The sequence below is a fragment of the Alteromonas sp. G4i35 genome (genome assembly GCF_054960375.1).
Genome location: NZ_JBHNZD010000031.1, coordinates 1 through 43,880, shown reverse-complemented (window position 1 = coordinate 43,880; position 43,880 = coordinate 1). Strand labels below are relative to the sequence as shown.

Annotated in this window: 37 protein-coding genes; 19 read left to right on the top strand and 18 right to left on the bottom strand. The window is 44.0% G+C overall.

The features are described from left to right. Positions 1–26: 26 nt before the first annotated feature. The 7 genes from ACFI6L_RS17905 to gyrA all read right to left on the bottom strand — a co-directional run bounded on the left by ACFI6L_RS17905 (position 27) and on the right by gyrA (position 10,814). Positions 27–2,369 (bottom strand): PilZ domain-containing protein, encoded by a 2,343-nt coding sequence (locus tag ACFI6L_RS17905; protein ID WP_462574531.1) that lies wholly within the window; start codon positions 2,367–2,369, stop codon positions 27–29. A gap of 206 nt (positions 2,370–2,575) precedes the next feature. Continuing rightward, the gene (ihfB, locus tag ACFI6L_RS17900) at positions 2,576–2,863 is read right to left on the bottom strand and encodes an integration host factor subunit beta (protein WP_014949641.1); all 288 of its coding nucleotides are present in this window, start codon (positions 2,861–2,863) and stop codon (positions 2,576–2,578) included. Positions 2,864–2,939: 76 nt separating this feature from the next. Then, positions 2,940–4,610, bottom strand: coding sequence for a 30S ribosomal protein S1 (rpsA, locus tag ACFI6L_RS17895; protein WP_014949642.1), 1,671 nt, complete (start codon positions 4,608–4,610; stop codon positions 2,940–2,942). 118 nt (positions 4,611–4,728) lie between these two features. Beyond that, positions 4,729–5,400 carry a (d)CMP kinase gene (cmk, locus tag ACFI6L_RS17890; protein ID WP_039227644.1) on the bottom strand — a complete coding sequence of 224 codons (672 nt, stop codon included), beginning with the start codon at positions 5,398–5,400 and terminating at the stop codon, positions 4,729–4,731. A 183-nt stretch (positions 5,401–5,583) separates the two neighbouring features. Then, a complete protein-coding gene (aroA, locus tag ACFI6L_RS17885; RefSeq protein WP_462574530.1) occupies positions 5,584–6,867 on the bottom strand; it encodes a 3-phosphoshikimate 1-carboxyvinyltransferase in 1,284 nt (427 codons plus the stop codon). Between the two features lies 1 nt (position 6,868). Next, a complete protein-coding gene (gene serC / locus ACFI6L_RS17880; RefSeq protein WP_342340911.1) occupies positions 6,869–7,954 on the bottom strand; it encodes a 3-phosphoserine/phosphohydroxythreonine transaminase in 1,086 nt (361 codons plus the stop codon). A 145-nt stretch (positions 7,955–8,099) separates the two neighbouring features. Further along, on the bottom strand, positions 8,100–10,814 hold the full coding sequence (gene gyrA / locus ACFI6L_RS17875; RefSeq protein WP_462574529.1) for a DNA topoisomerase (ATP-hydrolyzing) subunit A: 2,715 nt from the start codon (positions 10,812–10,814) through the stop codon (positions 8,100–8,102). 302 nt (positions 10,815–11,116) lie between these two features. Here gyrA and ubiG point away from each other — a divergent pair, with 302 nt between their 5' ends. The 5 genes from ubiG to ACFI6L_RS17850 all read left to right on the top strand — a co-directional run bounded on the left by ubiG (position 11,117) and on the right by ACFI6L_RS17850 (position 17,082). Continuing rightward, on the top strand, positions 11,117–11,821 hold the full coding sequence (gene ubiG / locus ACFI6L_RS17870; protein ID WP_014949647.1) for a bifunctional 2-polyprenyl-6-hydroxyphenol methylase/3-demethylubiquinol 3-O-methyltransferase UbiG: 705 nt from the start codon (positions 11,117–11,119) through the stop codon (positions 11,819–11,821). A 549-nt stretch (positions 11,822–12,370) separates the two neighbouring features. Next, complete coding sequence (gene nrdA, locus ACFI6L_RS17865; RefSeq protein WP_014949648.1) at positions 12,371–14,692, top strand: class 1a ribonucleoside-diphosphate reductase subunit alpha; 2,322 nt, start codon at positions 12,371–12,373, stop codon at positions 14,690–14,692. Between the two features lie 122 nt (positions 14,693–14,814). Then, a complete protein-coding gene (nrdB, locus tag ACFI6L_RS17860) occupies positions 14,815–15,945 on the top strand; it encodes a class Ia ribonucleoside-diphosphate reductase subunit beta (protein ID WP_014949649.1) in 1,131 nt (376 codons plus the stop codon). 12 nt (positions 15,946–15,957) lie between these two features. Further along, positions 15,958–16,230 carry a class I ribonucleotide reductase maintenance protein YfaE gene (yfaE, locus tag ACFI6L_RS17855; protein WP_014949650.1) on the top strand — a complete coding sequence of 91 codons (273 nt, stop codon included), beginning with the start codon at positions 15,958–15,960 and terminating at the stop codon, positions 16,228–16,230. Positions 16,231–16,344: 114 nt separating this feature from the next. Beyond that, the gene (locus ACFI6L_RS17850; protein WP_150141527.1) at positions 16,345–17,082 is read left to right on the top strand and encodes an SDR family oxidoreductase; all 738 of its coding nucleotides are present in this window, start codon (positions 16,345–16,347) and stop codon (positions 17,080–17,082) included. 82 nt (positions 17,083–17,164) lie between these two features. Here the strand turns inward: ACFI6L_RS17850 and ACFI6L_RS17845 are convergent, their stop codons facing one another. Next, on the bottom strand, positions 17,165–17,407 hold the full coding sequence (locus tag ACFI6L_RS17845) for a DUF2164 domain-containing protein (RefSeq protein ID WP_014949652.1): 243 nt from the start codon (positions 17,405–17,407) through the stop codon (positions 17,165–17,167). A 326-nt stretch (positions 17,408–17,733) separates the two neighbouring features. Here ACFI6L_RS17845 and ACFI6L_RS17840 point away from each other — a divergent pair, with 326 nt between their 5' ends. Together ACFI6L_RS17840 and ACFI6L_RS17835 are read left to right on the top strand one after the other, a co-directional pair. Continuing rightward, on the top strand, positions 17,734–18,045 hold the full coding sequence (locus tag ACFI6L_RS17840; protein WP_014949653.1) for a hypothetical protein: 312 nt from the start codon (positions 17,734–17,736) through the stop codon (positions 18,043–18,045). A gap of 330 nt (positions 18,046–18,375) precedes the next feature. Beyond that, a complete protein-coding gene (locus ACFI6L_RS17835; RefSeq protein ID WP_014949654.1) occupies positions 18,376–19,473 on the top strand; it encodes an NADH:flavin oxidoreductase in 1,098 nt (365 codons plus the stop codon). A 37-nt stretch (positions 19,474–19,510) separates the two neighbouring features. On the opposite strand, the gene ACFI6L_RS17830 is transcribed toward ACFI6L_RS17835, so the two are convergent. The 6 genes from ACFI6L_RS17830 to dapA all read right to left on the bottom strand — a co-directional run bounded on the left by ACFI6L_RS17830 (position 19,511) and on the right by dapA (position 26,946). Continuing rightward, positions 19,511–21,844 (bottom strand): sensor domain-containing phosphodiesterase, encoded by a 2,334-nt coding sequence (locus ACFI6L_RS17830; RefSeq protein WP_462574527.1) that lies wholly within the window; start codon positions 21,842–21,844, stop codon positions 19,511–19,513. Positions 21,845–21,909: 65 nt separating this feature from the next. Continuing rightward, the gene (locus ACFI6L_RS17825) at positions 21,910–22,917 is read right to left on the bottom strand and encodes a GGDEF domain-containing protein (RefSeq protein WP_462574526.1); all 1,008 of its coding nucleotides are present in this window, start codon (positions 22,915–22,917) and stop codon (positions 21,910–21,912) included. A gap of 238 nt (positions 22,918–23,155) precedes the next feature. Next, entirely contained in the window at positions 23,156–24,031 is an 876-nt protein-coding gene (locus ACFI6L_RS17820; RefSeq protein ID WP_462574525.1) for a DMT family transporter, read from the bottom strand. 188 nt (positions 24,032–24,219) lie between these two features. Then, positions 24,220–24,933, bottom strand: coding sequence for a phosphoribosylaminoimidazolesuccinocarboxamide synthase (purC, locus tag ACFI6L_RS17815; protein ID WP_014949658.1), 714 nt, complete (start codon positions 24,931–24,933; stop codon positions 24,220–24,222). Between the two features lie 12 nt (positions 24,934–24,945). Continuing rightward, positions 24,946–26,049: an outer membrane protein assembly factor BamC gene (gene bamC, locus ACFI6L_RS17810; protein ID WP_239301169.1), complete on the bottom strand. Its 1,104-nt coding sequence runs from the start codon at positions 26,047–26,049 to the stop codon at positions 24,946–24,948. 12 nt (positions 26,050–26,061) lie between these two features. Then, a complete protein-coding gene (dapA, locus tag ACFI6L_RS17805; protein WP_014949660.1) occupies positions 26,062–26,946 on the bottom strand; it encodes a 4-hydroxy-tetrahydrodipicolinate synthase in 885 nt (294 codons plus the stop codon). A 178-nt stretch (positions 26,947–27,124) separates the two neighbouring features. Here dapA and ACFI6L_RS17800 point away from each other — a divergent pair, with 178 nt between their 5' ends. Beyond that, complete coding sequence (locus tag ACFI6L_RS17800; protein ID WP_014949661.1) at positions 27,125–27,688, top strand: glycine cleavage system transcriptional repressor; 564 nt, start codon at positions 27,125–27,127, stop codon at positions 27,686–27,688. Further along, positions 27,666–28,130 (top strand): thioredoxin-dependent thiol peroxidase, encoded by a 465-nt coding sequence (gene bcp, locus ACFI6L_RS17795; protein ID WP_014949662.1) that lies wholly within the window; start codon positions 27,666–27,668, stop codon positions 28,128–28,130. The genes ACFI6L_RS17800 and bcp overlap by 23 nt, the downstream gene beginning before the upstream one ends. A 161-nt stretch (positions 28,131–28,291) precedes the next feature. Here the strand turns inward: bcp and ACFI6L_RS17790 are convergent, their stop codons facing one another. Then, positions 28,292–29,365, bottom strand: coding sequence for an AI-2E family transporter (locus tag ACFI6L_RS17790; protein ID WP_014949663.1), 1,074 nt, complete (start codon positions 29,363–29,365; stop codon positions 28,292–28,294). Between the two features lie 344 nt (positions 29,366–29,709). Here ACFI6L_RS17790 and bepA point away from each other — a divergent pair, with 344 nt between their 5' ends. Next, positions 29,710–31,173 carry a beta-barrel assembly-enhancing protease gene (gene bepA, locus ACFI6L_RS17785; protein ID WP_462574523.1) on the top strand — a complete coding sequence of 488 codons (1,464 nt, stop codon included), beginning with the start codon at positions 29,710–29,712 and terminating at the stop codon, positions 31,171–31,173. Between the two features lie 17 nt (positions 31,174–31,190). Here bepA and ACFI6L_RS17780 read toward each other — a convergent pair whose 3' ends face one another. After that, entirely contained in the window at positions 31,191–31,703 is a 513-nt protein-coding gene (locus tag ACFI6L_RS17780) for a TlpA family protein disulfide reductase (RefSeq protein WP_039227634.1), read from the bottom strand. Between the two features lie 218 nt (positions 31,704–31,921). On the opposite strand from ACFI6L_RS17780, the gene arsC reads away from it, so the two are divergent. The 4 genes from arsC (at position 31,922) to ACFI6L_RS17760 (ending at position 35,374) form a co-directional block, all read left to right on the top strand. Then, a complete protein-coding gene (gene arsC, locus ACFI6L_RS17775; RefSeq protein WP_014949666.1) occupies positions 31,922–32,275 on the top strand; it encodes an arsenate reductase (glutaredoxin) in 354 nt (117 codons plus the stop codon). Continuing rightward, positions 32,275–32,865, top strand: coding sequence for an NAD(P)H:quinone oxidoreductase (wrbA, locus tag ACFI6L_RS17770; protein WP_039227633.1), 591 nt, complete (start codon positions 32,275–32,277; stop codon positions 32,863–32,865). Before arsC ends, wrbA begins: the two co-directional genes overlap by 1 nt. Positions 32,866–32,940: 75 nt before the next feature. Beyond that, a complete protein-coding gene (locus tag ACFI6L_RS17765; RefSeq protein WP_039220793.1) occupies positions 32,941–33,363 on the top strand; it encodes a DUF2069 domain-containing protein in 423 nt (140 codons plus the stop codon). A gap of 43 nt (positions 33,364–33,406) precedes the next feature. Continuing rightward, complete coding sequence (locus tag ACFI6L_RS17760) at positions 33,407–35,374, top strand: hypothetical protein (RefSeq protein ID WP_462574522.1); 1,968 nt, start codon at positions 33,407–33,409, stop codon at positions 35,372–35,374. Positions 35,375–35,424: 50 nt separating this feature from the next. Here ACFI6L_RS17760 and hda read toward each other — a convergent pair whose 3' ends face one another. After that, entirely contained in the window at positions 35,425–36,162 is a 738-nt protein-coding gene (hda, locus tag ACFI6L_RS17755) for a DnaA regulatory inactivator Hda (RefSeq protein ID WP_269351456.1), read from the bottom strand. Between the two features lie 6 nt (positions 36,163–36,168). Further along, on the bottom strand, positions 36,169–37,620 hold the full coding sequence (locus ACFI6L_RS17750; protein WP_462574521.1) for a DUF2066 domain-containing protein: 1,452 nt from the start codon (positions 37,618–37,620) through the stop codon (positions 36,169–36,171). A 304-nt stretch (positions 37,621–37,924) separates the two neighbouring features. Here ACFI6L_RS17750 and purM point away from each other — a divergent pair, with 304 nt between their 5' ends. From purM to ACFI6L_RS17725, 5 genes are all read left to right on the top strand, one after another. Then, complete coding sequence (gene purM, locus ACFI6L_RS17745; protein WP_462574520.1) at positions 37,925–38,965, top strand: phosphoribosylformylglycinamidine cyclo-ligase; 1,041 nt, start codon at positions 37,925–37,927, stop codon at positions 38,963–38,965. Further along, the gene (gene purN / locus ACFI6L_RS17740) at positions 38,962–39,612 is read left to right on the top strand and encodes a phosphoribosylglycinamide formyltransferase (RefSeq protein WP_014979424.1); all 651 of its coding nucleotides are present in this window, start codon (positions 38,962–38,964) and stop codon (positions 39,610–39,612) included. The genes purM and purN overlap by 4 nt, the downstream gene beginning before the upstream one ends. After that, the gene (locus ACFI6L_RS17735) at positions 39,572–40,333 is read left to right on the top strand and encodes a DUF3108 domain-containing protein (protein ID WP_231506486.1); all 762 of its coding nucleotides are present in this window, start codon (positions 39,572–39,574) and stop codon (positions 40,331–40,333) included. Before purN ends, ACFI6L_RS17735 begins: the two co-directional genes overlap by 41 nt. Positions 40,334–40,720: 387 nt before the next feature. Further along, positions 40,721–43,183, top strand: coding sequence for an acyl-CoA dehydrogenase FadE (gene fadE, locus ACFI6L_RS17730; RefSeq protein WP_462574519.1), 2,463 nt, complete (start codon positions 40,721–40,723; stop codon positions 43,181–43,183). Further along, on the top strand, positions 43,167–43,880 hold the full coding sequence (locus tag ACFI6L_RS17725; RefSeq protein ID WP_458733942.1) for a CAP domain-containing protein: 714 nt from the start codon (positions 43,167–43,169) through the stop codon (positions 43,878–43,880). Before fadE ends, ACFI6L_RS17725 begins: the two co-directional genes overlap by 17 nt.

Genomic DNA, 43,880 nt, shown 5'->3' with positions numbered 1-43,880 from the left:
ATTTGCCCACTCAGAAGGCTTTGGCATTAAGCAGCGCCTTCGCTTTCTAGATCCTGACGTTGGGGTTTGGCAATAAGATTGTCTACCACTAAATCGTGGTGAAGGGCTGACATATTAGTAATAAAAATACAGTGTGTATAACCCGCCTGCATCGTTTCGAGCTTGTCATACATGGCTTTGTCTAGCTTTGATAGCTGGGCAAGACGCTTCTTAGTTAATGGCGTTATCGCACCGTGACATCGAATAGCAGTGACATCTGTGGCGCTGAGATGTATTTTTTCTTCATCTAACTGAGTTTTTATCTGTGTTCGCAACTTAGAAAAAAGGAAGTCGCGCTCTTTTATATACACTAAGCGGCTGTCGCTCTTTCTAACGCAGTGAACCACTAACGCTTGTTCAGATGTTTCTTTGAACATCGCCTCTAGAATTTGTGACTTGGGCTTAGCCTGCCCTTTGTCTGCAAAAAAGCCGTGCAGTGGGATAATATTTTGAGTGCGCGAAAAAGGATAAAGATCATCAGATGCGTCACTTTGATACACCGTTTTGAGCCTGTCTAACGTAAAGCGGTTCATCACACATAGTACCGATAAAGACGGCATATGCCTAACCGCCAATTCCCAGATATAACGGTGAGTTGAGCGTTGAATACGCGCAATATCTCTTACTTTGAAATACGCGGTATTTTCTTCAACCATATGATCGACGCTCGAGCTCACTTTAGCCTTACGTGTATCTTCAACAAGACACAACCTCACCACGCCCGTTTCCGCTTGGTAGTGCACAACCTTATATTTTTCACCTTTAATTTTCAGTTCCGGTACTGAAACACGAATTTCCTTTTGTAGCTCACTTTTCGGTGCAACGATTAACTTCATCCCGCTTGCACTTAGATCAGCAACCCGCGCATCAATCGATGTCAGCAGTCCAACTTTAATAGAGGCAGGTTTATCAATAACGTAACGTGTCTCACTACGTCTATCTAAATCCTCTTCCATAACATAATCAATTCGCCAGTTATTGCCACTAGCCCTCAATGTTTTTGACAAGGGTTTGAAATCGCATTTTGCTGAAAGGGTCAGATTAGTAAGATAAGCAGACACGTCTTTACAGTAAAGAACATGGGAAATCTGCGCCAGTTGCTCAAATTCTTTACTGGCAATATCGTGAATAGCGAACGCTTTTTGTTTATCTTCTCGCGTCACGCTATCAAGTCGACAATGGGTACAGATGAAGTCGCCACTTTTGGCAAGAAGATAAACCAACGCGTTAAGCTGTTTTAATGCCAGCAGTTGTCTATGCGTCGCTGTTATTTGAACCTTACCATTTTTGGTTTTGATGTTGCCATGAAAGACATACGCTTCATTGTACTTGCGCAGCTCGTCAACTAACGTCGCGAAGATAGGCTTATCTTGTAGGCTAGCCAAGAGTTTTTCGGCGTCGTTATGCTCGACATTGGCTTTGGTAAACAGGGCAATAATGGGCTTAAGCGACTTCTTCTCTGGTGCGAGAAACACGGGCAACCACGGGCTATTTTCAAGTATTCGGTCGCGTTCTAGTTCTTGCATGGCGCGTTCTATTTCTAAATCACGCTGCAAAGGCTGTTTATACGCGGTAATCGCTACATATCGTTTAAGGGTTGCAAGAAAGCCTTTATCCACGTCGTCTTGAAAAACAAACGATGTCTCATACTTCCCTAAGTGCTTGTTATATTTTACCGACTCTAGTTCAAGCGTTATTTCAGTCGGTTCTTTAGTAAGTCCTTTAACTTCAGGAATAGTGAACGTAATAATGTCACCAGTAGAAGCGTTCGGTGGCCTTTTCGTTTCAAGAGCAATGCCTTTGTGTGACATCGAACTGATTGAACAATGACGGCCTTTCTCAAAATCGGGGGAAGAAATAGTAAAGTTTGGACGAATTGCGATGTCATCGCCGAAATCTATATCAGTAAACGATTGGCTTTCAACATTAAAAGCATCGACAATTTTTTTGAACTGTTCTTTTTTTATTTGGTTTTGGTAGAAGTCTGAGTTCATTACTGACTCAAACACGCCTACCGTATATCTGTCTTGATAAAGTGATGTTTCGTTTTTGAGTATCTGCGCGCCGACTTTATCAAGGCGCATTTGAACCCCGAAGTGCTTGAATTTCATGACGGGGAATTGAGCAAAGGCAGAGTTATCAGCAGGAGCGTCGGTTAACGACGTTAATCGAACAACCTCCTCTTTTACTACTTTTCGAACACTACTAGGTAGACGCTTCGAAAACTTGTTAATTCCTTCTAACAGCTTGTTTTGTTGTTCATAAGGAATTAACGCGCGAATGAGCGGCTGGTATTGTTTTATTATTGCTTGTTCGTCGCCGGCTGACATTACTTCTATGAATACCGTTTATTATTATTTGAACAATATATAACCCTATTTGAGTTGGGGTCAATAGGTATCAAAAATTAAACGAAAGTATATCAGCAATAACGAGTGCCTTATTTTAGCTAAGGCAAATAGACTATTGAATTTTGCTAAATAACAATAAGGCAGCAGACACAAAAAAGCCGCTTTTCAGCGGCTTTTAAAATGCATTATGCGATTGAGGCGTCTACCCTTTCGCGAAGCTCTTTACCAGGCTTAAAGTGCGGTACATATTTACCGTCAAGTTTCACTGTCTCACCCGTTTTTGGGTTTCTACCTACGCGTGGAGCGCGGTAGTGAAGAGAGAAACTGCCAAAACCTCTAATTTCAATACGCTCACCCTTTTGAAGAGTTTGCGCCATTTGCTCTAGAAGTTCTTTTATCGCCAGCTCAAGTTCCTTCGCCGGAATATGACGCGCTTGATCCGCGAGCCGTTCAATTAATTCAGACTTGGTCATGCTTAACCTCATTGTCAATATTATTGTTTAAACAGCTATCGCGAATTGGGTGTGCATCTGCACACCCACAAAAGCATTATTCGCCTTTAGCAGCTTTAAATGCTTCTGCCATCGCGTTAGCGAAACCAACATCTTCTTGCTGGTTAACTTTATCGATAGCTTCTTTTTCGTCAGCCTGATCTTTCGCTTTAACAGATAGGTTAACAGTGCGGTTCTTACGGTCAACGCCCATGAACTTCGCTTCGATGCTATCACCAACGCTTGCTACTTCTGTTGCGTCTTCAACACGCTCTACAGCAAGATCTGCAACGCGGATGTAGCCGTCAACTTCTTCAGCTAGGTTTACAGTAACGCCTTTCGCATCAACTGCTGTTACTGTACCAGTAACGATAGCACCTTTCTTGTTATCTGTCAGATACTTGTTGAAAGGATCTTCTTCGATTTGCTTAACGCCAAGAGAGATACGCTCACGCTCTGGGTCGACTTGAAGTACAACTGCAGAGATTTCGTCGCCTTTCTTGTAGTCGCGAACCGCGTCTTCACCAGACTTGTTCCAGCTGATGTCAGAAAGGTGAACTAGACCGTCGATGCCGCCGTCAAGACCGATGAAGATACCGAAGTCAGTGATTGACTTGATCTTACCAGACACTTTGTCACCTTTTTCGTGTGACTCAGCAAATGTTTCCCAAGGGTTAGCAATGCACTGCTTAAGACCTAGAGAAATACGACGACGCTCTTCGTCAATTTCAAGAACCATTACATCTACAGTGTCACCTAGGTTAACAACTTTAGATGGGTGGATGTTCTTATTAGTCCAATCCATTTCAGAAACGTGTACAAGACCTTCAACGCCGTCTTCGATTTCAACGAAGCAGCCGTAGTCAGTAAGGTTAGTAACCTGACCGTTGATCTTAGTACCTTCTGGGTAACGAGAAGCAATTTCTTGCCATGGATCGTTGCCCATTTGCTTCATGCCAAGAGAAACACGCTGCTTCTCTTTGTCGAACTTAAGTACTTTAACGTTGATTTCGTCACCAACATTCACGATTTCACTTGGGTGCTTAACGCGCTTCCAAGCCATATCAGTGATGTGTAGAAGACCGTCTACGCCACCAAGGTCAACGAACGCACCGTAATCGGTAAGGTTCTTAACGATACCCTTGATTTCATGACCTTCTTCAAGGTTAGCAAGAAGCGTTTCGCGCTCTGCGCTGCTTTCTGCTTCGATAACTGCACGACGAGAAACAACAACGTTGTTACGCTTAGCGTCAAGCTTGATAACTTTAAATTCAAGCTCTTTGCCTTCAAGGTGCGTAGTGTCACGTACTGGACGTACGTCAACAAGAGAACCAGGAAGGAACGCGCGTACACTGTTAACTTCAACAGTGAAACCGCCTTTAACTTTACCGTTGATAACGCCTTTGATAGTAGCTTTATCTTCGTAAGCTTTTTCCAGCTCAACCCACGCTTCGTGACGCTTCGCTTTTTCGCGAGAAAGGATAGTTTCACCGAAACCGTCTTCAACTGCATCTAGTGCTACGTCTACTTGGTCACCGATAGCGATTTCTAGTTCGCCTTCAGCGTTTTTGAATTGGTCAGCTGGGATAGCACTTTCTGATTTCAAGCCCGCATCAACAAGAACGATGTCTTTGTCGATAGAAACAACAGTACCTTTTACAATTGAACCAGGACGTGTTTCTAGTTCTTGTAAGCTTTCTTCAAAAAGTTGTGCAAAATTTTCAGTCATAAGTCTCAAATAACTTTTAAGTTGATATCCACGCTTCTTATCCGGATAACGCGGGGTTATTAAAATTAGTCGCCACTTCCTGTAGCAACACTGCTTTGGATGCGATCAGCTCTCGTCATTAAAGGCGTGAGGAAATAATATCCATCGCTTTTTCAAAGACTTGGTCAATATCCAAGTCCGTTGAATCTATAATTACTGCATCTTGTGCCGGTACCAAAGGAGCCACTGCACGCTGTGTATCGCGCTCGTCTCTTGCCTTGATATCGGTTAAAAGGCGCGCAATATTAACATCCATGCCCTTTGCTTTCAACTGGCTATAGCGGCGTTCTGCACGGGCTTCTGCGCTTGCTGTAAGGAAAATCTTTACAGGCGCTTCGGGAAATACCACTGTACCCATGTCGCGACCGTCGGCAACAAGACCAGGATCTTGTTGGAAAGCACGCTGTCTGCGAAGTAGTGCTTCGCGAACCCGGGGTAATGCCGCAACTTTTGACGCCACGGCGCCAACTTCTTCGGTGCGAATATCGTCAGTTACGTCTTCGCCTTCTAAGATTATGCGAGTGCTATCGCCATTCGTCTCGAAACTAACATCAAGACCGGTTGCTAGAGGAACAACACATTCTTCATCATCACACGGAAGGTCGTGGTGAAGTGCAGCAACTGCTAATACGCGGTAAATTGCGCCGCTATCTAGAAAGTGCCACCCTAATTTCTTTGCCAGCAAGCTACTTAACGTACCTTTACCAGCACCACTAGGACCGTCAACCGTGACTACGGGTGTGGAATGCATACCTGCTCCATCGTTTAAATTACTAAAAATCGCGCGCAATTATACGCTTTAGTGAGAGATAAGCAATGCCGCCTCTAATTGGCGGCATTGAACATCAGGTTAAACCTGATTCAGATCAATGGGGCAAGTAAGGCGATTACCGGCATTGCCTACCATTATTTATGAGGAATATTTTTTGAGCCTTTACGCGCTATACAGTGTTTTAAAGCGGGTAAAGTAGTCTGGGAACGTTTTGCGCGTGCAGCCCGGGTCGTTTATTGTTACCGGAGTATCGCTTAACGCAACAAGCGAGAAGCACATGGCAATGCGATGGTCGTTATACGTGTCTATCTCAGCATGTTTTAGCGAGTCAGTCGGCCACACTTTAATATAGTCATGCCCTTCTTCCACTTTCGCACCCAACTTTTGAAGCTCGGTGGCCATAGCCGCAAGACGGTCTGTTTCCTTAACACGCCAGTTATAAATATTAGTCATGGTAGTTGGACCTTCAGCAAACAATGCCGTAGTCGCGATGGTCATGGCCGCATCTGGAATATGGTTCATATCCATGTTCACGCCTTTAAGCGGCGCACCCGTTATTTCAACATACTCATCGTTCCAAACCACCGTTGCACCCATCGCCTCAAGCACATCAGCAAAACGAATGTCACCTTGAATGCTGTTTTGGCCAATTCCGGTTACGCGTACTGTTCCACCTTTAATGGCACCGGCTGCAAGGAAGTAAGATGCTGATGATGCATCGCCTTCAACCATAAATTTACCCGGCGCAATGTACTTGGCGTCACCAGAAACCGTAAATGTTTGGTAGTTGTCGTTTTCAACAGTAACGCCAAACTTTTCCATGGTATCTAGCGTGATATCAATATAAGGCTTAGAGACCAACTCACCTTTTATACGAATAGTCACATCACCTGAAAATAATGGCGCAGCCATTAAAAGCGCAGTCAAGAATTGGCTAGATACACTGCCGTCCACCGACATTTCGCCACCGTTTAAAGTTTTACCTTTAATTTGAAGCGGCGGGTAGCCTTCGTTTTTAAGGTAGGTGACGTCAGCATCAGCTTCGCGCAGCGCATCCACTAAATCACCAATTGGACGCTCTTCCATGCGTGGTTCACCAGTAAGTACTGTGTCGACATTACTAGCAGCGAGTGCCGCGCATAAAGGACGCATTGCGGTACCGGCATTACCTAAGAAAAGCTCAAGAGGCTCAGCTACGTTGAATGCGCCTCCGTTACCTTGTACAACGCATTGCGTTTTATCTTCGCTTAAGCGATAACTAACACCTAACTTAGTAAGAGCATTGAGCATATGCTCAATATCTTCGCTATCAAGCAAGTTAGTTAATTCAGTTTCACCTTCAGCTAACGCGGCTAGTAGTAGTGCGCGGTTAGACAGACTTTTTGAGCCAGGTACATTGACCTCTCCCGATACTTTTGCAATCGGGTCTAATGTTAACTGCTCCATTTTATCCATTCACTCTTTCAAATTCGCGCATAAATTCAACTAGCGCAACAATGCCCTCTACTGGCATTGCATTATAAATACTGGCACGCATGCCCCCTACTGAACGATGCCCTTTAAGAGCAAGTAACCCTGCTTCTTGTGACTGTTTAAGGAACAATCCGTCAAGTTCAGCATTGGCTAAATGAAACGGCACGTTCATTTTTGAACGGTTGTCTGGGTGAACTTTACTTGAATAGAAGTCAGAGCTGTCGATAGCTGAATACAATAACGCCGCTTTTTCAGCATTGCGTTTAGCCATAGCGTCAACGCCGCCCATATCTTTAAGCCATTCAAATACAAGCCCCGCTAAGTACCAAGAGAACGTTGGCGGTGTGTTGTACATAGAGTCAGACTTTGCCGCTAGTGCATAATCGAAGATAGAGGGCGTTTCTTTACGTGCTTTGCCAACCAAATCTTCGCGAACAATAACAACTGATAAGCCGCTTGGGCCGATATTCTTTTGTGCGCCAGCGTATATAACGCCATGTTTTGCTACATCTAACGGCTGAGACAATATAGTCGAAGACATATCAGAAACCAGCGGAACCTTGCCCGACTCTGGTAGCCAATCGAAAGCGATTCCGTCAACGGTTTCATTTGGACAGAAATGGTAATACGCGGCAGATTGATCAATATCGCTCAACTGAGGCTGCGCAACGTAGTGACAGCCGTCTTTTTCAGACACTTCACCCACCACTTTGGCGTAGTTGTATTTGTTTGCTTCGTCAACGGCACCTTTAGACCAAGAACCGCTGACTAGGTGAAGACTGGTATCGTTAGCGTTGGATAAGTTGAGTGGTACAGCGGCAAATTGCCCACGCCCACCACCGTGCGTGAACAGCACATGGTAGTTGGAAGGAATGGACAATAAATCTCGCAAATCTTGCTCAGCTTTTGCCGCTATTTCAATGAAGTCTTTACCACGATGGCTTACTTCCATTACAGAGCAGCCTAGATCGCGCCAATTTGTAAATTCTGATTGTGCTTTTTCCATGACTTCTTTTGGAAGCATAGCCGGGCCAGCACTAAAATTAAAAACCTCTTTCATCGCGTTTTTCAACACCTGTAGATAATTACCGTTTAACTCGCTTTGTTTTGAACGTTTTGCGGGTCTATTAGGTAAACAAGCGGCTTAAGCCGCTTGTTTGAAAGAACACTGATAATGCGCAAGTATGAATACCTGCGCTCTATCCCTACTCTTCTGTCGTTGAGCCGTCACCGTCTTCTGCGGTGTTCTCTTGCTCTTGAACAGCAGTTTCTGCTTGTTCTGGCGCATCGTCTGAAATGATTAGGTTACCGTCTTCGTCGAATTCTTGTAACTCTTCCACTTCTTCAATGCGTTGTAACCCTACAACGTGCTCACCTTCTACTGTACGTATTAAGCGAACGCCCTGTGTGTTACGGCCTACTACTGACACTTCGCCTACACGGGTACGAACCAGTGTACCTTGGTCACTAATAAGCATGATTTCATTGTTTTCGTCTACCTGTACAGCGCCAACCACTTTACCGTTACGCTCAGACACCTTGATTGACACAACACCTTGTGTCGCACGGCTCTTCGCAGGGTAATCTTCAAGCGGAGTACGCTTACCGAAACCATTCTCTGTTGCTGTCAGGATTGGGCCGTCGCCTTTAGGAACAATAAGTGATACCACTTTTTGACCATCTTGCAGACGAATACCGCGAACACCTGTGGCTGTTCTTCCCATAGGACGAAGTGCCAGAAGCTCTTCACCCGTCTCTGGGTCACGCTTAACTTCACCGGTTTCGCTGTCGCGAAGCTTCTCGTTGAAGCGAACCACTTTACCTGCATCAGAGAACAACATTATGTCGTCATCACCGTGAGTGATATCAACACCAATCAGCTCATCACCTTCGTTCAGGTTAACGGCGATAATACCGCTTGAACGTGGGCGAGAATATAGGCTCAGGTCAGTCTTTTTAACCGTACCGTTTGCCGTCGCCATCAGTACAAACTTGCCTTCTTCAAACTCTTTAATAGGAAGAATAGCAGTAATACGTTCGTTTTCTTCAAGCGGTAGGATGTTAACAATTGGGCGTCCGCGCGCGTTACGGCTAGCAAACGGCAACTGATATACTTTCAACCAGTACAAGCGACCACGGGTTGAGAAGCAAAGTATGTGATCGTGGGTATTAGCTACCAATAATCTTTCGATGAAATCTTCATCTTTCATCTTGGTTGCTGATTTACCACGGCCACCACGACGCTGTGCTTCGTAGTCTGTAAGTTTTTGATATTTCACATAACCTTCGCGAGAAAGCGTTACTACAACATCTTCTTGCTCTATAAGATCTTCAATATCAATATCGTGACTTGCTGCCGTAATTTCAGTACGACGCTCATCACCAAATTCATCACGTACTTTTTCAAGTTCTTCTTGAATCACTTCCATCAAACGCTCTGGGCTGTTTAGGATGTGAAGAAGTTCTGCGATGATCTCTAGAAGTTGCTTATACTCTTCTAGAATTTTCTCGTGCTCAAGACCTGTTAGCTTGTGTAAGCGAAGGTCAAGAATAGCTTGCGCTTGCTGTTCTGTCAGGTAGTACTTGCCGTCGCGAATACCAAATTCTGGCATTAGCCAATCAGGGCGTGCAGCGTCATCGCCTGCGCGCTCAAGCATTTGCGCTACATCACCTAAGTCCCAACCTTGTGCTACAAGCGATTTCTTGGCGTCTGCTGGGCTTTGTGACGCTTTAATCAACTCGATAATCGGGTCGATGTTCGCAAGCGCTATCGCCAAACCTTCAAGAATGTGAGCGCGGTCACGGGCTTTACGTAATTCAAAAACCGTACGACGTGTTACTACTTCACGGCGGTGAAGAATAAAGCATTCTAGCGTTTCTTTAAGGTTGAATACCTTAGGCTGACCGTTATCAAGCGCAACCATGTTAATACCGAATACCGTTTGAAGCTGGGTATTCGCGTATAAATGATTAAGTAGGACTTCGGCAGATTCGTTGCGTTTAACTTCGATAACAATGCGCATACCGTCTTTATCAGACTCGTCTCGCAGTGCAGAAACGCCTTCGATGCGCTTTTCTTTTACCAGTTCAGCAATCTTTTCAATAAGACGCGCTTTGTTAACCTGGTAAGGGATCTCGTTAACAACAATGGTTTCTTTACCGTTGCTGTCAGTTTCAATTTCCGCCTTAGCACGAAGATAAATTTTACCGCGACCTGTGCGATACGCATCTTCAATTCCCTTGCGCCCACTGATCATAGCTGCCGTTGGGAAATCTGGACCTGGGATGTGTGTCATCAAGTCGTCGATGGTAATAGACGGATCTTGAATTAACGCTACGCAGCCGTTGATCACTTCGGTGAGGTTATGTGGCGGAATATTCGTCGCCATACCAACCGCGATACCCGATGAGCCGTTAACAAGAAGGTTAGGCACCTTCGTTGGTAATACTTCAGGAATATGCTCTGTACCATCGTAGTTAGGTACGAAATCTACGGTCTCTTTATCTAAATCGGCAAGTAACTCGTGCGCAATTTTAGCCATGCGAACTTCGGTATAACGCATCGCAGCAGCAGAGTCGCCGTCTACCGATCCGAAGTTACCTTGACCGTCTACTAGCATATAGCGAAGTGAGAACGGTTGGGCCATACGAACAATAGTGTCGTAAACTGCAGAGTCACCGTGAGGGTGATATTTACCAATTACGTCACCTACCACACGGGCAGATTTTTTGTATGGCTTGTTAAAGTCGTTTTTCAGTTCGTTCATTGCGAACAGCACACGACGGTGCACTGGCTTCAAGCCATCTCTTACGTCAGGCAAGGCTCGCCCGACAATAACGCTCATCGCGTAATCAAGGTAAGAGTTCTTTAACTCTTCCTCAATATTAACGGGGAGGATTTCTTTAGCGTTATCAGACATAAACTGCTTAATCCCTTTATCTTGGTTTGTTCTGCGTTATCCAGCACTTCGCTTCACATCATTGTGAAAACAAGGCGTGGGAGCGCACTGTTATTATTATGTGGGTCATAATCGTGCTTCGAGTGTACCACTTGATGACAGAATTATGTAGCGCTTAATTACGCTTATTAATCAACTAAAAGGCAAGCGATTATTTTTCGTTCGACCCTTCTTATAATTTGTCTATTTCTGTTTAAAAACAGTGAAACACAACCTCGATTTACGATATCTTAAAAAGAGATAGATTAAGGATTGTTTTACTCATGACGAACGTCGATCAACAAGAAATCAATAAGTTCTCTGAACTCGCTTCACGCTGGTGGGATCCAGAAGGCGAATTTAAGCCATTGCACCTTATTAACCCACTTCGCTTAGACTTCATTAATCAACACAGTGAAGGCCTGTTTGACAAAAAAGTCGTCGATATTGGCTGTGGTGGCGGTATTTTAGCAGAATCTATGGCGCGTGCAGGCGCGACGGTAACAGGTTTAGATATGGCAGAAGCCTCGTTAGAAGTAGCGAAGCTGCACGGTTTAGAATCAGGGGTAAAAGTTGACTACGTATGTTCAACTGCCGAAGCATTCGCAGAAGCAAATGCAGGACAGTTCGACGTGGTAACCTGTATGGAAATGTTAGAGCATGTACCCGACCCGGCTTCTGTTGTACTGGCCTGTGCTAAGTTGGTTAAGCCTGGTGGCCATGTTTTCTTTTCTACGCTTAACCGAAACCTAAAGTCGTATCTGATGGGGATCGTAGGAGCGGAATATATCCTTAAACTGGTTCCAAAAGGCACCCATGATCACAGTAAGTTCATCAAACCATCTGAACTTATGGCGATGACCGATCATGCTGGTTTGCTGCCTCGAGATATGACAGGTCTACACATGGACCCAATTTCTCAAGGCTTTTATCTCTCTGCGAATAATGTCGACGTTAACTACTTACTATATACAGTAGCGCAAAATTAATTTAACACTATATATTGGGTTGCGGCGATATTTTAAACACCATATATCGTGTTTATATAAAAACTATTTTCTAAGAATAAATTAATTTTTATGTCGAAGAAATAATTAAAAATGCTTGCAATCCAGATATTTTACGCTTGTAGAACGCTAAAAAGTTAGTTGTTACTAACATAAATTTCATGCCAGATTGAGTGCTTGAAATACCACCAGATATTGGGTTGCATTAAGACTAAAACCTCACTATCTTGTGTTTAATTCAGCACGTGATCCCAATGCAGATTTTCTGGGATCGCACAGATCGCTAACGAGATTATGGCAATGCCATATGCAGTGTGTGACATCAACCTCGCTGAAAATATAAATGCAGTGAAAAAATTAAATGAGCAGTCTCTACTTTGTACTTTCGGTATTGGTTTAGGCCGCTTTCGTGTGTGTTGTTATCTGGCGTGAGCCAATGGTGATAATCTCACTCACACTCAATAAATTAAAAATGAAAATGGGCATTACATAGCCCACGCATCAAGCGCTAACAGACAAACGGCCAGTAACATGAACAACAACTTATTAGTCACCAAACGCAACGGTGAAAAAGAGTCCATCGACTTAGAGAAAATCCACAAAGTCGTGACATGGGCAGCCAAAGGACTTAAAAACGTTTCAGTTTCACAAGTTGAAATCAAGGCACAAATCCAGTTTTATGACGGTATCAATACTAGCGAGATCCATGAAACCCTGATCAAATCAGCGGCAGATCTTATTTCTACCGATGCGCCAGATTATCAATACCTAGCTGCGCGCTTGGCCATTTTCCACCTTCGCAAAAAAGCCTATGGTCAATTTGAGCCGCCTGCCCTACTTGAGCATGTAGGTAAAATGGTTGATATGGGCAAATACGATAAGCACCTGCTTGAAGACTACACGCCTGAAGAATTCGCTGAAATGGACTCGTATATCGACCATTGGCGAGACATGAACTTCAGCTACGCTGCAGTTAAACAGCTCGAAGGTAAATACCTGGTTCAAAACCGAGTTACAGGTGAAATCTACGAAAGTGCACAGTTCCTATATATCTTAGTGGCGGCATGCCTTTTCGCAAATTACGATAAAGCGACGCGTATGGACTACATCCGCCGCTTCTATGATGCCGCTTCAACATTCAAGCTGTCATTGCCTACACCTATTATGGCTGGCGTACGTACGCCTACTCGCCAGTTTAGCTCATGTGTACTTATCGAAACCGGCGACAGCTTAGACTCAATCAATGCAACGGCAAGTGCCATTGTTAAATACGTAAGCCAGCGTGCTGGTATCGGTGTAAATGCAGGCCGTATTCGCGCACTAGGTAGCCCTATTCGCGGCGGTGAAGCATTCCATACGGGTTGTATTCCGTTCTACAAATACTTCCAAACAGCCGTTAAAAGCTGTTCACAGGGTGGTGTTCGTGGTGGCGCTGCTACGCTGTTCTACCCTATCTGGCATATGGAAGTTGAATCACTGTTAGTGCTTAAGAACAACCGTGGTGTTGAAGAAAACCGTGTACGTCACCTAGATTACGGCGTTCAGTTCAACAAACTAATGTACCAGCGCATGATGAAAGACGGCTATATCTCACTATTTAGCCCGTCTGACGTTCCAGGTCTTTACGATGCCTTCTTCGCTGACCAAGAGAAGTTTGAAGAGCTATACGTTAAATACGAAAACGACGACAGCATCCGTAAGAAGCAAATTAAAGCGATGGAGCTATTCAGCTTGTTCATGCAAGAGCGTGCAAGCACAGGTCGTATTTACCTACAAAACGTTGACCACTGTAATACGCACAGCCCGTTTAACCCAGAAGTTGCGCCAGTTCGTCAGAGCAACCTGTGCCTTGAAATTGCGCTACCTACTAAGCCGCTTCAGCACGTTAATGATGAGAATGGTGAAATTGCACTATGTACGCTTTCAGCGTTTAACTTAGGTGCGATTAAGTCACTGGACGAGTTTGAAGAGCTGTCTGACCTTGCAGTACGTGCGCTAGATAACCTGCTTGACTACCAGGACTACCCAGTTCCTGCTGCATATAACGCAACGATGGGACGTCGTACGCTGGGTGTTGGTGTTATCAACTTTGCATACTACCTTGCTAAAAATGGCGTTAAATATTCTGATCACAGCGCGAACGGTCTAGTTCACCGCACGTTCGAAGCAATGCAGTATTACCTATTAAAAGCGTCGAACAATCTTGCTAAAGAAAAAGGTGCGTGTCCTAAGTTTAACGAAACCACCTATTCTCAAGGCATCATGCCAATTGATAGCTATAAGAAAGATCTTGATAGCGTATGTAATGAACCACTTCACTACGACTGGGATGCACTTCGTGAAGAAATTAAAACTCACGGTTTGCGTAACTCTACGCTGTCAGCATTAATGCCGTCAGAGACGTCTTCTCAGATTTCTAACGCGACAAACGGCATTGAACCACCGCGTGGTTTTATCAGCATTAAGTCGAGCAAAGATGGTGTTCTTAAGCAAGTTGTACCTGAGTACGAAACGCTAAGAGACCAATACGAGCTACTTTGGGATATTCCTTCAAACGATGGTTACCTACAACTTGTTGGTATCATGCAGAAGTTTATCGACCAAACTATCTCAGCGAATACCAACTACGATCCAAGCCGTTACGAAGGTAACAAGGTACCAATGAAGCTTCTTCTTAAGGACCTTCTTACTACGTATAAACTGGGTGTTAAAACACTTTACTATCATAACACGCGCGACGGCGCGTCAGACACATCTGCTCTCGATGCTAAAGCGAGCGAGCCTATGCCACGTCAAGAAGAAGTGGTTGTAGAGGAAGATGATGATTGTGCAGGTGGTGCGTGTAAGATTTAGAACACGCCCCCTGTTTAAATGGCAAATGCATAAAAGGAGTTAACTGCATTTGCCATTAACGTTTCGCAGCAAGAACACAAACAATAATACGCGTTAATCATTAAGTTTTTAGTTAGGCCATCATGAAATACACTACGTTTAATCAGCAAAGTACTAATCCATTGATCGAGCCGATGTTTTTCGGTAACCCCGTAAACGTTGCACGCTACGACCAGCAAAAGCATGCCATATTCGAAAAGCTTATTGAGAAGCAAATTAGCTTTTTTTGGCGCCCTGAAGAAGTTGACGTTTCTCGCGACCGTGTTGATTTCCAAAAATTGACCGACCCAGAAAAGCACATCTTTATTTCAAACCTTAAGTACCAAACCCTGTTAGATTCGGTGCAAGGCCGTAGCCCGAACATCGCGTTCTTGCCTATTATTTCACTACCAGAGTTAGAAACTTGGGTTGAAACATGGTCTTTCTTCGAGACTATTCACTCACGTTCGTATACCCATATTTTGAGAAACTTGTTCTCAGACCCAAGCGAAATATTCGAAGATATCGTAGTGAATGACGAAATTAAGCGACGTGCTGCTGATATTTCTAAATATTACGATGATCTCATTTTCGCCACTCAGCTTTGGCAGACACAGGGTGAAGGCGTACATACAGTGAATGGTGTTGCACACACTATCAACATGTATGAGCTTAAGAAGAAGCTTTACCTATGCATGAACTCAGTGAACGCACTGGAAGCAATCCGTTTCTACGTGTCTTTTGCCTGCACATTCGCTTTCGCTGAACGGAAGCTGATGGAAGGTAATTCTAAGATTATTCGTTTGATTGCCCGTGACGAGAATCTACACTTATCTTCAACACAGCATATCCTTAATTTGTGGGCTAAGGGTAAAGATGACCCTGAAATGGCGCAAATTGCAGAAGAATGTAAAGAAGAAGCGCGTGCTATCTTCATGAACGCTGTCGAGCAAGAAAAGCAGTGGGCTGACTACTTGTTCCAAAACGGCTCAATGATTGGTTTGAATAAAGAAATTCTTTGCCAGTACGTTGAGTACATTGCGAATCAACGTATGTCTGCTATTGGTCTAGACACCCCGTTCGAGATAAGCAGTAATCCACTTCCATGGATGAATAACTATTTGAATTCAGACAACGTGCAAGTGGCACCTCAAGAGTCTGAAATCAGCTCTTATCTTGTTGGTCAAATCGACTCTGCCGTGAGCGAAGACGACTTTGCTGATTTTGAGCTGTAAAACTACAGCTTAATGAGCAGCAACGATAAATCACTCCGCATCGACGTTGTCGATGTGGGGGCGATTATTTCCCCTTCTGATTCCACTATCTTAAACGCCCTTGAAGCAGCGGACGTTCATATTCACTACCATTGTCGTGAAGGCTTTTGTGGTGCATGCCGCACAAAGCTAATTGAAGGCGAAGTTGAGTACACCACAGATCCCCTCGCCTTCATTGACGACGATGAAATTCTTCCTTGTTGTTGCGTGGCTAAATGCCCGCTAAAAATAAAAGTACCGCTGTAAAATTTTCATTCATCGCTCTCACTATCACTCTCACAGTGTTTCTGCGCGTTAGAGTAATCCACTTCAATAGTTTTACGTAGCAACTTAACACTAATCAAACGTAAGGATAATGTTATGAGCGAAGTTTCTGGAAAAGTTGTCATCATTACAGGTGCAAGTAGCGGGCTTGGAGAAGCAACGGCGAAAATGCTTGCGGATAAAGGTGCTAAATTAGTGTTGGGCGCCCGCCGTGAAGACCGTCTTAAAAAACTTGTAGATGAAATTGAATCTTCAGGTGGCCAAGCTACTTATCAAACGGTAGATGTCACGAAAAAGGATGACGTCAAGGCGCTTGCGAAAGCGGCCATAGATGCCTATGGGCGTATTGACGTGCTCGTCAACAATGCTGGTCTTATGCCACTCGCTCCGCTTGACGAGATGAAAGTTGACGAGTGGGATCAGATGATAGATGTAAACATAAAAGGCGTTATGTATGGAGTAGCAGCTGTATTAGGACAAATGCGAGAGCAAAAAAGCGGGCATATTATCAATCTTTCCTCTGTGGCAGGTCATGTTGTGTTCCCTGGAGCAACGGTTTATTGCGCAACTAAATTCGCTGTTAAAGCAATAAGTGAAGGCATTCGCAGGGAGTCAAATGGTGAAATTCGCTCTACCAACATCTCACCTGGTGCAGTGGCGACAGAACTTACTGACCACATTTCTCACAAAGACTCAAAGCAAATGGCAGATGATATGTATGACGATGCTATCGATGCAGATGCTATTGCACGTGCAGTAACGTTTGCCATAGAGCAGCCTGGCGACGTAGACATAAACGAAATGATCATCAGACCTACCCGTCAGGAACTCTAATACAGCTCATTTCTAACGTAATGGTATTGATTGGCCATCTAATGACTAAGCCTGCAAATGCAGGCTTAATTTATTTCTGAATTTAAAGTACTTTTTCGATGGCATACAATTCTTCATCAATGACCTGTAAGCGAGATGCTACAACGGCTCTCGCGTCGTTTACGCCTTTATTATAAAACGATGCGCCCATTTCTTTACTAATGAAGTCCAGAAGAAATTCTCCGTCAAATTGACCAAGTTCCACGCTTAATTCATCATCAAAATATCGTTGCAGTTTAGCGACTAGCGCGTCTTTTTCCTCACGGGTAAATGCAATATCACTCATTGTCATCCTTCATTCGTCACTTATAAAATGTCACGTTCTTTGTTTTAGACTCAACTATCGTTTTTCTTGCTCGTTAGCAATTATAAACGTTTTAACGTTAACACACCGCACGCCTAATTTTAGATTTTTTTAGCATGTAGACTCGGCCTGGTATGATTTTCGTATACACCTTGTAGACTTCTCTATTTTTAATTGCTGATTGTCTAAAAACAGTTATTTTAATGCAGAGTCTACATGCCCTTTTGTTCAAAGCACTATCGCAATAGTTTGCGTAGATAATTACATCAAAATGGGGCATCGCTTTCACGTAATTTGCGAGGTTAACAATGAAAGTTCTACCTATTATCGGAATAACAACCGTACTAGCAGCAAATAGTTTACCTGCTTGCGCCAACCCTAACCCTCATAAAGATAAATCACTCCCTCCGGGTATAGAGAAGAAGTATGAACGAACAGGTGAATTACCGCCGGGTTGGGAAAAAAAGCTAGCCGTTGGAAATCGTTTAGATCGTGATATTTACAACCATGCCCGCATCATTGTGCCTTTGGGAGGAGACGGGTTAGTAACAGTTCGCATTGAAAACAAAGTGGTACGCCTTATTCAAGCCACAAGGGAAATTGTAGAGATTTTAGATTAAGCCTGCTCATATCTGAAAGAGAGCTTCTGATATGGAGCTCTTAGCTCACTTTTACTTATGGCTTACTATCAACATTTGAAAATTGACTTGCCCTCACTCGACAGTAGTATCTGGAATCAACCATAGTTTTTTAGTTGGGTAGCCATCATGTTACTCCTGCAACACATCACGCAGGATATACTAGAGCCAGTTATTCTTTGTTGTACATCAAGACTCAACAATCCCCAACTTAATGACTTGTTTAACACTTCTATAATAATGGCGGCGTTTCATTTTCTATGATGAAAGTACAAACGGCCCCAATTGCAATAAAGAAATCAGGAACAAAAAATGGCAGCTAACGCACTGTTTAAGCCTTACTCAAAGGGCAACTTATCGTTAACCAACCGAATTGTTATGGCCCCCATGACTCGTCAATTTTCGCCTAACGGCGTACCTACCAACGATGTAGCTGGTTACTATAAACGCCGAGCTCAAGGTGGCACAGGTTTGATTATCACCGAGGGCACTACAGTAAACGATAAAGTAGCTACGATGGATGCAAATATCCCTCAATTCCATGGCGATGAAGCGCTAGCCGGTTGGAAAAATGTGGTAGATGAAGTTCACAGTGTCGGTGGGAAAATTATGCCTCAACTATGGCACGTGGGTATGGCGAGGGTAGCGGAAAAAGCGCCTTATCCTGAACTTCCAAGTGCAGGGCCTTCAGGTTTATTCAAACCAGGAAAACAGGGCGCTGAACCTATGACCGTTGAACACATTGAATCCGTGATTACTGCCTTTGCACAAGCAGCAGCAGATGCCAAAACTATTGGTATGGATGGAATTGAGATTCACGGTGCTCATGGTTATCTAATCGACCAGTTCTTCTGGGAAGGCACAAACCAGCGAACTGACAGTTGGGGCGGTAACATGGAAAATCGTGGACGATTTGCGGTTGAAATAATTAAAGCCATACGTGATGCAACCGGTCCCGATTTTCCGATCGTACTGCGCTATTCGCAGTGGAAACAACAAGATTACACCGCTCGTTTAGCGCACACGCCCCAAGAACTAGAACAGTTTCTTCTGCCGCTAAGTGAAGCTGGAGTAGATGTTTTTCATTGTTCTCAGCGCCGCTATTGGGAAAACGAATTTGAAGGCAGTGATTTAAACCTTGCAGGCTGGACGAAAAAATTAACTGGCAAGCCCACCATAACGGTAGGGTCAGTTGGGCTCAATGACGACTTCTTCGGCGCATTCAAAGGGCAAGATTCCAGCACTCGCTCAGTCGATGATTTACTTGAACGTTTAGACGCTGGCGAATTTGATCTGGTTGCTGTAGGAAGAGCGCTACTACAAGATCCGAACTGGGCAAACAAAATAAAAGAAAACCGCACCAACGAACTAGAGCAATACTCTGGAAAAGCCTTAGCAACGCTGTCTTAAGCCCGATTAAATTAAGCACTAGCGCGGCAAAGTTGCGCTAGTGCCTCTCCCAAAAGGACTCAAAGTCTGATTTGCTGAGCGGTTTTGCAATGAAATAACCCTGCGCATAATCACAGCCCATGCTTTTTAGAATATCGTATTGTTCTTGTGTCTCGACACCTTCCGCTACTACCTTTATTCCGAGTTTATTCGCCATCACAATAATGGCTTCGCACAGCACCTTATCATTGCTAACGTCAGTCATCGACTTCACAAAGCTCCTGTCAATCTTGATAAAGTCTGTAGGAAAGCGCTTTAAATAAGAAATAGAGCTGTAACCTGTACCAAAATCATCCAACGCGATATCAACGCCTGCTTGCCTAAACTGGAAAAGCTTCTTGGACACCATCTCATTGGCTTCCATTAATAAGTTTTCCGTGACTTCAAGAAGTATAGAACGCGCAGAGATCTTCTGGTCTAAAAGCAGGTTTAACCATTGAGTTATATTAGATTCTAAATTGAAGTAGTGGCTAGGTGACGTATTAATACTCACCTGCAGCTCTTGACGGTTTTGGGCTTTCCATTGTTTGATATTGGCACAGACTTCATTAAATACCCAATTACTGATATCAATGATGAGTCCAGATTCTTCCGCAAGTGGAATAAATTCATCTGGTGTAATTCTCCCCTTCGTGGGATGCTGCCATCGAAGTAACGCTTCAGCTTTCATCACTTTCTGGCTGCTGAAACATGCAATTGGCTGGTACTCAATAAACAATTCTTTGTTCTTAACTGCATAGCGCAAATCATTCAACAAGGTCATTCTCTTGATTGCTGCAGTTTGCATGTCGTGGGTATAATACTGATAGTTGTTTTTACCTAGATCTTTAGCACCGTACATCGCTTGGTCGGCATTCTTTAACAGGCCTTTGACATCTTTTGCATCGTCCGGATATAAGGTGACACCTAGGCTCGCGCTAGTATGCACACGTTCCAGCTCTAAACTATAAGGTTTTACGATCTCGCCAAGTAGCTTTTGTACGACCAGTTCTATAGAACTTAGGCCTTTAATGCCGTTTAGGATAATGACAAATTCGTCACCGCCTAATCGGGAAACGGTGTCATCTGAACGCAAACACTGCTTTATTCTTCTGGCGCACTCAATTAAAAGCTTATCACCTATATCGTGACCAAGCGTGTCATTAATATCTTTGAAATTATCAAGGTCCAAGAATATCACCGCTACCTTATCGCTCTCTCTATCGGCAGCCTTAATGGCTAACTGTAAGTGATCCAACATAAGGTTTCGGTTAGGAAGTCCTGTCAAAGAATCAAAGTTGGCTTGCTTCCATATAAGTTGATTCGCCAGCTCTCTTTCAATAGCGATGCTAGCGATATGCGCGAACTGCTCGATTAAGCGCATTTCTTCCGCTGTTGGTACTGCTTTTTCTCTATGATAAATTGCAAAAGTACCAATAGCGTCACCATTAGCTCCTTGTATTGGTTGTGACCAACAAGAGCATACACCAGCGCGCAATGCTAAATCTTCCCAATCGGTCCAAAAGGGGTGCGTACTGATATCTTCAACAATGGTCGGTAAGTTCGTCGCGGCTGTATTTCCACATGATCCCCTGCCTACACCAAACTCAACGCCATCGATAGCGTCGTTATAAAAGTCGGGTAAAGAAGGCGCAGCACCCTTTTTCAGCTTGCCATCTTCTAATAGCAGGATACTGCAAATTTGATCTGTGTATTCGGCCTCTATAGCATTCACAATGTCGTGGAGCACGGTATGCAATGACTCTGCATTTACCACTTTCTCTAAAATAGCGCTCCTCACACGGGTGATTTTTTGTGTTTGAGCTAGCTTAAATTGGTACTCTTCCAACTGAGTTGAGAGATCATTGAATTCTTGTCGCTGTAGTTCCGACTCTACAAGCTTTGCAAGCTGCTCTAATTGCTGTATTTGAACGCAATTGAATATTTTTGGATTATTATCCGACACACATAGCGTTCCCACCGCAAACCCCTCTACCATCAGCCTAACACCCGCGTAAAAACGAATGTGAGGATGACCAACCACAAAAGGATTACTTTTGAAGCGAGGGTCCTCTTGAGTATCTGGAACGACTAAGGTTTTGTCCTGCGCTATAGCATGGGCACAAAAGGCGACATCCCTTTCTGTTTCAGTCATATCGAGATTAATAGCCGACTTAAACCACTGCCTACTGTCATCGACAAATGTGACCGATGCGAATCTACAATCAAAAATGCTACTCGCTAGTCGAGTAATACGGTCAAAGCGCTCTTCTGGTGGGGTATCGAGCACTCTCAGTTTGTTGAGTGCGGCTAGCCTCTCATGTTCATTTACAATAGTCGGGGGTGTGCGCACAACTCACTCCTAAATCCAACACGGTCGAATTGCGCACATTGTGCAACACGCTTTCAATAGCGTGGTTAAGCCAGTTGGACATTATTTCTGCCGCTCTCTTTGGCTTTATATAATGCCTCATCGGCTTCCGATAGTGCTGACTCAATAGTGTCATGATGTTCTTTTACATAAGATACACCCGCACTAACAGTGATATCAATAAACTTCCCGTTCACATCTAGAGGGTTTTTACTTATTCGATCTCTTAACTTTTCAGCTAACTTGAAGGCGCCTGCGCGGTCGGTATCAGGCAATAAAAGTACGAATTCCTCACCGCCAATGCGCGCTACGCAATCTGCATTACGCGAAGACATTTTCAAAATTTTTGCTACGTGTTTAATCGCTTTATCACCCATGTCGTGGCCGTGAGTGTCGTTGATACGTTTAAAAAAATCGATATCGATCATCACCACTGACAGCGATCGCTTGTAGCGGTGACTAGCCGCTATTGCTTGTTGGGAAACAATCTGAAATGCCCGTCGATTTAGTAAACCAGATAGGTAATCAAAATTAGCGTCTCGCTGGAGCTTAGTGGCAAAACGACTTACCTTTGCCACCATTGGACGAAATATGAAAAACGCTTCAACTAATATGGTGAGAATAATGATGCCCAACACTACGTTTTGTGCATTTCTAAGGTCGTTTACTTTTTCCAAACTCTCTTTTTCATATTGCCCAACAATGTTGTGTAACGGTGTTAGCAGGTCGCTTTCTGCGAGTTGTAAAAACATCAAACTTCCGTTAGAAAACTGGACAGCGCCAACATTACCATTTTCTGAAAGTGCGGCCCTTATCTCGCCTTCAAATAACTTTATTTTCTTATCTACATCAGAGGGAGGCATAAAATAGAGGTTATACAGTTCTTCAGAAAGTGGGCTGGGTTGACCTTTTGATAATGCTTCAAAATGTGGTGCTAGCAGAAACTGATGGTTTTGCTTCATTTTCTCGATCGCAGCTATAGAGAGTCTTTTTGATTTTTGAGCGCCAGTTTGCAAGTAATCGACCGCAAACATACTGGCTCTTTGCGAAAGCATGCGTTGCTGACCACTTACGTTAACAATCTGCCTGGATTTCTTATCGTTATTGGATCTTCTGCGTTCATTACTACGTTCCCATTATTTGGTGATCTACTACGTTAGCACTGTTGGAAAATTCAAATATTGCTCTTTAGTCTAGAAATATGCGTTAACGCTCCCCCATTAAACTCTATAGAACTATTTCGCCACGGCGGAAAATTACGCTTTTGCTGTTTTAAACGTAGCGTATAAAACGCTATTTTTTTATAACCAAGTAGATGCCACCCAACGTAGCTATTGAAGCAACCAGGATCTGCATTGTGAGTGGCTCACCAAGCGCGATCCACCCCATCAGCGATGCTATGACAGGCACGCTCAGTTGCACTGTCGCGGCGGTGGTTGATTTGATAAGGGGAAGCGCGCTGTACCAAATAGCGTATCCGCAACCCGATGCAAACACCCCTGATGCAAGCGCGTAATAAACACCCTCGCTGTCTAAGACAAAATTATCTGCGCCCACGAAGCAAACCACACCAACCAAAGGAACACAGAAAAATGCGGCATAGACGAAATTACCCGATGTAGATAAAAGGGCTGAGCTACTTTTTTTACCCAAAAGCGAATAGACGCCCCAAGCCATACCCGCCAAAACCATAACCGCGCCTGCTAAAAGAGGCGGTGCTGCCGCGCTAGGCAACAGTAAGATAACAAGGCCTAAAAATGCCAACACAAACCCCAACCACTGCCATTTTTTAAATCGCTCGCCATTGAACAACCCTAGGGAAATCATAGTGAGTTGCACGGCACCAAATAATAAAAGTGCCCCCGTTCCCGTGGACATTGAAATATAGGCATATGAAAAGCAGATAGCGTAAACGAACAACGAAATGCCACCGAGTACGCTGGCGTTGGTTTTTAGGCCATGAAAAAGGCCTTGAGAAGGCACGCTCTCACTTTTGCGACGTTGGAAATAAGAAGACAAAAGGAATAAGGCTATCGCCCCGCTCGCTAAGCGTAAGATAGTAAAACTAGCTGGATCTATATCGGTGTTAGCGAGAGCCATGCGGCAAAGTAGCGAATTAGCAGCAAATGCAATCATGGCAATAGCGACCAATACAAAGGTTTTCAACAAACCGAATCTCCCTAGTTTTAAACGCAAAAATGCTCAGCAGTACACTAACTTATCCCGTAACGCATCGAAAAGTAAATGCTTAAACGCAAGAGATAATATTTTACAACGACGTAGACAGGTCAAACTGCCAAAAACGAAAAAGAGGACCGAAAGGTCCTCTTTACATTAGTTATTACTTGATGAGAGTTTTAAAGCGATAAGCCTAAGCGCTCAGCCACTTCAATATAGGTCTCGACTACAGAGCCCAAACCTTGTCTAAAGCGGTCTTTGTCCATCTTTTTACGGGTTTCTTTATCCCACAAGCGACAGCCATCTGGTGTGAACTCATCACCTAGTACGATATTGCCATCTTTGTCGACACCAAACTCTAGTTTATAGTCTACAAGCAACATACCCGCGTCATCAAAGAGTGCTTTCAAAACACTGTTAACCTTGAAGGTCAATGCTTTCATTTCAGCAATTTGCGCTTCGGTTGCCCAACCAAATGATAAAATATGGTAGTCATTTACCATTGGGTCGTGAAGTGCATCATTCTTTAAGAAAAACTCGAAAATAGGTGGGTTAAGCTCTTTGCCCTCTTCCACACCCAGTCTGCGAACTAAAGAGCCAGCAGACAAGTTTCTCACCACACACTCAACAGGGATCATGTCGAGCTTCTTAACCAAAGACTCAGTGTCAGAAACCAGCGCCTCAACTTGCGTTGCAATGCCTGCTTCTTCAAGCTTTGTCATAATAAAGTGATTAAACTTGTTGTTTACTTCACCTTTGCGTTCTAGCTGTTCAATCTTCTCACCATCAAACGCCGAAGTGTCGTTTCTAAAGTGAAGAATAAGTTTATCGCTATCATCAGTGTAATAAACAGTTTTTGCTTTACCGCGGTAAAGCTCGTCGCGTTTTTCCATTCTCAGTCTCAGTTATATATCAAGGTTATCTTCTGACATGACCTCAGCAAATGCACTGTAAAGGTCGGAAACCTGATTTGCTTCAAACGGTACACTTTCATTATTCATGAAGGTAACTGACGTGCGATCTGCACCCGCTCTTGCAACTTTCAAACGATAGTCACCTTTCTTTAGCAACTCTTTATCGCTTGAGAATAAACCATCCCACCAACTACCTTGATCACCATTGTAAGTGACAAATAATAGGCCGTTTGATTTATCTAAATCTTTAACGTCAAAACCAAGCTTACGCAGTACTAACAGCATTCTTGGCCACGCTACATCATACTTAGCTTCTACGATATACGCCGCATCACCATCGGCATTAAAGCCCATCTCGGTATTGATACCCTGACGGATACGAGCAATTCTTCGTGTCTCTGCTAGCTGAATTTGGTACTCATAGTGACCAACAACTTGGTTCAACACCTCAACTTCTTCGCGACGTTCTTCCATTGAAGAGACTTCTGCAATCACGTCGTTGCCCAATGTTTGCATATAGTCCTTTAATTCAACAGTAAGCGCAGCACTACGGCCGTGAGGTTTAACGTCTAAGCTGAATTCAAAACGTCGACCGATTTCGCTTTCTTCATCTATAAAGCTATACCAAGGACCTTCGACTTCTTTAGTTATCACCATCCAGTCAGTAACCAGTACTTTCTCTTCTGGACTAAAGCTATCTACACCAATACCTTGTTCATCTAAGAAACTTAAAAGCGAGTTCCAAATTGCTTGGCTTAGCGGCTGACTATCGTCAACCTGGTCAAACCAAATGGTTGCTGAACTCTTACCTTCCTCAATGTGAGAACCCGTAACTAACGGTAAAACTAATGCTGGCGAGCGAACCATCAACGACTTGCCCACCAAATTTGAATCGGCCTCTTGACCTAACTCAGGTAATACAAAATCACGAGAAAAAGCAGGTGCATCTAAGTCAGAAGGTACTTTTAGCGATTCTTGTTCTTTAGTTTTTAAGTATTCGTAGCTGCCAGACGCGGTCTTTCTATCTATTTGGCTTGAACAACCTGCAAGTGCAACCATCGCTACTGAACTTGCTATAGCCAGCGTTCTTTTCATCTGTGTTCCTTATTAACCAGAAATCAATGCGTATTTTTTTAGTAGTTCTTCGATACGTTTTTGGCTTGATAGTTCCGGTAAAACCATAGGTAATCGCATAACTGCGCTTTCCATCATGCCCATTTTATACAATGCCCACTTCGGCATTACAGGATTTGGTTCAATAAATAGTTCGCTGTGAAGTAATTTAATGGTTTCATCGATATCGCGACATTTATCAAAATTATTTTCTAGCGCAGCTTCACACATTTGTGCGATTGCTTTAGGCACTATGTTAGCCGTTACGGAGATAACGCCATGACCGCCTTCACACATAAACTCGCAGCTTGAACCGTCATCGCCGCTAAGTAAAACGAAGTCATCGGGAACCAAAGGCTGAGTAGCCTTAAGGCGTGCAATATTGCCAGTCGCATCTTTAAGACCAACGATATTTTTGTGCGTTGCTAATTTAGCCACCGTTTCAGGCAGCATGTCGGCTACGGTGCGGCCTGGCACATTGTAAAGAATAACAGGTAAGTCACTAGCGTCTGCAATTGCATTAAAGTGCGCGACCATACCCGCCTGTTGAGGCTTATTGTAATAAGGTACTACGCTTAGGAAACCGTCTATACCTGTAGAGCCTAATTGCTCTGTAAGAAAAATAGCCTCTGCCGTAGAGTTTGCGCCACTGCCGGCAATAACCGGAATTGCTCCCGATGCCATAGCAACGGTTTCTTTAACCACATTGATGTGTTCATCAAAAGGTAGCGTTGCTGACTCACCAGTAGTTCCAACCGACACTATACCGTGGGTGCCCTGCTCTACATGAAACTTCACAAGTTTCTCTAAAGACTTGTAATCAATATCGCCGTTTTCGAACATCGGCGTGACGAGTGCTACGTAACTACCAGTAAACATAATCTCTCCGAAAAATGTGAGCGCACATGGTAAATATGTCGGTGCTTAAACACAAGTAATAGCTCAAGTAAAATGACAAGAATTTGACAATATCTTATTCAAAGGCAAGAAAAAGGCGCTGACTTATAAAAAAACTCTGTGCTAACATCCCGACATTATTAACATTGAAGTGAAGTAGATGTCGAAACACCAACTTATCGTCACCATCTTGGGGACAGACAAAAGTGGCATTTTAAGCGAAATTGCAACGACGGTATCAGAAGCTCAGTGCAATATTCTAGATAGCAGGCAAGCCATATACGGCAAAGAGTTCTCGCTGACCATGATCATAGAAGGAACGCAAAGCGCTATCACAAAAGCTGAATGTATTTTACCTGCGCTATTTCAGCGCCTTGACCTGCTTTCTATGATGAAGCGCACTAGCCATCACGAAAAGCAAAACCTTGCCCATCTTTTTAATGTCGAGTTTAGCGGAGAAGACGCAGCCGGCTTGATTAAAGCAGTAACCGGCTTTTTTGCCGAGCGTCATGCAATGATAAGCGCATTTAGACAACGCACATTTAAAGACAAGACATCGGGTAAAGACAACATGCGCTGCAAATTTGTTGTTTCTCTTCCCTCTAATGAAAATGTAGACGCACTAGAATCTGATCTAATGTCCCTGTTCACTTCGTTAAATGTGACAGGCAAAGTTGTAGACAAACAAAAAAAGGATCCCAATGAAAACGTTACAAGCTGGTGATAAAGCCCCACAATTCTCATTGCAGAACCAAAATGATGAAACCGTATCTTTAGCTGATTTCGCAGGTAAAAAAGTACTGGTTTATTTTTACCCTAAAGCGATGACGCCAGGTTGCACAGTACAAGCCCAGGGCTTACGCGACGTAAACGAAGAACTAACGGCGAAAAATGTGGTTGTGCTAGGAATTAGCCCAGATGCCGTTAAACGCCTGCCTAAATTCATCGAAAAAGAAAACCTAAACTTTACGTTGCTTTCTGATGAAGACCACGCCGTTGCCGACGCTTTTGGTGTGTGGGGACCTAAAAAGTTTATGGGTAAAGAGTATGATGGCATTCATCGCCAAACATTCCTCGTGGATGAAAACGGTGTTATTGAGCACGTTTTCAACAAGTTCAAAACAAAAGAACACCACACTGTAGTACTTGATTATCTAAACAGCTAAACCGGTATAGAATTTAAAAAGCCCCGATAACATTATGTTTTCGGGGCTTTTTTTATACTTACTCAATTCGTATCAGTGTTTACCTATAACGCCTATTTGAATCAGTACTCGTTTTGAATCTCGTACTGGATGGCGCTGACTGGTTCGCCAAATGGGAATAACTACTTCGCCTCTTCCGGTACAATAACGGGGTTACTAGACCACGCTGTAATTACCGCCTTCACGAGGGTAGCGAGAGGAATAGCGAAAAATACGCCCCAGAAACCCCAAAGACCTCCAAACACTAATACTGCAACGATTATATAAAGCGGATGCAAGCTAACCGCCTCCGAGAATAGCAGCGGTACCAACAAGTTACCGTCTAACGCCTGAATAATGCCGTACGCTATCATTAAATACCAAAATTCTGGTGAAATACCCCACTGAAACATAGCGACAACGGCCACGGGTATAGTAACCACTGCTGCACCGATGTACGGAATAAGTACTGAAAATCCCACCAATACGCCAAGCAAAATAGCATAACGTAAGTCCATCAATACAAACGTTACGCAGCTCACCGCGCCCACAATTATAATCTCGATCACTTTGCCGCGAATATAGTTGGCAATTTGAGAGTTCATTTCGTGACCAACTTGCGTAATTAAGCGTCGCTCCTTAGGCAGCAAGCGAGATATGCTGTCTAAAAAGAAAAGCTTATCTTTTAGCATGAAAAACACCATAAGCGGTACGAGGATAACGTAAACGAGCAACGCAGCTAAGTTGGCGATATTACTAAACGAAGCAGAAATAAGGGTTTCGCCCACCTCAACCAATTTGTCATTTAAACCTTCCATCATTTGATGGATTTGATATACCTGAACGTAATCTGGATATTTGTCCGGAAGCGTTAATATCCATTCTTGTGCTTTCTGCCATATTAGCGGCGTTTCTTGAATCAAGTTAACGCTTTGCTTGGATATAATTGGAACAAGGCCAATTAAGGTCAATATGGTTATAGTGATAAAGCCGAGCATTACAACGACGCAGGCGAGCGTTCTACTTACGCCGACATTTACCAAGCGACAGACTGGCCAATCGAGTAAATACGCAATCACTGCTGCGACCAACACAGGCATAATTAGCCCGCCCCACAATAGCAACACTGCCGTGGTCAAAAGGATCAAGATAAGCAACATTGCTGCATCAGGATCAGAAAATTTGCGTCGGTACCAACGACCAAAAACGCTAATCATATAAACGCCTAGAAATTACTAAGAATAGGACACGCATCATAGTTGATAGCGCTAGCACTTAGCAATAAGTAGCACTTAAGAATCTTTCAAAATCAAACTGGTATGATGTTTTTACAGTATAAGCATTAATGTGTAGAGTGGTTGTTACAACAGTAAAAGAATAAACTGGATGCGTTTGTGTCGCATTGGTATAACTGACGTGTCATAAACGAGATGGCATAGGCGATATTGCCTTGTGTCTTCGAAAATGATGCATATAAGAAAAAAATAAAATTTGAAACTGTTTAGCAACTTAGCGCTCTAAGGATTAAGCAGTATTAACCGTATACAATGATTGTAGGTTCATGAGAAAAAAGTTTTCAGCATCTTTGGTTGCCCTTTCCTTCGTGCTCACATCGAGCCTCACGGCTGTTGCACAAGATGCCAATTACAGCAATAAAAATGCGTTACCTGAAATAGGTGTTGTTGCGTCAGACGCCATATCGCTTGATAAAGAGATGATAGTAGGCGATGCCGTAATGCGGCAAATGCGCGGTCAAAGTCCTGTAATCTCAGATCCGGTGCTGGATGAATATCTACAGGATGTAGGCAACCGATTGGTTGTCCATGCTGACAACGCCAAGTTTCCTTTTGAATTTTTCTGGGTAAATAATGATGCCATTAACGCGTTTGCGTTTTTTGGCGGTCACATTGGTGTTCACACAGGTTTAATGCGTCGTGCTGAAAATGAAAGTGAACTGGCTTCGGTGCTAGCGCACGAAATTTCTCACGTAACTCAACGCCACATAGCACGACGTATGCAGGCGCAGCAGCGCTCATCTCCCCTAGCCTTGGCGTCACTTATCGGCGGGGTGCTAATTGCAATGGCCAACCCAGAAGCGGGTATTGCGGCCATGCAGGCGGGAACCGCAGCCTCTGCACAATTGCAAATCGACTATACCCGTTCGAATGAACAAGAAGCCGATAGAATTGGTATCGCAATGCTTGCTCGTGCGGGCTTCGATCCGAGTGCGGCTGCTTCATTCTTTTCTACCATGGCGGAAGAGTACCGCATGGTTTCTCGTCCACCCGCAAGGCTGCTTACTCACCCTTTAACCGAAACCCGTATTGCTGACGCGAGAAATCGCGCTGGTGACTACCCTAGACGCTACTTACCCATTAACAAGCAATTCGAGTTGGCAAAAGCACGTATAAAGGCACGCTACTCGTTTAAAGCTGGTTACGCTGTAGAATATTTCGAAGCGGCCGTGGCACAAGACGTACAGCGCAGTAAAGAAGCGTCATTATATGGTTTAGCGCTTGCTTATATGCGCGCCGAAAAAATCGAAAAAGCCAAAGACATTATGGATGAGTTAATAGCAAAAGATAGAGGAAACCTCTTTTATCTCGACGCTATGACAGATATCTATATTTCGCAAGGTGAGCCTTTAAAAGCCGTTGAAATGCTAAGACCTCACGTTACGCATAACCCTAGAAATCAAGTATTGGCACTAAACCAGGCCAATGCTTACATAAGCGCAAACAAATATGAAGAAGCGGTGTCTCTACTTAAGGATTTCCTGCTGGTTAAAAAAGATTATCAACTGGCACATCAGTTGATGAGTGAGGCGTATCAAAAGTCGAAACGTTTCTCGCAAATGCATCAGAGCAAAGCGGAAGTATATGCATTGTATGGAGCTTATAACCGCGCGGTTGACGAACTTCAATATGCGTATAATTTCGCAGGCGATGATCACCTTGAAAAACAAAGAATCAGAGCGAGAATAAAACAATTTCGCGACCAAGAAGAGCGTTTACAACGACTCTAGACCATCGCACTTCCCTGCTATTCGTCAGCGCCTTTCAATTCAGCTAGGCGCTGACGCAGATGCGCTGCCGTAATTTCTCCCATTATCGTATCCTTTATTTTCCCATCAGGTCCAAGAATAAACGTTGCTGGTAAATAAGGGGGTTTTTGCATGGGCAGTTTAGTGTCTGGCGAACTTATAATAACAGGCAAATCAATATCAAACTTCTCAGCCATGGCTTTGAGTTCAGGCTTCGTTTTAAGGTCGTAGTTAATAGCAAAAAGACGGGTATCGTCAGGTAGCGACTGATTAAATGTGACGAGCTCAGGCATTTCTCGTAGACATGGTGCACACCATGGCGCAAAGTAATTTACCACAACCCACTTCCCCTCAAGATCTTGCCAAAGGTAAGCCGTTCCATCTAATGTTTCAAAGTCATGTTGAAGACGCTGATACGTATATGCACCGGCAAACGCAACAAGCGCTAACAGCACTAGAAAGAGTATAGGCTTTATTTTTCCTGCATTGCTTTTTGGCTGTGACAACAACATATAACCTTCTAACTTTGACTATTTTTTCATAGTGCCAGATTCTTACTTCGCGCACTAACATAAATTCAACCACGCTTTTTAAGCACCGTTTTCCAGAAACGATGCTGTAAACAAAGAATAGTACGAATTTATTACCCGTTATCGGTAAACTGCTTGATATTCTATGGCAAAAACGCAATAGTTCGCGCCAATTCATATAATCATGAACAAGAGTATTTATGACAGACATTACCATTATTCACAATCCTCGCTGTTCAAAGAGCAGACAAACCCTAGCACTACTTGAAGAGCAAGGTGTAGCGCCTGTTATTGTTGAGTACCTAAAGCACCCTCTTGACGCAAAAGAACTGAAAGAGATATTTAAAAAACTTAACCTTGGATCGGTTAGAGATATGATGCGTACTAAAGAAGCAGAATATAAAGATGCTAACTTAGGTGATAGCGCACTGTCTGATAATGCGCTTTTTGAAGCTATGGCTCACACGCCTAAGTTGATAGAGCGTCCCATTGTTATAAATGGCGAGAAAGCCAGAATTGGTCGTCCGCCAGAATCTGTATTGGAAATTGTATAGTGCAACCTGTTCTCGTACTTTATTACAGCCGCAACGGCAGCACAAAGCGATTAGCTGATGCCATCGCCCAAGGAGTATCGTCATTAGATGTTCCTGTGATAGTACGTACAGTCAAGAGTATCAGCGATGCAGCTAATGACGCGGCATCTACTGTTGTACCCGAGGTTTCCCTTCAGGAACTCGAACAGTGCAGTGCCCTGGCGTTAGGTAGTCCTACGCGTTTCGGCAATATGGCAGCGCCAGTAAAACATTTTTTGGATTCTACAAGCAGTCAATGGTTAAAAGGCGCGTTGATTGATAAGCCTGCGTGCGTGTTTACATCTTCTTCTTCCATGCACGGCGGCCAGGAATCCACATTACTTTCCATGATGGTTCCGCTTATCCATCACGGCATGGTCATTTGCGGTTTACCTTACAGTGAGCCTGCGCTACACAACACCACAATGGGTGGCACCCCTTACGGTGTAACACACGTCGCTCATCACAGTTTAAGTGCACCAGAGCAATTGAGTGCAGATGAAAAAGCGCTATGCATTGCTCAGGGTAAGCGACTTGCAATGTTCGCTAAAAAACTAGCTGACAACGCCTAACAGTTACGTTATTTGGCGCATAAAACGTAGACCTTATAAAGAACATTAAAAACAAATTGTTTCGGAGACATTACCATGGCACCAGATACGCGTTTTTATCGCTATCTCGCACTTATAAGCCACACCGGGTTAATCGTATGGATAACACTGTGGCAATTTACATTTACTAAAGAGCATACTTACTCTCCTTTGTTTATTGCCTTATTTTATATTTTACCTTTACTGTTACCTTACTGGGGTATATTAAAAGGCAAGCCATATACTCACGCGTGGGCCAATTTTGTCGTTTTGTTTTACCTTATTCACGGATGCACTGTGGCATACGCTGTACCTGATGAACGTTGGTATGCAGTGGTAGAGATTATTCTATGCACGGGTATGTTTGTCGGCTGTAGTGCGTTTGCTAGAAAACGTGGTCGTGAATTGGGTTTGGGCCTTAAAAAGCTTAAAGAAGAGATGCAAGAAGAAAAAGCACGCTTTGAGCAAGGTCAACAATGATCATGTAATACACAGCGAAAACACATGCTGCCAAGGGGTTAATATGACACGCCATTTGCCTGAACTTACATTAGTAATCGCATCATTATCGTTACTTGCAGCATGTGGAGGCTCTGGTTCAGGCGATAGTTCAGCCCCAAGCACTCCTTCCATTCCTCCAACCATTAGCATTTCAGGCCCTACAAACGCCGTTGTAGGCGATGCGGTCGACTTTGCTGTCGCCTCGCCTACTGGCCACGCTATTGTAGATATCGATTGGCAAGTCTCAGGTGTATCACAGCAGCCTCTCAGTGCTCACACGCAGGCTATAGGCTTTGATGTTACCTCTTCAGGTAGCTTCGATATCGCCGTAAACGTTAGCTTAGAAAATGGCACAACGCTTACAGACACCATAACGTTACAAACGAACGAAAGTACCGCGCCGATTGCCGCATTACGATTGGGTCATGAGGCATCCGAAGGCGGCAGAGTTTCTCTTCGCGTTGACACCGTTAACTCGCAAGGGTTAACAATCTCAAATATCACGTGGCAACAAACGTCTGGGCCAATCGTCAATAACTTCAACTTTGATGATGGTGATTATTCTCATTCGATATATTTTCAAGCGCCTCGAGTCAGCAACGACACAATCATTGAAATAGAAAGTACCGTTACACTCTCAAATGGCGAGGTGTTAACCGATAGCGCGCAAGTTCTAGTGAAAAACATCGACATTAACAATAGCGGCTTTTTTGTAGATGACGAGACAAGTATTCCCGAAACGGTAAGCGCGCATATGCAGCCCTATAGAGTCGACAGCCCTTACGCGTCGGCACTTGTTGATTGTGTTTATAACAATCAGGTTTCAAACAGCTGTACGTTCTCTCAGCTACCACTGATTGGCCAAGTCACCGAAAGCCCCACTATCGATGATATTTTAGATAGAACATACGTCTCGCATCCGTGGATGGGCGATGCATTTAGAACGTATTTAGAAACTTCAGCAACCTGTGATGACATGCTTAAGTTACTACGCGCAACTAACGCGATTGTGATTTCTTACGATATCCGCCCGTCATTTTATTGGGTTGCCACTGGTGCCATTTACTTAGATGCCAACAACTTTTGGCGCACACCACAAGAGCGAGACACGCTAAATACTCGCCCAGATTATAGAAGTGGTTTTGGTAGTGAGCTCGATTTTACGACGTCATGGCGCTACGTGAAAAACGGGGCCTATTATTTTCCTAATATCAGCACAGCGAACGTAGCAGATAGACTTCCACGTGATGTGAGCGACGTAGAAGCAGCATTAAGCTATTTGCTATACCACGAGCTAGCTCACGCCAATGACTTTTTCGACTACACCGAATGGCAACAACTCAGCAATAGCGCGAGCCCACTGTCGTCTTATGATGACAGCTCTCCCATTTCTACGGGGCTAACAACTTCATTGCCTCTTACGTCGTCACAACTCCATGCTTTGGCCGAAGTTCGATACGGCGGTGCAACCGCTTCAAGCGCGCAACGAAATTATACCGCGCTACAAGTGGCAAATTGGTTTGAGGATGATGGTGCGGTTGCTTTCTATTCTTACTTTACGGAACGAGAAGATCTCGCCATGTTATTCGAGCGCTTCATGATGCTTTACCGGCTTGAGGCAGAAGCGGATGTAGGCGTATTTACAAGAGAGACACTGGAAGACGGCAGTTTCATTCCCACTTGGGCTCAGAGAAACCGTGTTAATGATGATAACGTTACTATGCGCGTAGATTACGTATTAAGTAGAATTTTACCCGAACTCGATGTACCTGCTATTCAAGCGTCACTTCCAAGCTCTTATCTGCTTCCGAACGATATTACTTGGCGGGACTCTGCGTCTAGTACAAATCCAAACGTACAGTCTGCGAGCGATAAGTTAATGCTACAGAACGGCGGAAACAATTCGGTTACTTCCGATGGAACTCTAATGACGGTAGCAGAAGAATTTAGCACCACATCAAGCGCTCATAGTTTAAGAAAAGAACAATAAACGGCAACACAGCAGCGCTTTGACTAATTTAGGTTAAGCTCGCGCTTTGGCTAATTTAGGTTAAGCTCGCGCTTAACCATGCCCACCGATAAGCGTTTTTGTTCTTGGAGTGAGCGTGTGTCTAAACGGGCTAATAGTGACATGAGGCTTTTTAGGTCTCGTTCACTATGGTGCAAAAGAAACTGTAGTGCTTGGTTTGATAGCTTTAATCCACGTTCCGCTGCACGTAAGCGCACGGCTTCTTCACGACCATTGTCATCCAGTTGGTTTACGTGATAAATAACCCCCCACGCCAAGCGAGAACGCAAGTCAGGTAAAACAAAAGCCGGGTTAGATGGGCCTAGTTGACTAGAACAAAGTACCATGGTTTGTTTAGTCTCAATCACTCGGTTTAACAAATCGAACAACGCTTCTTCCCAACGTAAATCGCCCGCTATCGCGTGAATGTTGTCTAATGCGATTAACGAAAGATTCTCTAGGCCTTCAAAAATATCGAGCGACCACGCTTCGTAATTATTAAGATTTAAATAAAGGTGACTAACCGATTTTTCGGCTAGTTGATGACAAGTGGCAAACAATAAGTGACTTTTACCGATAGCGGTACTGCCTAGTAAAGTAAGCAAAGGCAGCTGAAGCGATGCTAAAGGCCCCAATTCAGGAGCCTCGCGCCAGTGTGGCAGCGCATCTGCAATCTGCTCAAGGACTGAAACTACTTCTTCGTTACCCTTATTGACAAAACTATCGAAGTTTTCGTCAACAGGTAGCGTGACAGGCAAAGGCAGCTGCATGCTAAATTAATTGCTCCAATAGAAACTGTGTCCTTTCACGGATTGTCCGTACGAATCGGTTACGGGACGTAATTTGCTTTCTAGTTTAATACTGTTAAGTAAATCGTCCACCGTTCCAATTAATGTAAGTGAGTACGTGGCAACAGAACCAGATTGCTCTACTAGTGTAGCGTTTTCAATCACACTTAAACTATTTAAATAGTCAGTAGCGCTGGCGTAACTTTTTACCGAGCCAATATTGGCAATCGATACCTTGATAACTTCTCGCTCAGACGCTTCGATTCCTACGATGGCATAAAGCGACGATAAATAATTTGAGTAGGCATCGATTAACTGATTGCCAAGAACTTCGGGCGAATCACCGTATATGCTGCCATAGCTAACCTTACCGCCACCAACGAACACCCAGTCTAGTGCATAGTCACCTTCATCGGCACGCTTCGCATAGTTGGCAAACTCGTTCATGGTGAACGGCATCGTTGTGCTCTCTTCCTGCGCCAGCTCCTTCGCCGAGGTTCCGTCAGCATTATTCAAGTTTTGGTTTGTAGCGTCATAACCGTCGTTTAACTGAGCATCAACACCTTTATTAATCGCACCGGACTCAACGTTATCTGAAAAGGTACGCTGTGCGTCCGTATTATCTACACGCGGATTTCGCTCATCGAAACTTTGTTCATCAGTTTGTGCTCTAAACTGTGCTTCTTCATCTAGTACGCTATCCAGAGACTCTACTGTGCCAGAAGGCACAACATTTTCCGGCAAATCAGGAATAGCACTCGCGTCGTTACGATAAACTCTGGCACCAATAATGTTGTCGACGCTATAGCGTGTAGATGCTTTGCGCAAAGGCTCAACAAATCGTCCCCACACATCATAGGTAGAAATATTTACATTGTCGGTAAGGTCCATTAAAGGCAAGCTTAATGGAACGCCTCGTTCTTTCGCCGTTTGTTTGAGCGTATGTTGTAATTCTGTATTGAGAGATTCGTCTAAGATGACGCGAGTTTCGTTTTCGTCTTCCTGCGCAAGCCACACTATCGTTTCAGGGCGTCTATCACCCCAGAGCGGAAGCATTTCACGCTGAAGAAGTTCATTGAGTTTTGCTTGATCGAACTCCGCAACGTAATACGTTCTGCCTTTGTCAAAAGCAAATCGATAGGAACGAAGCAGCGATTGAGGCGACGATAAGGCTGCTCTAACACCGGCATTATCGAGCACGCTTGTGCTGCCCGACATCTTCACAAAAACCTGCCTTAATGCTTTTTTAAGCGCGTTTTGTTGGGTGCGCTGAGTTTGATCTTCAACTTGAATCTGCGCTTCGTTGACCACAACGCGTTGAGCCGCATTTATAAAGGGGGCGTAAGTCAGCGCAGCAAGAAATGAAATGCCCAGAATGCCTTTCAAGCTAACTCTCGTTAAATTAGTTCCATTGGTGTTACGCTTTACTGCCGTTAACATTGACACTCCATACTCTCTTAAAATCAATTCCTTACCTATCGAATCGTCAGTTAATCTCGTTTACCTATATACGGTAAACTTGGACTAACCTTCGCGCAATTCACTCAACTTTTTAGAGCGAGACATTTTATCAAGCAAGATGTTCACCAAAAGATAGCCTTCTATTGTCTTTTATATTGGGTTTAATTTCACCCCTAAAATAAAAAAGATCAAAAAGCGCATAAAATAGCCTTCACAAATTGGACTTGTGACGACTTGCTGGTAGAATCCGCGGTTTTCTACCTCTTAGTTTCAGGGCCCAACCGTGAGCGAAAATAAAACCTCTTTAAGTTACAAAGATGCAGGCGTAGATATCGATGCAGGTAATCAACTTGTTGAACGCATTAAATCTGTTACCAAGAAAACCCATAGACCAGAAGTAAAAGGTAACCTGGGTGGTTTTGGTGCACTTTGTGAACTGCCTACTAAATATAAAAAGCCGCTACTTGTTTCAGGTACTGACGGCGTGGGTACAAAACTAAGAGTTGCTATGGATGCTAACCGTCATGACGGTGTTGGTATCGACTTAGTAGCAATGTGCGTAAACGACCTTATTGTTCAAGGTGCTGAGCCCCTGTTCTTTCTAGATTACTACGCAACTGGCAGGCTTGACGTTGATGTAGCCGCGTCGGTTGTTACCGGCATTGGCGCCGGCTGTGAGCAAGCAGGTTGTGCATTAATTGGTGGTGAAACAGCCGAAATGCCTGGAATGTATCACGATGGCGACTACGATATTGCAGGCTTCTGCGTAGGCGTGGTTGAAGCTGATAAGGTTATTGACGGCACTAACGTTAAACCAGGTCAAAAACTAATTGCACTTGGTTCATCGGGCCCTCACTCAAACGGTTACTCATTAGTTAGGAAGATCATTGAAGTTAGTGGTGCAGATGTAAACGCCGACCTAAACGGCAAGCCTATCATCGACCAACTTCTTGAGCCTACTCGCATCTATGTTAAATCGGTATTGGCATTACTTGAAGAAGTACAAGTAAGCGCTATTTCTCACATCACGGGCGGTGGTTTTTGGGAGAACATCCCTCGCGTATTACCTGAAGATGCGAAAGTGGTTATTGACGAAAGCACCTGGGAATGGCCTGCAGTCTTCTCTTGGTTACAAGAAAACGGTAACGTGACTCGCCACGAAATGTACCGCACGTTTAACTGTGGTGTTGGCCTTGTAATCGTTGTTGACGAAAGCGATACCGATGCTGCACTGAACATTCTTAAACAACACGGTGAAAATGCTTGGGTTATTGGTGATATCGCAGCAAAAGATGGCGAAGAGCAAGTAGAGATCAACGCGTGAGTAACAGTGTAACCAAACTATGCGTACTTATTTCAGGTAATGGCAGCAATTTACAAGCCATTATCGATGAAATAAAAGCAGGTCGTCTGAATGCGGAAATCAGCGGCGTGATCAGTAATCGCCCTACTGCTTATGGTCTGGAACGCGCTAAAGAAGCCGGGATCAATGCGGTTTGCTTAGATCATACAGGCTTCGATTCACGAGAGTCTTATGACGGGGCGCTCAAAGCACAAATTGAGGCTTTTGGCGCAGACTGTGTTGTTCTTGCGGGCTTTATGCGTATCTTAACACCGGAGTTCGTCGACAGCTTTGCTGGAAAATTAGTGAACATTCATCCATCTTTGTTGCCGAAGTACAAAGGTTTGAATACGCATCAGCGAGCTATCGACAATGGAGACAAGGAGCACGGCGTTAGCGTGCACTTTGTTACACCTGAGCTCGACGGCGGCCCTGTTATCATTCAAAGCCGCGTACCTGTGTTTGAAGACGACACAGCAAGCGACCTGGCCGAGCGTGTTCAAGAACAAGAACGTCGTATCTATCCGCTTGTGCTATCTTGGTTTAGTGCAGGCCGATTATCGATGCGAAACAATAAGGCAGTTTTAGATGAGCAAGAATTACCAGAATCTGGTTATGCAAGCGACTAAGCCTTTTGCTTTAGGCGCACTGTTAGCAGCATCGCTTTCAGTGGCCGCGCAAGCAAACCCTAGTACAGAAAATACGGATAGTGCAGAGCTACCGCTTCAGCCCTACAAGGCAACCTATACCGCATACAAATGGGGTGACGACGTAGGCGAAGCGAATATTGAGCTCTCGAAATTAGGTGACCAACAGTATTCTCTAATTTACACGTCAAAAGTGTCTAAGTTTTTCTTGTCTGACAAACGCAGTGAACATTCTATTTTTACTGTTAATGATAATACCGTCGTACCTTCTGAGTACTACTATAATCGTTCTGGCACAGGACCTGATAAAGAGCTTAAGGTAACGTTTAGTCATCAGGGACAAGGCAAAATTGCAGTCGAGAATGGCGAAACATTTGATTGGAACGGTGAATTTGATAACCAAATTTATCGTATTGACCTTGCAAAACAGTTAGCGGAAGGTAAGACATCGCTAGAATACCACTTCGTGAATTATCGTGGCGAACTTCGTCACTACGGCGTTCAAGTGGTGGATGAAGAGGTATTGTCTTTACCTTTCGGTAAAATTGAAACTGTAAAAGTTAAGCTTATTCGCGACTCAAATAAGCGTGAGACGTTTGCTTGGTTTGCGCCATCACTTAACTACACGTTAGTTCGTCTGCAACAGTTCAAAGAAGGCGATGAACAGGGCGATATCAAACTGAAATCGTTTGAGACGCAGTAAAGCGTAAAGATAAACCGTTTTTTGTCTCAACAACTTTTTCACAATTGTTGAATAAAGCACGTTATGAACTAGCATTCAGACGTGCTTTTTTTATTTAGACTGTTGCTGTCTTATCCTCACGTAACCTCTTCTCGTTTCGCAACACAATTCACATTCTAAATCAGTATTTATAAGCAACGACTATACTTATAGAGCGGATAACGCACTACCCTATTATTTATGTCGTTGTTAATAGAATATTCATGTAAAAATCTTGATCTTTGCCCTATTAAATAATAGGTTTACAGCATGCTGGTCTGACCTCGATCTGTGACTGCTTTTCATAAAGCAACTCACCACGCTCGAGTTAAGACTAGCGTAACGTTTAACGCCTTTCAGGAGTGAAGTATGGCAGATTTTATATGGTTTTTACTGGTCGTTCTGACACTAGCGGTAGCTAGTTATCAGCGAACCAGCTTGGTAACAGCGGTTGCCATGGGCGCAGGTGTTATGATTTTAGGCACCCTTTTCGGTGACATCGGCCTGCTTGGTTGGGTAGTGTTCCTTGCTTTAACGCTGCCGTTCAAGCTTGCAAATATCAGACAGCAGCACATCTCTAAGAAGCTGCTAGCCTTCTACCGCAAAGTTATGCCTGAAATGTCGAGCACTGAGCAAGAAGCTATCGACGCAGGTACGGTATGGTGGGACGGTGATATTTTCAGCGGCAAGCCAGACTGGGATAAATTACATCGCATTCCGAAAGGTCGACTCACTGCTGAAGAGCAAGCATTCTTAGACGGTCCTTGTGACAAAGTGTGCTCAATGGTCGATGAATGGCAAATAAACCATAAAGATGCTGATCTTTCACCTGAAATTTGGCAGTTCCTGAAGGAACACAAATTCTTCGCGATGATCATCAAGAAAGAGTATGGCGGTCTAGAGTTTTCGGCATATGCCCAGTCTCGCGTTCTTCAAAAACTTGCAGGCGTTAGCGCGGTGCTATCAAGCACAGTCGGTGTACCAAACTCATTGGGCCCGGGCGAATTACTTCAGCACTATGGTACAAAAGAGCAACAAGATCATTATCTTCCCCGTCTTGCTGCCGGTGAAGAAATCCCTTGTTTTGCATTAACCGGCCCAGAAGCTGGCTCTGATGCAGGTGCTATCCCTGATGTTGGCGTTGTATGTAAAGGCGAGTGGAATGGCGAAGAAGTGTTGGGTATGCGCCTAACGTTTAACAAACGCTACATCACCCTTGCGCCTGTTGCTACGGTTATTGGTCTTGCCTTTAAACTACAAGATCCTGAAGGTCTTCTAGGTGATAACAAAGACCCGGGTATAACATGTGCCCTTATTCCTCGCGACACTAAAGGTTTAGAGATCGGTCGTCGTCACTTCCCTCTCAATACGCCATTCCAAAATGGCCCTATTAAGGGTGAAGATATTTTCGTTCCAATCGATTACATCATTGGTGGTCCGAAAATGGCAGGTCGCGGCTGGCGCATGCTGGTTGAATGTTTGTCGGTAGGTCGCTGTATTACCCTTCCTTCATCTGCTGCTGGTGGTGCTAAATCAGTGTCTCTTGCAACGGGTGCATATGCACGTATTCGTCGCCAGTTCCGTATGCCTGTAGGTCATATGGAAGGTGTTGAAGAAATGCTTGCACGCATTGGTGGTAACGCATATTTGATGGATGGCGTAACACGCTTCTCAACGGTGGGTGTAGACCTTGGTGAGAAACCTTCTGTTATCTCGGCTATCTGTAAGTACCACTTAACCGAGAAGATGCGTCAAATCATTAATGATTCGATGGATGTTCACGGCGGTAAAGGCGTTATGCTTGGGCCAAACAATTACCTTGGTCGCGGCTATCAAGGTGTACCAGTATCAATTACGGTTGAAGGCGCAAACATTCTAACCCGTAACATGATGATCTTTGGTCAAGGTGCGATGCGTTGTCACCCTTACGTGCTTAAGGAAATAGAAGCTGCGTCTATCGAAGACAAAAAAGAAGCGTTGAAAGCGTTTGATAAAGCGGTATTCGGTCATATTGGCTTTGCGGTAGCTAATACTGTTCGCAGTATTTGGTTCTCGTTAACCAATGGCGCATTCAGCAGCGCACCGTTCACTGACGAAACGGCGCGTTACTACAAGCTACTTCAAGGCTACAGTGCAAACTTAGCACTACTAACCGATGTCTCTATGGGTGTGCTTGGTGGTGATCTTAAGCGTCGCGAGCGTTTATCAGCGCGTTTAGGTGACATCCTAAGTGGCCTTTACATGGGTAGTACAACGCTTAAACGCTTCGACGAAGAAGGTCGTCTAAAAGAAGATTTACCGCTTTTACATTGGGCAATGCAAACTACATTGCACGATATCGAGACAGCAATTGATGACTTCTTGGCTAACTTCCCTAACCGCGCAATCGCTGCAGCGCTTCGCGTTATGGTGATTCCGTTTGGCCGACGTATTGGTAAGCCTTCAGACAAGACAGAACATGCTATTGCACAAATGCTTCAAACGCCTTCAACTGCACGTAGCCGTTTAGGTTATGGTCAGTACCTCACCCGTGAGGAAGGAAGCTTGTTTGGCGATCTTGAGCAAACTCTTGATGATGTACTAGCAAGTGAGCCTATCTTCGAACGTATTTGTAAGCACAAAAAAGCTAAACTACCGTTTACCCGTTTAGATGTGCTTGCTGACGAAGCGCTAGCAGAAGGAATTATTAACGAAGAAGAAGCGAATCTACTTCGTAAGACTGAAGCTGGAAGACTTCGCACTATCAACGTCGATGATTTTGACCACGAAGAATTAGTAGCGAAGGTTAATTCCAACACCACTGCTAAGAAACGAGGTGGCAAAGCTGCTTAATTTCATACCCAAACAAAAGGGCCGCTCTCGCGGCCTTTTTCGTCAACGATTCATTCTATTAACATCACTCACCTACGTATTTTCTAGCCTTTGCTTGGCCGATCAAACAACCTGCGGAAATACCGAACAGGCGAGAGAACTCTCTTTATTAATTGCTAGCGACAAAGGTCAACAACGTTCGGTACTAAAATGTAATCCTACGCTTGTTTTGCTGGCTGAAACAAAAGCCAAAGACATGGCTGAGAGAGGCTTGGTGTCTCACTTTTTGGGCGGCAGTCCGAACACTCGCATTCGCAATGCTGGTTTAACGTTACCAGAATATTATGGCGATGCGATGAGCAATCAAGTGGAGGCCCTTGCTGGTGGTTATATAACAGCTGATGACGTGTGGTACGCACTTAAAACATCGACTTCACACCGTCAACACTTGTTAGCAGAGTTACCTTTTTATCAAGAACAAGATCAAATAGGTATTGCCTTTTACAAAGATTACTCAACGCCTCACGTTGAATACTGGGCTATATACTTGACCAAACTGATTGACACAGAAACGTCTAACAATGACTTAAAGGATGACACAACAACTACGCTTCTAATAAAGCGTCAAAAGAAGTTTGACCATGTCCCTGATAAAGGCCTTGGGATCGTCACGGAAAGTGGTGAAATTATTTTACAGCCAAAAAAACCGGATGAATAA

Excerpts from the sequence above, each read along its gene's own strand:
- nrdA (WP_014949648.1), top strand. The coding sequence starts at position 12,371 with ATGAACAACAACTTATTAGTCACCAAACGCAACGGTGAAAAAGAGTCC.
- ACFI6L_RS17840 (WP_014949653.1), top strand. The coding sequence starts at position 17,734 with ATGAAAGTTCTACCTATTATCGGAATAACAACCGTACTAGCAGCAAAT.
- cmk (WP_039227644.1), bottom strand. The coding sequence starts at position 5,400 with ATGCATTCCACACCCGTAGTCACGGTTGACGGTCCTAGTGGTGCTGGT.
- fadE (WP_462574519.1), top strand. The coding sequence starts at position 40,721 with ATGGCAGATTTTATATGGTTTTTACTGGTCGTTCTGACACTAGCGGTA.
- yfaE (WP_014949650.1), top strand. The coding sequence starts at position 15,958 with ATGAGCAGCAACGATAAATCACTCCGCATCGACGTTGTCGATGTGGGG.
- ACFI6L_RS17780 (WP_039227634.1), bottom strand. The coding sequence starts at position 31,703 with ATGTTGTTGTCACAGCCAAAAAGCAATGCAGGAAAAATAAAGCCTATA.
- ACFI6L_RS17825 (WP_462574526.1), bottom strand. The coding sequence starts at position 22,917 with ATGCTTTCGCAAAGAGCCAGTATGTTTGCGGTCGATTACTTGCAAACT.
- serC (WP_342340911.1), bottom strand. The coding sequence starts at position 7,954 with ATGAAAGAGGTTTTTAATTTTAGTGCTGGCCCGGCTATGCTTCCAAAA.
- ACFI6L_RS17765 (WP_039220793.1), top strand. The coding sequence starts at position 32,941 with ATGGCACCAGATACGCGTTTTTATCGCTATCTCGCACTTATAAGCCAC.
- ubiG (WP_014949647.1), top strand. The coding sequence starts at position 11,117 with ATGACGAACGTCGATCAACAAGAAATCAATAAGTTCTCTGAACTCGCT.
- ACFI6L_RS17790 (WP_014949663.1), bottom strand. The coding sequence starts at position 29,365 with ATGATTAGCGTTTTTGGTCGTTGGTACCGACGCAAATTTTCTGATCCT.
- aroA (WP_462574530.1), bottom strand. The coding sequence starts at position 6,867 with ATGGAGCAGTTAACATTAGACCCGATTGCAAAAGTATCGGGAGAGGTC.
- ACFI6L_RS17835 (WP_014949654.1), top strand. The coding sequence starts at position 18,376 with ATGGCAGCTAACGCACTGTTTAAGCCTTACTCAAAGGGCAACTTATCG.
- ACFI6L_RS17750 (WP_462574521.1), bottom strand. The coding sequence starts at position 37,620 with ATGTTAACGGCAGTAAAGCGTAACACCAATGGAACTAATTTAACGAGA.
- ACFI6L_RS17800 (WP_014949661.1), top strand. The coding sequence starts at position 27,125 with ATGTCGAAACACCAACTTATCGTCACCATCTTGGGGACAGACAAAAGT.
- ACFI6L_RS17845 (WP_014949652.1), bottom strand. The coding sequence starts at position 17,407 with ATGAGTGATATTGCATTTACCCGTGAGGAAAAAGACGCGCTAGTCGCT.
- ACFI6L_RS17735 (WP_231506486.1), top strand. The coding sequence starts at position 39,572 with ATGAGCAAGAATTACCAGAATCTGGTTATGCAAGCGACTAAGCCTTTT.
- hda (WP_269351456.1), bottom strand. The coding sequence starts at position 36,162 with ATGCAGCTGCCTTTGCCTGTCACGCTACCTGTTGACGAAAACTTCGAT.
- bepA (WP_462574523.1), top strand. The coding sequence starts at position 29,710 with ATGAGAAAAAAGTTTTCAGCATCTTTGGTTGCCCTTTCCTTCGTGCTC.
- nrdB (WP_014949649.1), top strand. The coding sequence starts at position 14,815 with ATGAAATACACTACGTTTAATCAGCAAAGTACTAATCCATTGATCGAG.
- bamC (WP_239301169.1), bottom strand. The coding sequence starts at position 26,049 with ATGAAAAGAACGCTGGCTATAGCAAGTTCAGTAGCGATGGTTGCACTT.
- ACFI6L_RS17760 (WP_462574522.1), top strand. The coding sequence starts at position 33,407 with ATGACACGCCATTTGCCTGAACTTACATTAGTAATCGCATCATTATCG.
- gyrA (WP_462574529.1), bottom strand. The coding sequence starts at position 10,814 with ATGTCTGATAACGCTAAAGAAATCCTCCCCGTTAATATTGAGGAAGAG.
- ihfB (WP_014949641.1), bottom strand. The coding sequence starts at position 2,863 with ATGACCAAGTCTGAATTAATTGAACGGCTCGCGGATCAAGCGCGTCAT.
- purC (WP_014949658.1), bottom strand. The coding sequence starts at position 24,933 with ATGGAAAAACGCGACGAGCTTTACCGCGGTAAAGCAAAAACTGTTTAT.
- ACFI6L_RS17905 (WP_462574531.1), bottom strand. The coding sequence starts at position 2,369 with ATGTCAGCCGGCGACGAACAAGCAATAATAAAACAATACCAGCCGCTC.
- arsC (WP_014949666.1), top strand. The coding sequence starts at position 31,922 with ATGACAGACATTACCATTATTCACAATCCTCGCTGTTCAAAGAGCAGA.
- dapA (WP_014949660.1), bottom strand. The coding sequence starts at position 26,946 with ATGTTTACTGGTAGTTACGTAGCACTCGTCACGCCGATGTTCGAAAAC.
- rpsA (WP_014949642.1), bottom strand. The coding sequence starts at position 4,610 with ATGACTGAAAATTTTGCACAACTTTTTGAAGAAAGCTTACAAGAACTA.
- bcp (WP_014949662.1), top strand. The coding sequence starts at position 27,666 with ATGAAAACGTTACAAGCTGGTGATAAAGCCCCACAATTCTCATTGCAG.
- ACFI6L_RS17850 (WP_150141527.1), top strand. The coding sequence starts at position 16,345 with ATGAGCGAAGTTTCTGGAAAAGTTGTCATCATTACAGGTGCAAGTAGC.